Source organism: Brakhagea baltica, assembly GCF_052161605.1.
In the GTDB taxonomy this organism is placed as follows: Bacteria; Planctomycetota; Planctomycetia; order Pirellulales; family Pirellulaceae; genus JBKCUI01.
Map to the genome: position 1 here is coordinate 6689891 of NZ_CP197409.1, position 57671 is coordinate 6747561.

The window sequence follows — 57671 nt, forward strand, 5'->3', positions numbered from 1 at the left end:
TTGCCGATCTTACAATTGTGAGCGATCTGGACCAAGTTGTCGATTTTTGTTCCCTCGCCGATCTTGGTGGCACCGTAGGTACCACGATCAATAGTCGTGCTGGCTCCGATTTCTACATCGCTTTCGACATGCACCCAACCGAGCTGAGCGGTCGATACATGTCGGCCTTGTTCGGTTTTGTAGCCAAAGCCGTGGGCCCCCAGAACACAGTTCGCATGCAGTACAACTCGATCCTCTAAAATGGTTCCAGGGTAAAGCACAACTCCGGGATAAACTTGGCAGTTGCTACCAATCTTGCAACCATCCATGACCGTCGCACCTCGGTGAATGTGCGTCCCTTCGCCAACCTCGCAATTTTCACCAACCGAAGCCAATGCCTCAACGACTGCGGAGCTGGCAACACGTGCAGTCGAGCTCACGCACGCTCGCGGGTCCACTCCTGTCTTGGACGTCACCACGATAGCAGGTCGAAAGATCTTGCAGATCTGGGCGAACGCTTCATGAGGATTCGACACGACGATCTGTGGAATATCAAGTTCAGGAAACCGCTGAGGCGTAACACAGGCTGCCGCTTTCGAGGTCTGCAACCGGGATAAATGTTTGTCGCTGTCGATTAGAGTGATCTGCCCCGACTCGGCATCTTGAAGTGGGGCTGCTCCCGAGATGCTTTGCGAATTCGGCTGAACGACCGCATCCCGAGTGACAAGCTCACCCTGCACGTGCTTTGCTAGCGTTAGCAGATCGATCGTTTGCATAGCGAATTCCTTTTCCGATGGGTAGGTTTCGTTGGCACAAGAGCGTCAACATGAAAGGCTTCCGCTTTGACTATACGTTATCCTGTTTACCAAAATCAACGCAGATTTCCCCGTCTACCTGCGAAATCGATGTTGGCATATTCTACGTATTTCCACTAGACTACTACGATTGCTATTGTGAGGACCCGGTAGCAAGCCAACGAAATATAAACCAGGGAGGGTTTCAATGGGAAAAGAATCAATCCGGTTCATCCATGCCGCTGACTTTCATCTTGAGCGGCCTATGCAGGATTTGCTCGATCTACCCGAGCATCTCAAATCGTTGCTAGTCGATGCACCGTGGAAGGCCGTTGAAAACCTCTTCGAAATGGCGGTGGTCGAGAATGTTGACTTCGTGCTCCTGGCTGGCGATTTGCTAAACCCAGTTTCCTGCGGTGCGGTCGGTCCAGCGTTCTTGCTCGATCAGTTCGAGCGACTTAACCAAGCCAAGATCCAAGTCTACTGGGCCGCTGGAACCGTCGACGATCCCGATCGATGGCCAGAGTCAGTTGCCCTTCCTCCCAACGTTCACCTATTCTCCAAGAAACAAGTGGAGCCGTTGGTCTTCCGGAGAAACGGTGTACCTCTCGCCACGATACTGGGTCGCTCCAATGATGGACGAGAATCAGTCCGAGCGGCTGAGTTCCAGTTGGACGAGGATGACACTTATGTCATTGCACTTGCTCATGGCAAAGCGGAGCGAGACACGCTGATGAGCCAACGCATCGATTTCTGGGCTCTCGGGGGACAACATAATCGACAGACCTTGCACGGCGAGGCTCCTCACATGCGAATCGCCGGTTCCACACAAGGTCGCTCGTTCAGCGAGCCCGGTGCACATGGTTGTTTCATGGTCGAGGTCGATGGCAATCATGACGCACAGATCGTTACACACGATATCGATCTATTTCGCTACACCACTCAGAAGCTTGATCTCGAGGATCTCGCGATGGGGCGGGACATTCGCTCCTTGATGAGCAAACGGATTTCACGCCTCCAGAGCGAAAACGGAACCAAGCATCTCATCGTCGAATGGAAGATCGAGATGGATCTGGAGAATGCATCTTCGGTTGGGCCAGCCGCCCTGGAGGAAATTCTTAGTTGGGTGAGACGGGAATATGGACACGGTGCATGCAGCGTCTGGTCGACCGACATCTCGGTACTCTCCCCCAAGGAGTTTCCGAAGAAGTGGCAAGAAGAAGACACCATTCTCGGCGACTTCCTCAGAACGGCGACCGACAACCGCAAAACCTTTGGCAAAGACATCAACCTAAAGCCGTTCGTGGAAAGCGAAACCCCGGGCTCGCCAATTTGGCAATCGATGCTCTATCAAGACGACCCGGTGACTACCAACGCCACACTTGATCGCTCCACACTGCTCGGGGTTGATCTATTGCGTGGACATAAACTAGACCTACTGGCTCCAACCAAGCGATTTGGAGGAACGAAGTCATGAAAGTTCGAGATATTCAGATCGATGGGTTCGGAGTTTGGTCAGGTCTCTCAGTCGATTCTCTTCCCGAGGGAATGACAGTCTTTTACGGCCCTAACGAAGCGGGTAAAACCACACTCATGCAGTTCTTGCGGACCATGTTGTATGGCTTTACCGCAGAGCGACGCCAAAGATACTTGCCTCCGGTTTTCGGTGGCAAGCCAGGCGGTGCCATGCGCGTTACCGGCCCCGGCGGTGGCTACGAAATCGCCCGTCGAGCGACCTTGAACGACCCGAGCATCGTCGGCCAGTTGACGGTGACTAGCAGTGATGGCATTACTCAAGGACAGCATCGGCTCACCACGTTGTTAGGTAGCGTCGACGAATCGATCTTTACCAATGTCTTTGCAATCGGGCTTCGCGAGCTTCAAGAGCTTAGCACGTTGGATGACACCGCTGCTGCGGACGAACTCTACAAACTATCGAGTGGGCTAGACCGTGTGTCCCTCGTCGATGTGATGCGACAATTGCGAGGTGCTCGTGGCGAATTGATTTCGGTCGATGCACAGTCGGGACAAGTTTCGACGATGATGATGCGTCGCGAAAAGCTGCGCGAGGAAATCGAGCAACTCACCATCCGAGGACGTCGATGGGGTGAGCTAGCCACCCACCGTCGCAATCAACAAACGGAAATCGACGAGCTCAAGCAACGGATCGGTCAATGGCAACTAGAGGCCAAGACGGTCGAAACGTCTTTACAAGTCCGTGAACCTTGGTTGGCACGTCAAACGACCCGTAACAAAATCAAGGCACTCAATGCTCGGACCGATATTCCGGACGATTCCATCACGAAGCTCCGTGACATTCAGGAACAGATCGAAGACAAGAAGCGACAGATCTTGGCCGTACGTGAAGAGCGAAAGAATTTGCGACTTCAAGCCCAGCGAATGCCGCTCAGCAAAGGCATCTTGGCATTGGGAGCCAAGATCGAGGCAGCCAATGAGCAAGGGCCTTGGATCAGCGGTCTTCAGATGCAAATCCAACGTTTGCAGTCAGAGCTCGAGCAAACTCGCGAGCAGCTTATTGAAGATGCAAAGCGACTAGGCCTCTCTGAGCAGGACCAAGAAGCCCTTATCGAGGACAAGCGACTCGCAAATCTACCCGATCTGTCTCGTCAAGCGATTAGCCAATTAGCGGGCCCTGCTCGCGACGTGCGGGTTTACCAAACACGATTAAAGCAGGCCAAAGAGCAAGGAATTGGGGACAAAAAAGAAGCTGACCGGCTGGCGGCTGAGCTAGATGGATTCCTAGCAGTTCGCGGGCACGGCGATTTGCAGACCGCTCATCGTTCGTCGAACGAGATGCTTGCAACGCTCCGAAAAGTACAAATGCTGGACGAGCGTATCGAAAAGCTACGCCGCCATCGCAAGGAGATTGAAACGCAAGCCGTCGAAGTCGAAACCGATGAGGTGTTTCCTATCGATGATTGGTGGAGATTGCTCATCTCCTACGCTCCTGGATTCTTGTGTTTGGTGTTCGGTATAAGCAATTTCTTCGGTTGGTCTCTCATGGGTCCAAAGGCACCCGTCATGGGACCTGATGGAACGCCACTTCCTGTTTCCAATGTAAATCAGCAGACGATCGGTTTCTTGCTGATTGTCGTCGGTGCCATGCTATTAGGCTTCACCTACTATCGCTGGAAGAATATGGAGCAAGATAGCCAAGATGAGCTAGAAAGCTGTGATGCCAAGCTAGAAGCAGCGGATCTCCAACTACAAAAAACCGTCAAGGAACGGAACGATCTCCTAACAGCGTTGCCGGAGTATGCAGGAACTCTCGAGCAGCGCATTCGCGATGCCGAGGGGGAACTGACCCACTGTGAATCGTATCTTCCGATCTTCCACAATTTGCAAGCAGCACAGCAACGCTACGAAACCGCTCGTCGCAACTATACGGACGCGGCCAAGGGATTGAAGAACGCAAGGTCGTCCTGGAAGAAGACACTAGCCCAGCTCGGCTTAGCAGCTTCCCTTTCGCCCAAGAGTATCCGAGTCCTCGCAGAGGGATATGAGTCCTTAACAACCACTCGTCGAAGGTTAAAAGCACTCGAGGATGAGCTGGGACAACGTAGAATTGAACTTTCCACCGGTTTGCAACGCATTGAAGCATTGTCTCTGCAACTAAAGGTGGCGATCGAAGAAAGTCGCGATGGTGGCGAGCCTTCGAAGAAAGCCTCCATGCTGGAGCGTCAATCGGATACCTCACGGGATTCACGACACGCAGAGTCGCGCCGCCCTGAAGATCGACGGGATAAAGATAGAGACCGTGATAAAGATCGGGATCGACGTGAACAGCGCAATCGAGACGAACAGATGTCGTTGCGAGCAGCTTCTGCGGCAGCTAGCAGCAATGTCCAAGACGGTCCGTTGGTCAAATTGCAAGAGCTCACCAACACTCTTGCTCAGCACAAGCAATATATCGTTGAGCGAAAGCAACTCAAATCGCAAGACGAGGAACTGGGCAAGAAGCAGCGTGGCTTTCAGCGGGCTATGGACAAATGGGTTCGCGCACGCCAAGCCCATTTAGCAGACCTCGGGGTCGAGAGCCAGTCGCAGCTCGAGGAACTATTGGCTCTCAAGCAGCAATTCCTAGGCTTGGAAGCCGAAGAGAACGAGCTCTCGCAACGCATCAAGAGCATTGTTGGCGGAATCGTTCCGTATGAAACGGTAGTGCGATTGCTTGAGTCGACGACGGGTAGCGAGCTAGAAAAACGATGGGATACGCTTGGGCAGCGGGTTCAACAGGCCGAAGAGCGAATCTCCGTGTTGCTGCAAAGACAGGGTGAAACATCCCAAGAGATGAAGACGCTGGCGGCTGATCGCCGATTGGCAGAAGCCAAATTAGAGCTGGCTAGCCTGGAGAAGCAGATATCAGCCTGTGCAGATCACTGGCGTACCTTGGGCGCGACTTCGTCGATGCTTGAAAAGGTGTGCGAGGTTTATGAAACCGAAAGGCAACCAGAAACGCTTCGGGAAGCCTCTGCGTTTCTCAAGCAGCTCACCGAGGGCAAGTATGTTCGCGTTTGGACCCCGCTTGGTAAGAACGCGTTGCGGATCGACAACGACAAGAATCAGAGCTTGCCGCTTGAGGTGCTGAGTCGCGGCACTCGAGAAGCCGTCTTCATTGCCCTTCGATTGTCGTTAGCAGCAGCGTACTCGCGACGTGGGGTAACGTTGCCTTTGGTATTGGACGACGTGCTCGTGAACTTTGACACCATCCGAGCGAAGTCAGCGGCCAAGGTTCTGCAGGATTTTGCCTCGTTGGGGCATCAGGTGGTCATGTTTACTTGCCATGAGCACATCATGCGAATGTTCCATGACATCCATGTACAGGTACGAGTGCTACCCGCTCACGGACAGTCGGGTGAAGCGAAGATTTATCAACCACACGATGTACCGGTGGTGAATGTGCCGGACGTGAGCCTGGGGGCACCAAAGATTGTCGCTGCTCTCGTATTGGAACCAGAGCCCGAGCCTGAAGAAGAAGCGATCGAGGAAGAGTCCTTTGTCGAGCTTGAGATGGTCCCCATGGAGGAAGAATCAGAGCAAGAGGCTGAATTCATCCATGAAGAACCGGTGATGCTCGAGGACGAAGTAGAGGAAGACGAAGTCGCGGAGGACGAGCTAGAGATTGGGGACGAGACAGAGACCGAGGAAGAGGCCGAGACAGAGACGGTCGAGGTCGCTGAGATCATCGAACCTGTTGAAGTGAAGGTACCTGTTCGCAAGAAACCACGTCGGCAGATTGCGGTCCCGGTGGTCTTGGAGCAAGACTATCCCGAGCCTACCTCGGCAGAGCCATTCTCTTTGTGGTACGAGGACGATTCCGTCATCCACCAGGAGCGTCAGGAACCCGCAGAGCGACTCTGGAACGAGCTCGATCGGATCGATTTACCTCTGGAGGGTGAGCCACACGATCTCTGGTGGAGCCAAACCCAAGACTAACCATTTCCACTACCTTTCCCCGCCCTTAACCACATGAAAAGGCCGTTAAACTTCCCTCAAACTGCCTATAGTGACACCCTGGCAAAAAGTACCAACGATTAGGAAGTCGCCGACCGGTTCTCGCTATCGCTTGTCCGAGTTTCGATTATTCTAGTGTGCATACCACACACACTTTGGGACAGACTGACTCAAGAGCGCCGAACTTGGATTCGGAACCAGACATGCAACATTTAGATCACTTAAAGAACCTCGTCATCATGGCATCGGCGGATGGTGCGTTGTCCGAGCGAGAAATTGCCTTGCTCGTAGACCGATGCAGTGAAATGGGTTTGGAGGAAGCCGATCTTGGCAAAGCGGTCGAGTTTGCGTTGAGCGACCAAGCTTCTTTGAAGCTACCCAAGGAGCGTGAGGAGCAGATTGCCATGCTCGAGGATTTGATGAAGGTCATGGCAGCAGACGGTGTACTCAGTGAAGTCGAAAAGCGACTCTTCGCATTAGCGGCTGCCAAGATGGGAATCGACAAAAAGGAACTGGAATCCCTCATCGATCGACTGGTTGGCAAGGACTAGGCACAGGTCGCTAGCAACTTTCTCTGCTCAGATGGTTCAGCGAGGATTCAAGCAGATTGATGTTTTCACGGGAGTCCCCTATCTCGGGAACCCGTTGGCCGTGGTCATGGATGGCGAGGGGCTCGATACGGCTGCGATGCAGCACTTCACCAATTGGACAAACCTTTCGGAGTGTACATTCTTGCTCCCGCCAACTCCGCAGGGGGCAGCCGCTGGTGCCGACTACCGTGTCCGGATATTTTGCCCCGGTCGCGAGTTGCCCTTTGCAGGGCACCCAACCTTGGGTACTTGCCATGCTTGGCTAGAGGCCGGTGGTACTCCACAGGGGGAGCATATCGTTCAGGAATGTGGAGCAGGCTTAGTAAGAATTCGCCGCGATGACCAGCGACTAGCGTTCGCTGCACCTCCTAGAATTAAGAGTGGCCCGTTGGATGAATCTGACGTGAAATGGATCGCTCGTGGACTAGGGATTTCGATTGACGAGATAACGGCTCACTCGTGGTGCGACAACGGCCCGAACTGGCGAGCAGTTATGCTGCGCAGTGCCAATGATGTTTTAGCACTCAAGCCCGATACGTCGATACTGGCTGGTTTGGATGTCGGCGTGGTCGGCCCAAGAGCGGATGAGGAAACGCAGTTCGAGGTGCGAGCGTTTTTCCCTGGCAACAACGGCATGACCGAGGACCCGGTCACGGGAAGCCTCAACGCAGCCTTGGCACAGTGGTTGATCGGTGCAGGTTTAGCACCAGAACGGTACATCGCAGCCCAAGGCACCGCACTGGGCCGCCGAGGCCGAATCCATGTTGAACAAGATTCCGAGGGCACCATTTGGGTCGGAGGCCACAGCGTCACTTGTATCGACGGACAGGTCACGATCTAGCGAGAAACCTGAACCTCCGCAGGGCAAGCCTGCGGCATCTTTCCTCTATCCCTCGGCTCAAATTGAGATCAAAGCCCGAATACGCATACTAGCGGATGACGGTTACCGAAAGCACTTGCTCCTCGGTCTTGAGTGGCGTCATGATCTTGAACAAAATCAGATCGTGATCTTTCGGCGTTTCCGATCCCTTGACCGTGAGATAAATGCGACCAGTTGATTTAGCCATTTTGTCGATGGTCAAGTCGATCGGAATATCATCCACATGCTCTACTTCGATCTTGATTTGCTCGATTGGTACAGTTCCTGTGCGGAGTTTCACGATCAATTCACCTCGGTATTCCTGTTTATCCGGATCGTATTTCAAGGTCACCCAATCCGGCAAAAGCTCTATATCGGTCTGCCTTCTGACGATTAACGTCGCCTCGCTAACAACTTTGTCGTAGACTTTAAGCCGTACCTTGCCCGATGCTTTCGACTTGGCAATAAGCGACGCCGGAAATCTGGCCTCAACACAAGGTTTCCCCTCTTTCTCTAAAATCTGAAAGCTCATCGCTTGCAAAGAGGCATCTGCCTCGACTGAGCAATCGTTTATGAGATCCAGGACCGAGATGTCTATGGGGAGTTGGACAGTAAGTGGATTGCTCGAAAGCCCATCGCCGCTTACTTCGAGTGAGTAAGAGTAAAAACTCTTTGTGAAGACCGCCAAGTCTCTGTAGCGAAACTTGAAATTGAGAAACAAATCGATACTTCCGTTGAGAGTTGCGATAGCACCCACCGTGCTTTCCAGTGCTTTCGCAGTGTCTGGGATCTTAAGCACCATTTCAGCGAGACCGTTGTCACCGTCCGCGACTATAACCGGTCCGTTAATAAGTCGAACTCCGAGACCTGGGTCGCTCTTCAAGGTCATGTCAAAGTTCGTCGTGGACCGATTCATGACGCGTACAAGAACCGGAACGTCTTCCCCAATCCCCACCTCACCAACATCAAAGGACTGCACTACCACCTGGCCAGCAGGCTTAAGGAAAAGATAATCGACGTTCACGGATTCTGATGACTTCAACGAATCGTTCTGCGAGTAACACTTTGCGATCGTGCCACCAAAGCCGAGTACAAAGACCAGAGCAATAAGTCTAACCTGCGAAGAAAAGCCTGTCATAGGTTTGGTCGCCAAGTGTGTACTGGTGTCATGCAAGAAAGAACAAGTTATTCAAGTTTACCGTCAATCGGAGCCGCTTGGTGATTGGGTGGTAGAGGCCAACTTTACGAACCAGCCTCATGATACACCTCTAACTACCTTTCCCTACTCGACAACTCTGATTGACCGTCGAGCAGAAATTGAGTGCAATTTTCCAAACTAATATCCTTAAGGATATGAATGGGAAATTCAAATTTTTCTTCATTAAACTGGTGCCAATGGTAGGTCGAGATGCGGTCGCCCATTGTGCCGAGATCCTTCATACGTTCGAAAATATTTCTTATTCGATATATCCCCTCGAAATTCTCCCACGCCACATTGGTGGTTGTGGTGGATTCCTTTCGGTCTGCGCCAGTCTCGCGATCAATCAGAACAGAAGCTCTATTAACCATAAGTGAAGATATCGGGTCAAACTCCGATGACGATCGATATGCCGGAAATGACTTTTCCACCCTTAGCCTACCATTCTTGAGTCTAGTTAGCTGACAATCCGATAGGGCCGATTGGTAACTATCCCAGAAAATGTCATGATTTTCCCAGTAACCACGATCGTTTGGTGCATTAAGCGCTCCATAAAAAGTCTCAAAGCTCGGGATACCGAAAGATTGGTAGCAGCGTTCAAGAGATACCCTTCTGCGTGTGATCTCACCACTCGGATTCATAGTTGTACCGTCAGTTAACAATCCGTCCTGCCAAGCCATAAATTCCGTTACTTGGCTTACGATTTTTTCATCTCGAAACGATTGGTAGTTGACAACAAAAACGAACTTCACCGGATTCACGGTTGATGCTTTATCCAGAACCAAGCGGGCCGTGACGCGTCGTTCGTCAATCAGCGGACGGTTCTTTTCCTTGAGCGTCCTCTTTAGCTCTTCAAGCTTTGATGGATCTTTCGTCACATCCGCAATCGAAACAATTCTATAGGAGACGTCGTAGTTGTTTAGACATTCGCCATTGGCGCGCGCGACACTGACTAATGTGCTCATATCCTGTCCGCTCACACGATGCATCGCCCCAGTGTGAAAGCAGACTGCGAAAAGGAAGGAAAACTGAACTATCCTCTTTATCATAGAAAGCTATACCTTTGCTTTGCCTTGCGGTATGAACCCGATATCAATTGATTTCGTTTTTCCTCACTCTCGCCATCGTAAGGTTGCGTGAGGCCATGTCAACACTTTGCGGAAAAGTTCTGCCAATTTGCTTATATGATGCACCAAACCTAAGAGTTACGAGTACGGAATCTACGGATCGACCATGAGTTGGCATCGATCGTCGGCATCGAAGCGACACTCATCGATAAGCCATTGCGGTGCAACTTTCTGTTTGCAAAGTAATCGAACCGCATCGAAACGGCAGTTCTGGCAAGGTGTCGAGCCGTATGCGATGAGTCCCAGCCGTGAACAATCGGCTGATGATATTGGGATCGTTCTCCCGCCAGTTTTCGTAAAAGCGTCTGATTCCTGAATCGGGCGAAGCCGACATCAAACTAACGATGCGTTCCTCACCGAACCTTTCCACTGCATTGCTGGCTAGACTTCCGTCATCCCATTCCCACTCGGCTGTCGCCAGCCGTTGTCCTCGTACGCTAGCAGCGAAAAGGAAAGCGCTCTACGGCTCCACTGACCTTGTGTCAGTGGACCGATGACTCGCAGGCTAGACACGGGACGCCGTACCCGCGTTCTTCGCCCCCATTGAGCTTGCCTCAATGGAGCGCATGACTCGCTGGCTGGAGAACGCACTGACGGCCTGGGGTATCACTGATTAGCCGACGAGTCACGCTCCCACCGAGTGAACTCAGTGGTGAGCCAGGGAGCGATTGGGGCACGGCGGTCTAGCTGGTTAGTCATGCTTCCACTGACACAAGGTCAATGGAGAGCAAGGGGTAGGGGGTAGACTCGTTGTCGATGATTATTCAGCATAACGGTTCACTCCATGAACAGTTACGGATTTCTCGAGATCCTCTTTTTGGACGCATAAAGACGATTCACTGTCGATCGATTACACTCATAAGGCCTTGCGCCTTTCTCACACTTTGTTCTCACCTCTCCATTTTCGTTCGGAGCTGCTACTGCCATGCGTTCCATCTGCTTGCTTTTTGCTAAAGTTTCTTGCGGCACCTCTGCATCTCATTTCGTCGTCGCGTGCTTTGCGTTAGCCTTTATCGTTTCCTCCGTTACGGTCTCAGCAAACAACAACCAAATCGCACAAGTCGAAGTTTTGATCGGTCCTACCGAACCAGTACCGAAGACTACTGAGAGCGACTTGTTCGAACCGTTTGCTATGGAGTTCGATTCCGACGGAACCATGGTTATTGTCGAGTATACCGGCGGCCGAGTGCTAACTTGGTCGGAGAGCACAGGACTTAAGCACGTTGTCGGTGGCCCCGAACAAGCCTATGTGGATGGCGAAGCACTGAACGCTCGTTTCAACAAGCTGCATAATCTAGTCATCATGCCCAGCGGCAAAATCATTCTCTCAGAACATCTCAACCATACGATTCGTCTGTACGATCCCATTACCGCCAAGATATCTACTTTCTCCGGGACGGGCACAAAACAAGGTCCCGCTGTACCTCAGGTCAGTATCGACCAAGCGACCTATAACCAGCCGATTTGTGTGAGTGCGTCCCCCGATCATTCTTCGATTCTGGTCGCCGATATCGGCAACCATGTGATTCGACGAATCGACTTGGGGAGCGGTTTGGTCAAGATCATGGCTGGAAATGGCAAAAGCGGAAACCCGATTGACGGAGAATTGGCGACCGAGTCACCGTTGGTTGATCCTCGTGGCGCGATCGAAAACCAAGACGGCGAAATGTTTGTGATTTCACGCGGTGGACACATGCTTTGGCGAATCGATCGCGAAGGGAGAATTGTTCGCGTTGCAGGGAATGGTAAAGCGGGTCTGGTCGACGGCGATAGAACCCAATCCCAACTCAACGGCCCCAAGCACTTGTGTTTTGGCCCGACAGGTGAAATCTACTTGGCTGATGACGTTAACGATGCTGTACGCAAGTTCGACGCAAAGACAGGCTTATTAACAACGGTCGATCTAGGGGAGTACAAGCTCAAACGCCCGCACGGTGTCACGGTTCGCGACGGTTGGCTCTACATTGCCGATAGCTTCCACCATCGTATCCTACGTGTGAAACTATAGTGCAGAACGCGAGAGGCATCCTTTGACCGCGAAGACCCGCTTCGCGTAGTGGCCGAGGCGACGAGGCCTACTTCCTGGCACGAATCTGTCTGGGGCACCGTTCAGTCAGAGCTGGCGGTCTCCAGGGCAAATGGACTCGTTGCCTCATCCACTACGCAAAGACCCGCTTCCCGTAGTGGCCGAGGCGACGAGGCCTGACCGCCTGGCACGAATCTGTCGGGGGCACCGTTCAGTCAGAGCAGGCGGTCTCCAGGGCAAATGGACTCGTTGCCTCATCCGCTACGCAAAGACCCGCTTCCCGTCGTGGCCGAGGCGACGAGGCCTGCTTCCTGGTACGAATCTGTCGGGGGCACCGTTCAGTCAGAGCTGGCGGTCTCCAGGGCAAATGGACTCGTTGCCTCATCCACTACGCAAACACCCACTATCCAGACACCCGCTTCCCGTCGTAGATTTTTAGCGAGTCGTATCCGGTTCATGGCTGCTGCAGCCATTCGAGATTGAACCGGGCACAGTCGATGGAGTTCCCTCGCTCGAAGAGGCAGAGCACGGTGCCATCAGGAAGCACGGCGAGATCGGAGTAGGCGGCTTTGCCAGCTTCGAGAGTTTTATTGACAGGCCAGGTCTTGCCGTCGTCGCGACTGAGTTTGATGGAGAGGTTCTCTCGCTTGCCTCGACCTGCGGGGATGGGGTTGCCCTGTTTGTCTAGAGCCAGCGAGTGCGGGTTAGAAAACAACAACGCACCCGATGGATGGGCTACGAGGCTGGCCATGCAGACTGGCTCCCACAACGCATCGTGAAACACTGGCTGACTCCAACCTGTCGCGCCATCGGCGCTGGTGGTCACGAGCTTGCGATTTGGATTGGAGACATTGCGTGAGATCATCATCACGCGACCATCAGAGAGCGGGGCGAGGATAGACTCATTCGGGGTGCCGAAGTCACTTTCGTTGGGAATGGCGATATCCCCCGCTTGCCATGTCTTGCCATGATCATCGCTGTAGATGGTGCCGCAAGCGGAGGGCCCGTGGTCTCCGATGCCTCCGTACGCGAGCCAGATGGGCACGACAAGCCGGCCCTTATTCAACTGAATACCATGACCGGGACCGGTAGCAATCACCTTCCAATCGTACATCTTTCTGAAAGGCTCGAAACTGGCCGTGATCTCTACCGGAGCGCTCCAGGTGAGTCCATCGTCTGTGCTCCGCATCGAGAAACAACGAGCGTAGTTCACGCAGTAGAGAAACTCGATGGCTCCGGTCTCGTGGTCTACAATGGCGACGGGGTTGTTGACCGTTTGTTCGCCCGCACCGACGTTATCTTTTCTGTGTGGATTTCCTTCGATCCGATCCGCATTGTGTGCGATGTGCTGTGAGGGTAGCCAGGTCTTGCCACCATCTTTCGAGCGACGCAGATGCACCTCGATTTCGCCCCAGTCTTTGCTGTCGTTTTTGCGAGCCTCGCAGTAGGCGAGCACGGTCCCCTTGGGCGTAACGATGATACCGGGAATGCGATAACGTCTGATTCCGTTGAGTCCAGGCGGAAAAACTTCGGACATTTCCATCCGGGGATCACCAGCGTGTAGTGTTGACTGCGGCGCAAGCGGCCTAGCAGTGCCGATATCACGCGGCATTGACGGAACCGGAGTTTTCGAGAGATAGATGTTCGCCTTGCCTTCGTGAGACGAGTAGTAGCTAATCCATAACTGCTCTTCGTGTAGCACTAGACCTGCGTAGCTCGTATCGCCGCCGGAGGGCAAAGCGAGAAACTCGGTCAGCTTCCCAGTTTGCGGATCGACCCAACACAACGCCGTGCGGACTTGCTTGTCATATAATCGTACAGCGGCCACGAAGCGACCATCGGGAAGCCGAATCATATGCGGCCCACCGATCCGCGTGCCCAGATCCTTCCACTCCCAATCCCTGAACGGAGCCTGCGAGATTCCGAGCAAACCTGTGTTGGGTTCATTCGCTCGCCCGTCACGTCGCAGAAGACAGTACGCGGTGTCGCCTTCGAAGACGATAGACGTTTCGTTCGGATAGCCCACATCGTACAAGCGTTCGACCAGAGTCTCGAAATTCTTCCCGTCTTTGCTCGAGTAGAACCGCACCGACTTATCTTCGCCACAGCCATATCCTATGCCGTAAGCTTTGCCCTCGTGCCAAGTCACACGCCATAGCCAAACGTTTGGATCGCCGATAGCGTGTTTTTCACTCCAGTTTCGACCATCCCTCGAGAACCAGGCCAATGACTGATGGGTGTGCTGCGATTTGTCATGCAACGCCTCGGCCCCGCAAAGCATCAGTTGACCGTCGGGTGTGACGGTGATCTTGGCATCGCGCAAGTCCGAGTTGTCCGATGTAATCAGCGCCGCAGATTCCCATGACTCACCATCGACCGATGTGATGACGCGCAATGCTCCGTCAGGAGAAACATGGCCTTGCCCCTCGCGAAAGACGCAGAACCAGCGGTCGTTGAACCTTACAAGATCGGTGAAGGCATTATGAGGTGCCTGGTCCCAAATCTTTACCGCAGCGCCAACAGGCACCGCACCTTGCTCAGCAGCCCAGCAACAACTCAGGCACCACATGGCCACAAGTGCAACTGGCAACAGAAATCGCTTGAACATGAAATTCTCCTTATGCCCCACTGAAGCCCACCGGTCAGAATCGACTTTGCTCACCGCAAACCTTCGGCGGTCAGTTGCGATTTGCCAAAGCCACCTTGGTACTCTGCCTTAAGTAGCGAGGGCGGAATCGGCAGGTTGGCAAAGTAGCCAGGTTGAGGTTGACAGATTCTGTTCACGGCGGCTTGAGTGGATTCTCCCTCCTGTGTCTGCAGGTTGTCGGGTGCACCTCTGAGAAAGCTGGCTTGGTACACCTCTTGACCATCGGACGTAATCGTGATCTTGTGAAACACTGGGGTGAAGGAGACGGTTTCCTTGGGGCCGCTTGGCGGCGGGCCAAAGCCGGGCGGAGGGCCGAAGCCTGGACCTGGTCCAAAACCAGTTCGAGTGTAATAGTCAACCGTATCGGGCTTGCCGCTCTCCACTTCGATGACGATCTGATGTTTGGCATTACCACTTAGTTTCCAGCCGAGGCTGGCAATTTTATCCTCGACAGCTTTCTTGAATTCGGGCTGTTTGTTGGCCGCCGAGGTCGCCAGTTTGTATTGGACCATGACCGAGTCACCCGGTTTAATGGCGAACAAATCGGCAGGATCGACTTTAGCCGCTGACGTAACGGCTTCTTGATGCGGTACTCGATACATAGACAGGGAGGAGGACTTGTCCTTACCGAATGCATAGACAAGGTAAGAGCCCAGTGAGGTGAGCCCGTCGGGATTGCCGTCATATGTCCATAAGGGCATCCCCTTCTCGATGTCATACAGCTTTGAACCGACCAGTAAGTTCTTTCCGACCCAATGCACCCGTGCATCGTTCTTGTGTTCGGTGACAGCGATCCGTCGAATCTCTTTGCCATCTGCTGTGCTGTAAAACGCAACTTCGAAGGGCACGTAAACCGCGATCATCGTACCATCTTGGGAGAATCGCACCTGAGAAGGCTTCTTGTCACAAGCGAGCAAACCTACCGCCTTGGCTGTTTCCGTTTCGACAAAGACTAGGTTTTGACCCGCGACCAGCGCCATGACCTCGCGGGCAGGACTTAGATCGGCATGCAGCGTTCCTCCGCTGCCTCCTTGATACAGAGCTTTCGGTCGATCCGTGCTAAGGTCCCAGATGATTATCGTGTTCTTTTGGCTGATGGTGATCAAGCGTTGACTGGAAGCGAATTCGACAAAGTGCAGTTCATCCCAGCTTCCGCCACCTGCAGTAAATTGGAATTCTGGCTTAAGACCGTCGGGGGTGACCCGAAGGATAGCCACGTCATTTCCTTTATCAAAGCCCTCGACTCGCACTGCCGCGATCCGCGAGCCATCGGGACTCATGCCCATCAGCTTCCACGAGGCGGGTAGTTCCAGGACGTCCGAGGTCTCGCCATCCATGCCCCGGACTACGGCAAAACGGCTGTACTGTTCTTCAGGCTTGCGGCCGTGCTGATAGGCGTTCAAGACGGCCATGCCACCCTTGCCGCCACACCGCAATCGAAGCGCCGCAAAAAACGGCTTTTTAACACTCGTGCTGGCAGTCAGTTCCTCGAAGTCGACTTCAGGAAAGCCACGCAACGGCGGCATCGACCAAAAGGGCTTGTCGAGCTTGGCCGAAATCTGCTTGACTCCTTTGACGATGGTAGGACGCATGGGGAAGTCCGTAGAATCCGATGTCAGATCACCATCCCCGGCGGGCGGTGGATTCGTCGGTGACGCCCCGTCAGCCGCTTTTTTATCGGCTGCTTTTCCGTCAGCCGCTTCCATGAACGGGTTCTCGGATTCGTCAGCGGTGTTGCTTAAGCCGAGCGACTTTTCGGCTTGTAGAAAGGCACTGACGAAAGCTTGGTCGCCTGCACTGAGCTTATCAAGCTTGATCTTGACGACCTTGCCACTGGTTTGAGTCAATTGCACTTCGTTAGCGTCGGCAAAGGTAAGACTCGCGTCGATCTTAAATTTGCCAGTAGAATCGGTCCAAGTGCGAGAGTTTCCAAACGAGGCCAACGGACCTTTTGGTTCGCCCGCTCCGATACGAAAGTCAGTAAAGCAAAATGCAAAAACTGCCAAACATGCTGACAGCCAGTAGCTTGCTAAAACACGTCTATCCTTCATCGATAATCCCCCAAGGAAGAGAAATGCCGGCTACCGACATCAATTGGAATCTCAGCCAGTTTACCAGGGAATACACTCGGGTAAAGGTATCCGAGTGCTGACAGGCGGGCACGATCGCCCTATTTAGAAAAATAGAGAGGGTTCGCTTAACAACCCTAAAAAATTGCCATCAGGAGCCCCCAGCATCCAAGAGACATTAGATCCTCAAAAGTTCTCGACCGGAAATAGCGGACATCGCCTGTTCGTGTAATGCAATTGTGTTAGTTCCTCACAACCATCGTTCCTCAGGATGTGCCACCCCATTCTTACCCTATGGTTTACAACCGTTTCTTCAGGCCATCCGGGGGGGGATCGCGAACGGCAACAAGTGGGACGATAGTGTACTCATTCGGGAAAGCCAGCCTGCCCGGACAAGCGCAGCCTGTTAACGTCTGACATCCTCGATCGCCTTCTACGCAGTTGTCAGCAAAGAAATAAGAGATTGGAAACTCCAGAACTGGCCATCGAACAACCAACAGTTGACTATCCTTTTGCTCCAGGCCTGAAGCTGTGCTAGAGGTATTGTTTCCGCCACCATCAAACTCCAGTTCACTTCGTTCATGTAGCTTCGGTGATTGTTCGGTAGTGTGGCCGTGGGTACAGTAAGGGGCAAGTTTCTTGGTCGCAAGAGAAATATCCGCGACTTGGCTACCTGGACGTTTTGAGCACTCTACTCCCTGGAATTCACCTATGCACGTGTCGCGCACCATTCCGAGTCTGCTGTTGCTATTGTTATGTGTTAGTCAGTTCGCGATAGCTCAACAACCGCCTTATGATGTCTTTCCAACTGCGGAACCGCCCTACTATCGAGTTCGTTATGACGCAGGCACGGAGAATGGCGATTTGATCTATCCCGTCCATTACACGATCTGGATTCCACCTGATGTCGCGCAGTTGCGAGGAGTTATCGTACATCAACATGGATGCGGCGAAGGGTCGTGTAAATCGGGCTTAACGGGAGCCTTCGATTTCCATTGGCAAGCACTCGCTCTAAAACATGCATGTGCGTTACTCTCCCCCGCTTATGAACAACCGGATCAAGCGGACTGTCAACGTTGGTGCGATCCAAGACATGGCTCCAGCGAACGGTTTCTACAATGCTTGAAGGATCTGGGTATGTTGACCGGGCATCCTGAGCTGTCTCATGTGCCGTGGGCGTTATGGGGGCACAGTGGTGGCGGGCACTGGGCAGGTGGGATGGTGATGATGCACCCTGAGCGAGTGGTTGCGGCCTGGTTAAGATCTGGGGTGCCGCTGCTGGAGGCGGAATCGAATCGCTCTGACATCAAGGCCCATCAGTTGCCGGCGGCGGCTCTTAAAGTTCCGTTGATGTGTAATCTGGGCACCAAAGAAGGAGTGACCGACAAAGAAGGGCGATTCGCCGGTGTTTGGCCTGCGAATCAAAAGTTTTTCGAATCAGTTCGATCGGCTGGTGGGTTGATTGCGATTGCCATCGATCCGTTGACAAGTCACGAGTGTGGCAACCAACGATATCTGGCGATCCCCTGGCTTGATCACTGCTTAACGGTTCGGCTACCTGCGGAACAGACACAACTTCCTGCCGAACAGTTCCAGCCGCTTCATGACATGCCACGGAATGAAAGTTGGCTAGCCGCTCCAACCAGCACGATCGCAGTTAGTGCGGCAGAGTTCGAGGGGGACGCGCAGCAAGCTGTCTGGTTACCTAATTCAACGATTGCAAAAAAGTGGATCGAGTACGTGACCGATACCGCAGTGACCGACACAACACCTCCTCCTGCACCGACTCGCGTGGAGCTATCAGGAAACGAACTCACATGGCAAATTGTGGCCGACCTGGAAAGCGGTCTAGCGAGTTTCATTATTGAGCGTGATGGACAATTTCTCGCCAAGGTTCCAGACGAAAGCAAAAATCCATTTGGTCGACCGGTGTTTCAGAATCTGCAATACAGCGATACCCCCACGCAACCACTGGTCCCTCTGCGATATGTAGACACAACAGCCGTAACGAATCAACCGTATCGATACACCATTCGCGCGGTAAACACGGTGGGCCTCGAATCAGAGCCCGCTGACGCCGTCCGAATCGCGCCTGCCGCCGGAAATGATCCCGCCGCTATCTCGCCACCCCGAAAGTAAAGGCCAGCTTGAGTACAAGTAAACGAGGGCTTATCCTCCCAGCGAAGCGACCGGGAGGGTGAAGTTGGAGGCGATCAGCGAGAAGTGTCAAATACCCCGGCACAGCGGAGGCTGGTCTCGTGGACCGCGATATCGTGCGCGGCGGACCATGCGAGTGGTTTTTCGTTGCGAAGCACTTTTGCGAAATCACGGAACTCACCATCATAGCGACCGCTGGAAACGTCGAGCACGAACTTGTTCTCACCCTTTTTGAAAGTGTCTATCGCCCGACTGGCCTGTGAGAGGTACAGCGTGCCGCGCCCCGATTCCAAGGGTTGGATTTCCATCGCCCCCTTAGTACCCACGACATGGAAGCGACGATGCGGACCGCCGAACGGATCTCCGTGATTGCATCGCAGAGTCACGAGAGTTCTCGGGTACTCCAGGACCGCAACCTGATTGTCAGGCAAGCCTGGAGGAGCTTGACCAGTTGGCTTACTGAACGCGCTGACGGCGGTGGGCGGCCCTAGTAGAAAGAGGACTGCGTCAACTAGGTGACACCCGAGTTCAAACATTCCGTGTCCAGGTATGCTGGCCAGTTGACTGTGGAGATCGGCATCCGCCAGCTTACCCATCGAGGCGTTTATCTCAGTGATCTCGCCAAGCCAGCCTTCGCGATGGGCTCGGAACAGTAATTCAAAAGCAGGGTTGTAACGCAACATGTATCCCATCTGCACCGTGAGTTGCAGGCGTTCCGCTTCTTGTCGCATCGTCTTGAGCTCCGAATGCCTACCCGCCCCAGGCTTGTCGAGGTGTATGTGCTTGCCCGCCCGCAGGCAAGCGAGAGCCGCACGCGCCGAATCATCGAGTGTTGTTTCAACCACGATAGCTGTGACCGACGGGTCGGCGAGCAGTTCCTCCTCAGCCAGCCACGTTAGCCCGGCGTAGGATCGTTGTCTTGCAGCAGTCGTCTGGCGACCCGCAATCGGCTCGGCGATACCAACGACCTCATAGAGTTCTGGCATCGAACGGATTGCGTCCATCTTACCGGAGGCATGGGAGTGGGAGGTACCGATCTGGCCGATGCGGATTCTGGTAGTGCGTTCCCCTGCGAGACCGATAACTGCCGGAGCCAAGGTGGCAGCAGCTACGGTTTTCAGTGCTTGTCGACGCGTGATGTGTGTATTCATGTTGGGACTTGGTGGGGTATTCGGTAAAATGTTGAAATTCCAGTGTTGATGGATCTATTGCTGTAAGTGCAAGAGCACGTTGAGAATACAATTAGACCCTTTGTCACGAATCGACTAGAATAAAAGAGGTAAATTCAATGCCGCGTGTGAGGCAGCAAGTCACGATCCTTAGGTAGGCAATTATGAGCACCATCGCCAAGCTTAGTGGAAATGATTTCGACCGCATGGTTATGCGAGGTGCCTTTGTCGATCTTGAGCCTATCAAGGTGGAGTTGATTCATGGGGAGCTTCGCTTTATGAATCCGGCAGGTCCAGTTCATGAGGGAGAGATTCAGTTCTTGATGGAGTGGTCGATCCGGCACGCCAATCCCAATGACATTATGATTCGAGTGCAATCTAGTATCAATTGCGGCGACCACCGGCCTGAACCGGATCTTGTATGGTCTCGCCGGATGCCGACCAAGCGAATACGTCCAACGCACTCAGATGTTTTGCTACTGATCGAGGTCTCGGATTCTAGTACGGTACAGGATTTGGGTGAAAAAGCCAAGCTGTACGCCGAGCATGACATACCCGAGTATTGGGTCGTGGATATCCAGGCCGAACAAGTTCACGTTCACCGAAATCCGAATCAAGGCCAATATCAATCGGTCCAGCCATTTACAAAAGATGCATGCGTCACCCCACTTTGTCAACCGAATGCAGACCTATCGCTGGCGGAGCTTTTCGACCTCGATTCGTAATCTTGCGCATCAAGCAAAGAAATCGCCCAAGACCACTTCGTTGGTAACAAGTTCCGCGGAGTACTGGTTGGGGGCGATGCCGTAAGGCGTGATCATGGTCAGAAATAAAGTCTGACGTCGCCCTGAACGATTGCGAAAGACACGCAGTTTGCGATCAAGAGATTGCGCGTAACTTTTGGAGATTGCAAAAGGCTGATCGGCGAATTTGATTTCACATAGGTTGATGCAATGATCGGCGCGGTCTATCAGCAGGTCGATTTGCGTTCCTTCGTCGTCAGTTCCCGATTTGGGACTGTATCGCCAAGACGCAGCTTGAGTCTGCACATCAGCGATTCCAATCGCTCGTCGAATCGCCTCCAAGTGCTTGAAGCAAATCGATTCGAAAGCGTACCCGCACCACGCTTCATATCGCCGACTCGTGGATTGGCGCAGCCAGGAATTCATTGCCGTAGAGGAATGCATCCAGTGCCAATAAAAGACGGAGAATTCGTCAGTCAAACGCAATAAACTGCCTTTGGTTTTTTTGTCCAGTGTGTCGGTTTCCGTGACAAAACCCGAAAGCCGAAGCTCTTCGATCGCCTTCGTAACTCCACCACCACTGGTTAGCTTAGCCTTCGCGAGTAGTTGATCGCGAGTTAGTCCCGACCAACTAGTCGCTAGAACTTTAACAATCGCTTCATGCGTGGCATGAGATTCGAAAAGTGCTGCGTACAAGTTGTGATACTCGTTCTTAAGCATGCCTTCAGGTCGAAAGCAATCGGCTTCGATGCATTGAACGGCAGACTGTCCAGGTTGAATAAGATTCAAATAATGCGGTATGCCTCCGAACGCCATATATGCCATCACAATCTGACGTTGATCCCATCGGATTTTTCGGTTCAGGAGATATTGCTGGACATCATTCAATAGAAAAGGCTCCAGCCGGATACGACGCGTAAGACGGTTATGCAATCCTCCGCGAGCATTGACTACATTGCGAATCATCCAGGCTGCTGCGGAGCCACAAACGATGACAGCCAAATCCCGTTTTCGACTGGCGTAAGCATTCCAAAAGTTTTCGAAGGCTGGAACGAATCCACTCTTGCGCGTCGCCAGCCATGGGAACTCATCGAAAAAAACAACACGCTTTCCGTCGATTGACGAGGGCTGTTCGAGGCAATGCTGCAGTAGATCAAAGGCCTCCAGCCACGTATTGGGCTGCACCAGAGGGACTACCGGAAACGCTTTTCTGAGTGAAACGTGAAAATTAGCCAGTTGCACTGCGGTGCTTTGGTTGTGCAGTCCCACCACCTCCAGCACCATATGTGGCTTACAATGCTCCCGGATCAAAAAGGTCTTTCCGACGCGTCGGCGACCATAAACGGCTACCAATTCTGGATCATTGGAAGCCAAAACGGTATCTAAGACTCGTTTTTCTGGCAGCCGTCCGATGACCTTTTCGCGATTGACCATAAATCCTTCCCCCATGCATCAAAAAGTCGTTTAGGCATGGTTTGGCGAATAATACTACGTATACATCGCCAAAACTAGGTTCACAGTAACAGTTTTGGCGAAGTATTTCCAATATACGTCGCCAAATCTTGCATTCCGTGTGTGTTTTTGGCGAGTAATTCAGGAAATTACTCGCCAAATCTAGCACAAAGTTGGACTTTCAAATGACCTTCCCCGTTAGGGAAGAGAATCGTTCGAGCTTACTGATTAAGCCCTCACCCCTAGTGGTTGTGTCTCGGAACGGTTCGGCAGACGTTTCGGTACTCGCATGCAAACTCTAGGCAACCGCCTGTGTGCAACTGTCCGACATGATTCCTGTATAACTCCTGCCACGGTGTTGCGTTCGCCCGCAGTCTCGGTGGGAGCTGGTTCGCTAATGGATCGTTATCCGTCATCGATCGTGCTTGCCATTCCGCTTGATCGACCAACGCATCGACACGGCGAGTTGTCAAATCAATGCGCACACGATCTCCCGTTCTTAGCTTCGCTAGGCCGCCTCCTGCGTATGCTTCAGGCGAAGCGTTTAGAATCGATGGACTGGCCGAGGTTCCGCTCTGGCGGCCGTCTCCCAAGGTTGGCAATTCGCGGATACCTTGTTTGAGAATCGCATCAGGTGGTTGCATATTGACGACCTCGCCGCTACCTGGAAAGCCCAGTGTCCCGCACCCTCGGATGACTAATAGGGTATCACTATCAATCTTCAACGATGGATCATTGATTCGATCGTGATAGTCCTCGGGGCCATCGAATACCACGGCTATGCACTCAAAGACTTGTTCACGCCCCGTTTGATTGAGATATCGGTCGCGAAACGCGTTGCTGATAACACTGGTCTTGATCAAAGCAGCATCGAACAGATTGCCACTCAACACCAGAAACCCTGCTTGGGTTCGAAGTGGCTGATTCATCGAACAAACAATTTTGTTGTCAGGCTCAGGCGCCTCGACGACGTTTTCTCTAAGCGTTTTGCCGGACACCGTGTTGGTCTCGCCATCGAGCAACCCGACTCGCAACAGTTCTTTTACGACGCTCGGCACTCCTCCCGCCCTTTGAAAATCCTCTGCGAGATAACGCCCCGCAGGTTGCAAATTGACTAACAGCGGCACGTCATATCCGCTGTCCTCCCAATCCTGAATCGACAGCTCGATTCCAGCGTGTCGTGCAATCGCAAGAAGATGGGGAGGGCAATTTGTGCTCCCGCCAATGGCAGTGTTCACGACGATGGCGTTAAGCAATGAGGCACGACTCAAGATCTGAGATGGACGCAAATCTTCACGCACCATTTCTACGATCCGTTTGCCCGCAGCATAAGCCGCTTGAGCCCGCTCGCGATAAGGAGCCGGGATAGCAGCTGTCCCTGGCAAGGCCATACCCATAGCCTCTGCTAGACAGTTCATCGACAACGCCGTTCCCATGACATTGCAATGACCAAGGCTCGGAGTGGCGGCGGCCAGGAGTTGAAGAAAACCGTCTTCGTCGATCTCGCCCGCCCCGAGCCTGCGTCTCGCCTCCCATATGATTGTTCCTCCCCCGGTCGGTTCTCCATCGATAACACTATTCAGCATCGGACCACCATTGAAGATGAGCGAGGGAAGATCCGTGGTAGCTGCCGCCATCAACGATGCAGGTGTCGTCTTGTCGCATCCGGTCGTAAAGATCACTCCGTCGAGTGGGTAGCCGTAAAGTATTTCTACCAATCCCAAGTATGCCAGATTTCTGTCCAGTGCTGCTGTTGGACGACGCGTGGATTCTTGGAGAGGGTGCATAGGGAACACCATGGGAACACCACCTGCATCACGCACCCCATCCCGCAATCGTTCCACTGTGTGTAAGTGTGCTCGATTGCACGGTGCAAGGTCGTTGGCGGACTGCGCAATACCGATAATGGGTCGACCTGCACGAAGCTCATCGAGGGTCATTCCGTAATTGAAATAACGTTCCAGATAGATGGCTGTCATGCCAGGATTTGAAAGATCGTTAAACCATGCCTCGGATCGCAATCTTTGGTTCATGAAAACCCTCTTCGCCTGCAAGTTGAATGGAATTGCGATCAATGTACCAGGGCCTATCGAACGTTCAAGCGTCCCTGTTGCAAACGTTGGTAGAGCAATAATATGGCGAAAGTCACAAACGATTGACAGAGATTCTGGCCAAGCAGTCGGGTGTGGCCGGAAAGCTGCTCGACTTCACTTGGCACAGACCACTAGAAGAATGTTAAATTGCATCTTAAACTAGAATCTCGGTCCGCTCTGCGGGGCAGAAAGAGTGTCGCTGATCGCTCCGTCGATCAGTCGAAAACGTTTACCCACCGCTCCGTCGAACGGGCGTGTTATGTTCTATCACGGATCGGCGGAGCGATCGGTTTTTTAACATACGGATCGGCGGAGCGATCCGCGACATTTGCCCCATGTTCGGTAATCTGTTCGATCGGAACGCTCCATTTTTCAATCATGAGCGGATGCGACCTCATTGGTCTCAAGCCGGGGCGATCGGTTCCCTTGACGTAAACCGTTTCTCTGGTAGAGTCGGCGGAGCTCGGGGGGAGTTAAATTTCCTATCATTCGCAGGGAGGGCGAGTAATCCGGATGAGCACCTTTCTGATTGCCTTGTTTTGTTTTGCTGGCTACTTCGTGGCCTATTTCACTTATGGTCGCTGGCTGGCGAGGCGAATCTTTCGGCTTGATCCCCAGGCTTTAGTTCCAAGTCGTCAGTTCGAAGACGGTGTGGATTACGTTCCCTCGAAAAAGTCGCTGGTGTTTGGGCACCACTTCACTAGCATCGCTGGAACGGGCCCGATTGTCGGCCCAGCGATCGCTGTGTTTTGGGGATGGCTACCGGCCTTGATCTGGGTGTTGGTCGGAAGCATCTTCATCGGGGCCGTTCACGATTTCGGATCGCTGGTGGTCAGTATGAGAAATCGTGGGCAGACCATTGGTGAAGTGTCCGGGCAATTGATTTCGCCCCGAACCCAGTTGCTGTTTTTGCTGTTGCTGGCTTTTGCCCTGACGATCGTGCTGGCGATTTTTGGATTGGTGATCGCGCAGATTTTCAGCCTCTATCCTCAATCGGTGCTGGCGGTCTGGATTTCTCTGCCGCTGGCGATCGTGTTGGGAGTGCTGCAGCGAAAGAACGCGAATGGGTTGATGCCATTGTCCGTGATCAGCCTACTGTGCATTTTGGCGACCATTTATGTTGGGACTAACTATCTGCCGATCGTTTTGCCGGTCCAGTATCCCGTTGTGGTCTGGACGGTGATCTTGCTGGTCTATTGTGCAATCGCCTCGGTCCTGCCAGTCTGGATGTTGCTGCAGCCGAGGGATTACGTGAACTGCTATCTGTTGTTTTTTTCGATGGCCTTGATTGTGGCCGGTTTGGGAGTCGCATGTTTGACGGGAAAAGCTGACCTGATGACCGCCGCTCCCGCTGTGGCCAGCGAGCTTCCCCAAAACACCCCTCCGATCTTTCCGTTTTTGTTTATTACGATCGCATGTGGGGCGGTGAGTGGATTTCACTGTTTGGTTAGCTCCGGAACTAGCAGCAAACAAATCGCTTGTGAATCGGACGCTCAGGTCATTGGTTATGGTTCGATGCTTCTGGAGGGGGCTTTGGCTGTCGTGGTGATTCTGGCCTGTTGTGCCGGAATCGGGATGGGTAAGTTTCGGCTGGAAAAAAGTGGGGAACAACAGAGCTGGGGAGCTTCGATTATCGTTCAGCCGGTGAAAACGGACGACGGCCGATTGCTGACCGGACGGGACGCCTGGAGAGATACCTATTCGGTAGGCAAGGAGAGTAGCTGGGAGAGTTTTCGGCTTGGCAATATGGTGGGAGCTTTTGTGGACGGCAGTGCCAATTTTCTCAGTCAGATCGGCTTGCCGATTCCTCTGGGCGTCGGCTTGGTGGCAGTACTGGTTGCCTGTTTTGCGGCGACAACGTTGGACAGTGCGACCCGACTTCAACGTTACGTTATTCAGGAACTGGCCGCGACCACTCGCATCCGCCCCTTGCAGCCGCTGACCAATCGCTACGCAGCCACTGGACTGGCGGTGTTGCTAGCGGGCACGATTGCCATGATTCCCGCCAAGGCAGGTGGAGAGCCGGGGACCGGAGGTCTATTGCTATGGCCGTTGTTCGGTGCTACCAATCAGTTGTTAGCAGGATTAGCCTTTCTAGTCATCGTGTTTTACTTGCGGCGTCGTGGATTACCGATCTGGTTCCTGATTCTGCCAACAGTCCTCCTGATTTTTCTGCCAGCTTGGGCTCTCAGCTGGCAGTTGTTCAATTTTGAAAATGGCTGGATTGGAGGATTCGAGACAGGCGAGAATGGAGCCGCGGAATGGGTCTGGCGGTGGCACGAAAAGAAACTGCTAGGGAGCGTGGGACTGTTGACCCTATTGTTGCAGTTGTTGATGGTGTTCGATGCGATCCGCGTCTGGCCCAGATCCAGAGCAGTTGATTTGGAAAGGATGATTGAAGATGACAAGTGAAACACCTCCGGTGGTAGAGATCACACTGCGTATTCCCGGTGCTTGGCGAAGCCCGATGGAGATCATGGAGCGGCTTCCCAGCGGATATCGTATAATCGATGCTCAATTGCAGCTCCCCGACAAAACGAGACTCGACATATTTCCAATACCAGCCGACAAACAATTTCCCAACATCTTTCGCACTAGCCTTCGTCAACCAGCTACAGCAGAGGAGTTGAGAGTCGTCGATCGCTACACCATTAATGTGGGTCTCGCCGGCCCTGGCGGCAGTCTGGAGTCCGCACGCACCATGATGAAAGCGGGGGCCGCGATTATCCACGCGGGAGGAGCAGGTGTGTTCATTGACAATAGTTGCCTAGCGCATGGAGCCGAGGATTGGTTGAGCATGACTGATGACGGGAGTAGCGATGCAATCAGTTTTGGATTCGTAGGAATCGTGCGTGGCGAGAGGGAAGTCAGAACGGTGGGCATGCAAGTCCCAGGTTTTCCAGAAATTCTCATGACTCGTGCTGATGCCGATGCTGATGACCGAGCGATCATCGAGATGATTCGCTATCTCTGTGCAAACGACCGCTCCGTAGGAGATGGGCACATCATCGCGGATGAAAAAGGACCCCGATTTCGAATCACGCATGAATTTCCTGAGCAATCTGGCGTACCAGCACCGATGCGCAACCCATTGGGACGGCTGCGCATGGTGAGTTTCAAGGACATAGCCGAGCAAAACTAACGACGCGAGGGGGTAGGGACTCAGCTTGATTTCAGATCCAACGCTTGCATAAACTGCCAATCTGCGTTGCGAGCGGAAAGTTATATCGCTTCCCGTAGTGGCCGAGGCGACGAGGCCCGCCCCCGTGGCACGAATCTGTCGGGGGGGGGGGCACCGATCAGTCAGAGCAGGCAGTCTCCTGTGCAAATGGACTCGTTGCCCACTACGAAGAAGTTGCCATGCGCTGTTGATTTGCTTCTAGCGACGCGTCTTCACTAGGACCGGAACGTCGCTAGATGGCCCAATGGTAACGCTGCGTCGTTTAGGAACGACTTCCCGAGCCTCTTGCAGCTCAAATTCGTATCGCGCGAGCAATGTTCCTAGCACAATCGCCATCTCGTAACCCGCGAATGCCGCTCCGATACAACGTCGATGGCCACCACCGAACGGCATGTACTCGAACGGCGAGTAACTTCTTCCGAGAAACCGATCTGGTCGGAATGTATCGGGATCAGAGTAGGTCTGCGGATTGTGATGGGCCAAGACAGTCGCAGGGGCAACGGCTATGCCCGCCGGAATCGTATACTCGCCCAATACCATCGAGGTCCGTAACTTGCGCAGCGTCTCAGTCACGATTGGATGGATGCGCAGCGTCTCTTGAACAACGGCCTTCAGATAGGGAGCAGCCGCCAGGGTGGAAGGCTGCAGGTCTGGAAGTGAATCAAGCTCGTCTCGCAGCCGACCTAAATATTGACGGTTGCGATGCAAATGATAGATCGCCCATGTTAGGGTCAGCGCCGTCGTCTCATGACCTGCAAAGAGGAATGTCATTAACTCAGCGTGGATATGTTCTCTTTGGATCGATTGACCGTCCTCATACTTAGCATCACACAACAGAGAGAGTATGTCTTCTCGATCAACAGAATTTGCTTTTCGCGAGGCAATTACCTGGTCAAAGAGCGTGAACAAGTTGGCTTTGGCTTGGTTCCAACGATCCCATGGCGTGAGCCCGAGAAACGAAAGATGGGTCTTGCTCGAGAAGAAAAGCAATGGATTTGCGGCAGCTACGGTGGAGTGACTGGCACCAACCATTCGCTGAGCCATCGCGCGATCGTCACCCCCAAACACTGTCCGCACGATGATTTCCAGTGAGATATCAATCATGAGCGGTTTCGTGAGCAGAGGCTTGCGAAGATCGTGCTTGGTGAGTTGTTCCATCGCTATCTCTTGCATGGCTAGACCATAGGCCTTCATACGATCACCATGGAACATGGGCATGACTAAACGGCGTTCACGACGGTGCTCCTCACCATTGAGGACGAACATTGAACCGGTCCCCATGAGCGGGGCCATGGTCGCAACGGCGAACGGTTCGTAAGTATCGGGTGATTGGCCGTAGATGGTACGAATGAGATCTTCTCGACCAGTCACCACAACGGGGCCGTTTAATGCACTCAACAAAAATGGATCGCCAAACTCTTTGACCCACGATTCCATCGCTTCACGTGGGTTGCGAATCAGCCGTAACGTTGGCCCCCATTTCCCCTTCGGCCCGGCGGGAAGATTGGTTGCTATCGTGGCTTCCATACGTGCTCTCGATTATTCTAAGAAAAACTTGGTTAAATTGCGGTCCGACATTTTAGAGTGAAAAATCGATTTGTGGTACAACCGGAAAGAAGGCACGCTCAAAAACCTCCCCCTCTCATTGCCATCGTTTTCGGAGCAAGAAATGACGAACCACAAGTTTAGCCGACGTGATTCCTTTTTCGCAGGGATAAGTTTTCTATTAACGCTAGTATTGCTGCCCTGTGCCCACTCCCAGCAGGAGACCCACGCAATTGGTAATTTAATGTTCCTTGCCGGAGCTTGGGAAATGAACGTTCCAATCTCTGGCGGTGTGAGAATAACCAGGCCCGTTCGCAAAAGAAGATCTGGTCGAGTGGTCCGCCACGTAGGCTTCAAATGAATCTTATAATCACCCTGTTGCAGCTCGTACAATCCACTTTATTCGAATGGATATTCTGTCTCCAAGAATTTGGGATCAACCTAAGCCGACTTGGCTCGCCCCAATTAGTTGGACATAATGGACAAAAAAGGTCTATGTCACTATGCACGAAACCTCCCTTAGCCTTATCGACCGCCTCCAAAACTCACCTGAAAACGAAGGCTGGAGTCAACTTGAAAAACTATACGCTCCTTTGCTCCACGTCTGGCTGCGACGGTACGACGTGCAGGACTGCGACGCACAGGACCTCGTCCAAGAAGTGTTACTTAGCGTTTCGAAGGAGCTAGGTTCGTTCGACCACCCCGGGATTCCCGGTTCCTTTCGAGGGTGGCTCAAGGTGATTTTGCTTAATCGTTTGCGAAAGTTTTGGCGATCTCGGGATCGTCGTCCGCAGGTACACGGTGACTCAGACATCAATACAAGGCTCGCACAATTGGATGACCCAACGAGTGAATTGAGCCATATCTGGAATCGTGAACATGATCAGTATGTTCTTCGACAACTGTTGGCACTTGTCGAGCCCCATTTCGAGCCGAATACCTGGCGTGCATTCTGTCGCGTCGCACTGGATGGTGCAACGGTCGACGTCGTCTCAACGGAACTGGGAATCTCCAAGAATGCCATCATCGTCGCTAAGTGCCGTGTTCTGAACAGATTGCGACGCGAAGCAGAAAGCTTAGTTGAAACTTCTTCTCATTTTCTTCGAAAGAGCTGAAATACTCGGTAACAATCGGGTCTTACTTAGCATCCACGCGCGGAAACGGCTTGCCCGTTGCTGAACGACTATTTCACATGCAAGGTATGGGCCTTACTACGGTTCCAAGGTAGACAGATTGTAAAATGCTAAACACAACAACCCATCCTAGCCGGGAGCGATTGAACGCGTACAACCTTGGGCAACTGCCACCAGATGAGGTAACGGCGATCGAGAACCACATCAGCGCGTGTGAGCCATGTTGCAATACCATTATTAGCCTATCCTCAGACGATACATTTGTCTCACTACTAAAAAAAGCCAACCAATTGGCCGACAATCCTTCCCCCGCCCAAAAACTTACAGAACTAGTCTCGGTTCAAAGAGACTTTCCGCCTGAGCTCGCGGAGCATCCTCGGTACGAGGTCGTCCGGCTGATTGGGAAAGGTGGGATGGGTGATGTTTACGAAGCTATTCATCGCAAAATGGAACGGAAGGTCGCTTTAAAGGTAATTAATCGCGAGCTATTCCAAAACGTCGAAGCGGTGAATCGTTTCCATCGTGAAGTAAAGACTGCTGCCCAACTTTCGCACTTCAACGTCGTAACTTCGTATGACGCTGACCAGGCGGGTGACATCCACTTTATGGTGATGGAATACGTCGATGGAGTCGATCTGTCACAGATTGTAAAAGACCGTGGTGCCTTGCCGATTGCGGAGGCATGTGACTACATACGCCAGGCTGCGATTGGGTTGCAGCATGCACACGAACTAGGCATGGTCCATCGCGATATCAAACCACACAATCTCATGGTAACCAAAGATGGAACAGTCAAGATTCTTGATTTCGGTCTCGCCTCAATCGTAACAGAAACGGTCTCTTCATCTAATGCGGTAGTGCAACGGTCTGACTTGACGGCGGTCGGTGCCATAATGGGGACTCCCGATTTCATTTCACCCGAGCAAGCACTTGATGCTCGCCAAGTCGACATCCGCAGCGATATCTATAGTCTTGGCACGACACTCTGCTATTTATTGTCCGGCAGAGTGCCCTTTGAAGATGGTGGTATTACGCACAAACAAAAAAATCGTGCGCAGATCGAACCGATCCGATTAGATGCGATGCGAAAGGAAGTTCCACAGGAGCTCGTATCAATTGCGTTGAGGATGATGGCAACGAATCCTGATGAGAGATACCTTACGCCAAAGCAAGTTGCGGAAGCTCTAGAATCTTTCCTTCGTACTTGGAGACCTAACGAAGACGCTGAATATGCACACGAACCGTCAAACGGCGGGAACATGTCTGGTTCAAACGGACAAGAATCAAAAGTTGGTGGTTCAGGGTGGAATTGGTGGTTGATAATTACCAGGGTTGTTTTAGCAATTGCATGTGTTCCCGTAGTCTTGATTGCCTACGAATCATGGATTTTCGAGATTGAATTTTCTATGCTAGATCGCGTAGGATATCAGGTTCCAGCCTACCTGCTTAGCGTCTTATGTTTGTCGATTATTGCGGGACTAACACTTTTAATCCAGAGATTGAACTCATCGATTCATGATGTAAATCCAAACGGCAAATACGACTTTGGGATAAGATCAAAGGACTTTATAGCGATTGCTGCTGTGTTTTTCTCCGGATGCCTCGCTACAGTAAGTTATTACTTGCAATTGAACAAAGGTAGGTTCGTTGAGGGGCACGGCTTCGTTGTGTCGTATGTTCAGCAAGCCCTTGATACTATCCCCGAGGTTGACCTTGAGCCACATGAAAGGGTCGTCGACTTACAGGTCTCTGGTAAAGATGCGCTGCTCGTGCGGCTAAACGACCATGTTCGCTTACAGTTTGAAGGATGGCCTGCGTCTGATTCGTCTTCCCTCTATCACGGAAAGGTTATAAGAGTGGTGCCAGGCAAATCTTACCGCGATAGCGATTACGCTAGCCTGCTAGTCAAAGAGATGGAAAACGGACGAAATAGAGGCTGGCCTTATGCGGATTATCTACTGCCCGGCGTCAAGACAAAAGGTTGGGTCTTGTTAACAGACTAGTTAGCAGAATTGGAAGTCTCGTGGCCACTTGGAGCTGCGGCCATCGCAACTCACTGCAAAGCCTGATGCTGGACGCTACTGGCGGTCTCTTTTTGTCAAGGAATTAACACGATAATCCGCAATGGCGATCTGAAAGTTGATATGATTCGTTGAAGGGTAGCTTCACATTGCCGCATCAGTCCTTTCTGGATCATTCAACAATGCCTACGCGTTCACTTACCATTCTGCTACTTTCATTTCTACTCGTGGCCGATCAGAAATTGGGCTGTGCAGACACGGTGATTGACTTTCCTGAGCAATCGATTGGGAGTCTTTATTTTGCTTCGCCCGATGACGTTCATTTCGGTGCGGATTCGAAATTAACCGAACGCGTAACGGAATGGGAATTTTTCGCGTTTGCCGCCGGCAGAGTCCGGTTGCCGGAGGGAAAGCTTATAAGGCTTAGCCTAAACAATCGCACAGAGGACATGGGATTAGTTGACAAACCAGATTGGGTGAAGAGTATACCTAATCATACAATCCATTCATTGCATGTCGTCAACACACCCTTTCGCGATGAGTTGCTGTCCGAGTTTTCAAACTGGACGGGACTGCAAGACCTTAGGCTCGTGGGTTGCGATGTTACGTCAGCCGCTGCCTCGACGTTGTCCAAGCTGACTCAACTAAAGCGCCTTTATCTATCCAGATTGCCATTGGTCGACGACACGCTTCTTGTAACGGTAGCGGAGCTTCCTAATTTACAGGAAATCTACTTGCGGCGGCTGAAGTTGACCGATTCGGGGATGGCTGTTCTGTCACGTAGCCATAACCTGACGCTCGTGCTAGTCGACGGTGTAGCCATCTCTGATGCGGGAATCGCTTCATTAACAAAGCTCAGCAATCTACTCTATCTCAACGTATATGCAGAGGAACCCGATAGCGATCTTTTTTCTCCCGCAGACGCACAAACGAGCGTCACGGACGTAGGCTTGGAGCACATTGGGGATTGCTCTCAACTCATATCGTTGAACATCCATGGAGCAAAAGTGTCGTTAGACGGCTTACAAAGACTCTTTCGGCGGTGTCCTAATTTACGCTATTTGGGCATAAGTCGGAGCGCGGTCGACCTCGGCGCATTGGACGCAGCCAGCAGCTTGGCACATTTGGAAACGATTCGGATTACGGGAACGGTACTAGGTGATCAAGAAGCCAGGCAACTAAGTCAGCTTAAGCAACTGCGTGAGATTGATGCGGAACTCAATATTGGCAACGAAAGCGTTGAGCAGTTGGCTTCATTGCAACGACTGGAATCTTTGCGATTCTCAGGCGAAGCTGACGACCAGTGTATGTCAGCACTTACCAAGCTTCCCAACCTCAAAGATCTTTCGATAGTTTTAACTCGTGTGACTGATGAAGGCCTAGAGGCACTCAAGGGATCGGCACGACTGGAACGAGTTCATCTTAGTGGACGAGGCTTTAGCTCCCGTTGCTTGCAAACAATTGCAACTTGGCCAAACCTGACGGAGCTTTTTTTAGAGTCCTTGGGTGCGAGACAAGATGGGCAAGGGGAATGGAGCGAAATGTCGAAGCTGCCAGCCAAATTGCGATCGCTGGACTTTATTGCTTGCCCTGAAATCGGTGATGATGAATTACGGGTCATCGGATCACTGCCGTTTTTGGAGTCCCTTTCGATTCGAGCCCAAAGTATCAAAGCCATAACAGACGCGGGGGCTGGCCATTTAGCTACCGCGTCGAAATTGAGGAGCCTTACTTTGCCTTCATTCATAACCGACCAAGGCTTGTCGAGATTGCGGGGGATTGAGTCTCTCGAGCATTTGGAAATCGTTTGCTTAGCAACGTCTGACGGCTTAGCAACGCTAGGGGAGCATCAACGATTACGAAGCCTAACGATCGGCTCCCCTGACCTATCTATCGACGACGCAAACGAGTTCGCAACGAGACACCAAAACACTCTGCAGTTTCGGTTTGCAGAAGTAGGAATCTCTCGAACAACAAGACTTGGAAGCACAGATCCAATTCTTCGGCGTGGTTCCGAGAGTGACAGGGCGAAGTTGAATGTCCTCGAGGGAAAAACACCACCTGGCTTAAAGGTGACAGCCTGGACTTCAATCGATGGTGAGGTACAACTGGAATCGCTTCACGGCAAGGTTGTCTTACTCGATTTTTGGGGAACATGGTGCGGTGCTTGTCTTAATCAACTACCCCACATCCGCGACCTCTATGAAAAGTACCACGAGAGGGGTTTGGTTGTGATCACAATTCACTCCACGTATGGGGCGGATAACATGGCATCGTTTCTCAGCAAGAACCCGTTTCCCTGGCCCAATGCCAGCGACGTTGACCGTCAAACCGAGGCGGATTTCGCTGTCAGCTCCTGGCCATCGACCTATCTGATCGATAGACAAGGAAAGCTGAGATTCGCCAATCCAATAAAGGATCACCTGGAGGACGCAGTTAGGTTGCTTATAGAAGAATAGTGGCGATCCCCGTTCCCGCAGATCACCGAAGTGGTATGGTCTCCGCGTTTGGTAATATGAAATTCGAGTCCCTCTAGTGCTTGAGATTCGATCTACCATGTTGAAGAGTAAGGTGCATCTATGTTGTCCAAATCATTGCCGTGTCCAATTCGAAGCCAGGCAAGACGTCTTCACCCGAAAGTGACAGCGGGTTGGAAACGATGTCTATCTCACGATTTGGACGATAGATATAGACCTGTCGATCGAAAGGATCGATAAGCCAGCCGAGTCGAACTCCATTGGAAATATACTCTAACATCTTTTGCTTGAGACTGCTCAGTCTCCCTTAACCTCAAAAAGTTCGGTCGTGTTTAGGAGAGCCTCGGGGCGACAAGTTGGGCTAATCGGGCTCGGTGGCACGACAATTTCGATACTGCGATAATGCTTCCCGTCGCTTTTCGTCATGACCTGGATTCGTGATGCTGGGATATCGACCACCCAACTCGGCCACACCACTCTCGGCGTAGATATCGGCCTTGTCTCGTAAATCATTGGTGAGACTGCTGTCAGCAACTCCCCACGAAGCAATTAAATTTTTCGCGGCCCCAAACCGTCAAAGGCACCGCGATCGACCATCGAGTCGAACTCGGCACCGGTGATTTTGCTCGAAATGCTCATTTTCCCGTACTCTTTTCCGTAATTATGGCCTCAACCCTAGCCATCCCCACTGTACGACGAAATGGCCTGATAGACAAAATCGATGGTGGAAATTAAAGCCTTATCGTGGCTGCGTTTTATCAGAATGGTCTTATAATTTCAGTATGAACAAGACCCCAACCCCAGAATCCACCACCTCAGATCGCTGCGAACCCACCGCCAGCGTGGCTCGTGGCTGCCCGCCGCCAACTCCCGAGGAGAATCGACGAAACTGGGCTGCGTGGTACCAAGCAATGGAGCTTAGTCATGAGATGTTGTTGATGGGGCTCAGGAATCAGATCGGTCCGGAGGGTGACTTAATGGCTGCGTACCGCGAATGGTACGAACGCTATCAAGTAACCAAATGGGAGTCCCACCGTGCCCCCTAGCGTGCTTTTGCGTGTATTGGCTGACATCTATGATTTGGCTGAGCAGCTAGGAGCGAATCCGGTTGTTGCTGGTGGGCTTGCCGTTTCCTATTGGGGGCACCCTCGAAGCACGCAAGATATTGATCTGGCTGTAATCGTTTCAGACGAGCCATCATTTTTTTCGAATCTGACGGCATCCAATTTAACGCTTTCCAAATCAGGCAGAGTCATCGATCTCGGTTTTGTCCGCGTGTCACAGTGGACGCGGGCGGTTGAGGATGCGTACATCGACTGCGAAATCGATTTCCTACTTTCCTCTTCGAGCTATCACCAAGAAGCGATTCATCGTTCCGTCCTTTGTGATTTTCCGGGTATCGCTAAGAGCGTAAGGGTATTGAGTTGCGAGGACTTGCTCTTGTTCAAGGCCGCATCAGGGCGATTGATCGACTTGGCTGATATCCAAACGCTATATTCAATGCATCGTACAAGTCTGGACCATGACTATTTGGCCGAGAAAGCTCAAGAGCTCCAATTACCAGCTCGCTTTTGGCTTAGGGTGTAAGTCGATATGTATTAGGTCACGTGCGTGAGATAGGAACGTGTCGAAACCGATATCCATTGTTTCTTTCCATCTCCAACCAAGTAACCAAATTAGACTACCGAAGTCTTGGTTACCTTTTGCCAAGTGATCGATTCAACAACGGTCTAACAAGTTCGCGGATTTCCAACGGCAGTTGAAACAGAGGCCGATCAGTTGGCGGCTCAGCATTGATGACCTCAACAGCAGCATCAAGGCATCGCAGCGGGATCTCCAAGTCGTCACAACCTTTGCCTGCTTTTTGCCAGGCAGTATTCCACGTTTCAATTTGTGACTTAGAAAATCCACCTTCGTCAAGGTATTGAATGGACTGAGTAACTCCTTGACCGAGCTTTGCGGCAACTCCATATTTCAAATAAATAGGCACGATATCGGATATATAGCTCGCCCACTCACTAGGGCCGCGTCTAAGGACCATCGCTAACAGGTTCTGAGGTGTACCAACATACTCATCGGCGTGAGCATTCCCTTCTTCTAACGCTCGCTTCAATGCTGCTACCACATCGTCGATAGTTTGACACGCGATCATCGGGGCCGCTATGACGTAACGAGACTCAGCGTTTTGCTCAAGGGAGAATGCATCTCCAGAATTCAGTGCCAAAGCATCATTCTCACCTACTCGCCCTGCCTCAACTTTTTCCTTTCCCATTTGGAGGGCTGAGGCTAGAAACCAAGCACGAAGAAATCGGGCTATGAGACGAAGTGGACGGCCACGTTGATTCTTGATCTTCAGGCACAGCCGCATAAGCGGTTCCGCCATCTCATAGAAAGATTCCTTGCCACGTTTCTCAGATCGCACGTAACCTTTCGCTTTCAAATTGCCGAGTTGCTTCGAACAACTGCGTTCGTCGATAAACGTCTCGTCTGCAATCTGCTTTACCGTCATTGCACCTTGCGAATCACACAAATATTGAACAAGCTGACGTTGCTGATCAGGTAATGAACGTAGTCGTTCCTGAAAATAGGGAGTCATATCGTTCGCTAAGCACTCGAATGCTGCGACTAGGTCGTCGAGAGTGTCTTTGGTTAGGAACTCAGCAAGCCGGACATACATGCGATGATTGCCACCCGCGAGATAGTGCAACGCACTAATGCGGAACCTCCCTTCGGCGGAATCTACATAGCTGGCAAGCTCTGGTTTTGATTTTTCATTGCTGATACGTGCAATCAACTCTGCGGCTTGCTCGACCGAGAGTGGCTCCAAATGATGAATGTCAAAGAATCCAAAGAAGGCCTCGTTTCGATCGGATACTCCAGCGAACAATTGCTGTGATGTCGCCAAGGTGGAAATTTTCCTTGTCTCTTGCAAAAAGGCTCGCCATTTTTTTTGACCAGCATCCCCAAGACTGTGGAACGTCTGATCCATATTCTCTGTCACAAGGAGCAAGCTTCGCTTTCCAAGATGCTTGATCGTGGACTGCAACACAGCATGCGCTGCGTCATCCGGCGATAATCCTCGAACAGGGGTTTTGAAGTCAACCGGGAACTCATCTGGATACTCCCGGGCCAAACGACTAGCAATTCCGAACGCAAGATGGACAAGACCCGTGAAAGTATCGTCTTCTCCCAACCATGCTACCCGCATGACATCAGCTAGCTTCGATAGTCCTTGGAGTTCCCAGGTCGCCAAACTAACGAGGTGTGTCTTGCCACTGCCGCGCGGCCCCACGAGGAGAATATGATGCTTGTCACCCGAGATCATGCTGCGCGATAAACGATCTACAATTCGTTCTAGCATCCATTCTCGTTGAACAAATATCCTTTTTAGAACTTCTGGATCGGTGTTACTAGGCGTGTAAGCAGAAACGATCAAATGACGGTTCATTCGCAAAGCCCCTGTGCCATCGTCCACCAGCGTTGAATCAAAGGAAAGCGAAACGAGTATCGCTTCTTTGTGTCGCAGACCAAGTAGTGGTCCAACGAAAGCGATCTCAACAACTCGACTATATGTTCTCGATCCGTGATTTTGAAGTTGCTTTTTACAATGGCCCAGACTTGTTCGATGGATTGCGGCTCATTGACAAATGCCAAGTGATCCAGAATTGCTCTGACGATAGATTCTTCTCGAATTGTGGCTCCAGCGACGTCGACGATCGTATCCTTGTAGTAAACCGCAAGCCGCCCGCGAAAATGCTCCATTTCCCATGGATCATGATCATTAGTTAGTTGCTGAAGTACTGTTTCTTCGATGTTATTGATCGTGATTGGCCCTACTTGCTCACCCAATCTAAAGCAAACGGCTTCGATGTAGAACGGAACGCCATCCGTCAACCGCACAATGCTCTCCAGCACCGTAATTCGGTTATCCTCTAAGATTTCAACCCCTTCTTCGTTCAGCAGTCGCTCAGCAAGAACCATCGCATTTGGCTCGCTGAGAGCCCTAATCTCCACCAGCGGCATATCGTTTACTGGTTCACTCGCATGCGTCTTCTGCCTAAGATCAGTCACAACATGGTGCAGACCGACTGAGCCCGCGTACACCATCCGAACATTGTTGTACTGCTGCCGAATCGACCGTAATGTATCTAGAAGTGTCAATGCTAATGTTTTTTGCGTTCCATCCGATCCTATGGTTGCGATCTTCTGAAGCATGTACGGGAGTTCATCCATTAACAGCAGAATCCGCTTGTCCGCCTGGTAAGTACACACGCCCTCTAGCGTCTTGACGAGTGTTTCTTGCCAACCAATTTTACTGACACTGGGTAATTTTATGACCCCGGCGATATCAGCCCCACCGATTGCCTTTCTGAACTCGCTCCACCAACCTTTGGCCTGGTCAGTTTTCGAAAGCAGTGGCTGGACCCGGTTGATCAATAGCTCAACGAAGCGGTCGGGCGAATCAATCCCCTCCAGCTCAAGAAACAATACTTCAAACCCTTCTTTAGGTTCCGCCGCCATTTTGCTCATGACGGTGGTCTTGCCGACTCGTCGTTCTGCCGTAAACCTTATCGAGTTCCTCTCAAGCCTTCTCCAAATGAGCTCGATCAGCTCATCGCGACCGACAACGTTTCTCGGATCAATTTGATTTGCCACTTACCACCTTCCCCCAACCTGCAAAAACGCACGACATTATCATCGTACGTCAACATAGTCGTGCGTCAATTGGCTTTCGCTGCAAAACATGAAATTAGCATGGTTTGAACGTAACATTCGCGGTTTTTTACGCGCATCTTGTGGACTGAATCAATTCCTCGAGAGAAACAACTCGATCAAAGTAGGCTCGCTCTCGAAGCCCCTTGGTTATTGGAGACGAGGCAATAAGAACCTTTTGTAGAGATCGGCGAGGTGACATGGGTAGCGATTTCAATTTTCGCTCGACGTCGGCGATCACATCAACTCCGATGGGTCCATCCTGATACTTCACCTCGCAAACGGTATAGACTTTGTCGTTTCTATCGAACAGCAGATCGATCTGTGCACCAAACTCGGTGATATTTCCACGCCTGAAGAATGTACCTACTTTGAATTGAACTGCACTAAATCCCAGTAAATCGGCGATCGAGAAGGCATGATCACGGCAGAAACGTTCAAAGGCTCCACCGAGCCATTGCCGAAAAGTTCTCGTGTCCATCGCACGCTGAGGCTGGCGTTCAAAATGTCCGTTTTGTATCGCGGTCCACTGCGGCTCGATAAAGCGAAAGTAGAAATGAAGATAAGGATCGCGGATCTGATAGTACCCCAGAAGACTTTGAATTGGCTTATCGAGAGGCACGATTCGCTTGATGAACCCGCATTCCTCAAGGTCTGTCAACATGTTCGAAAGCGTTCCGCCCGATGCCAGACCTATAGCCTTAGCTATTTGTTCACGAGTCGCGTTTCTATTTAGACCGAGGTAAGCGACAATCTGGCGATATGCTGGATGATTCCCAAAGCTACTTACAAAGACCTTTTCGAACTCATCCGCGAAGAAACCATTCTTTCTAAAACTGTTTTCGCACAGACTTTGATAGACGGAACCGGAATTGAGACGTTGTAGATAGATTGGAATTCCCCCGACAGAAAGATATGCGTCAAACAAGGTATTCACCGAGGGTTTGTCCAAAAACTCCGCTGCCTCTAAGATCGGGAACTCGTCTAATCGAAGATCGAGCGAGCTTCGGTTATGCAGGGAACGAGACCGAATCACTTCGGAAAGAAAAAACGATGGCGAAGAGCCGCAGAGGACCAAAACCAGAGATGGGTTTTTCCGAAGCTGATTATCCCAAATCGGTTTTAATTCGCTAATCAGATCTGGGCGATAGTTTGCGAGCCACTGTAGTTCCTCCAGATAGACTGTCCAAGTTCCCTTGCTTACACATTCCGCTAACAACTCGAATGCTTCTGTCCAGGAAGTAGGTGTCGCTCGCTGAACAGTGGAGCGACTAAAAAACTTTCGTAACGTCGCTGCGAATTGAGCGATTTGAAACGTATCCGATTTCCCTTCGACTCCCTCGAACTTCAGAAGCTTCCGGTCCCCAAACGCTTTTTCAATTAAGGTGGTTTTGCCAACACGTCGGCGACCGTAGACCAAAATCATCATTGCTTCATCGCCCCTTTTTGCGGCTAGCAACTGTGATAATTCGCTAGTTCGGCCAATAAATTTCATGGAAATTCTTGATGATCACGTGGAAAAGCGCGGATTCTAAGCACTCATCTGGTGCCTCACTCTCCCGGCCAATTATACTACAAAACACCCATATTTGGCTGGAGGACCCAGCCAAATATGAACCATTGCACTCATATTTGGCTGGGATGGCAGGATCGTCGCCCCACGCTTTTTGGGGCGGAACGTGCCGAGATCCTATTTGACGGGGGTGAATAGCACGTCTGGACCCATCCCAAACTTCGCAGGCAGCGGGAGCGATGACAGATCCGCTCCGCTTGTATCCAGCGTGAATTGCCAGCGTCCCTCAAGCGGAAACTCGATTCCCTCGCCTTGCAGAAGGAACGCTTGGTGGATCGGACGGGGCTTCATGGCGACCACAATTAAATTGACATCGTTGGGGACCACAGCATCGGCAGGAAAACGATGCACGAAAACCTCGTTTGAGGAATCATGCTTCGCAGTTGCAAGCTGACCGTTCACCCAGACTTGCTGATCAGCATACTCAAATTCTGATACTCCTGACACTTGTAAACCTAGATCAGCCGTGATCCACTCCTTGGGAATGAAAGCAGTACAACGCAACCACAACATCCCTTCCCCTTGAACTGCATCCTCCGAACTCATCGGTAACGATATCAGATCCCAACGCCTCTTTCGTTGCATGGTTGGCGACTGCTCGGCAGCCTCGATCTGAGCCTTGACGTCCACACGCGACAATTGAAACTCCTCACCACCCATAAATTGGTCGCTGCTGATCGTGGGGCAGACATAACGCTCGATATGTTCAATGACTCGACGGGTCCCTTCGTGGTGATCGACATACGGCCATGATTCCGGGTTGTACATGGAATCGGTAAGGTCTCGCATTAAAACCACGTTCATACCGGTTCGAGCCATCTGCCGCAGTCCAAATGGACGACCGAGCACGCACATGTTGACATGGACACCGGTCAAGATCACGTTGCGGATCTTTCGGTGCATCAAAATGTTCCATACTTCGCGTCCTGAATCGCTGATAAAATCGAGTTCCTCATCGATCATGATCGTGGGCGATTGGGCTTGCCAGGGCAACTGCGGATTACGGCCCATCGATGCCAGCTTTTCTCGCCAAACCGCGAGCTGCTCAGGGTCATCATCTTCGCCTCCGTCCGATTGATCGATCGGATAGATTCCAGACTTCTCAGATGGGATTGCCGAGCACCAAGAATCGATCGCATAAGGAATATTGCTGGCTTGCGGGGTGGATTGTGCTCGTTTTCTGGCCGAATGATCTCGATAGTAGTCCATGCAATCGCTAGGGGCATGAATGATTGTAACACCACGGCGACGCGCCTCGATAAGAAGCTCGTTCAAACGAGGAGCGAAAGCTTCCAATCGATCGACTGCGTTTCGGGAATGATGATAATCCCAAACGTCGCAAACGATTATCGCGGTTTGTTCGGGCTGCCAAGTTTCCTCGCGATAAGCCCAAACGATTTCGTCTTGGCTGTCTGCACTTGTGGTCGCCGTCCGAAGCGTCAACGAAATCGGCTCTGATGCTCCCGCAATCGCTCCGAATAAAGCAGCAGTCATCAAGCCACACCTAAGCCAGTATCGTTTAGGGAACATGTTCTTTGTCCTTTCAGCACAAGTCAATCGGACCGCGGTAGTCAGAGATTTTTTCGAGCAGCCTCTGAGCAAGACAACTAAGTTTACCAGGAAAGTTCTGGTAGTGGCTTTGGGCAGAGACTTTCTGTTGGCCAGTCGTTGGTTGCATTTACAAGGATACCAGCGCAGAATACGGCACTACTCGCTGATCGACACCGACTTCACCCTCCCCGGCAATCTCGCTTAAGGCTCGATTGCCGACCCTCCCGGTCGCTTCGCTGGGAGGGTGAGGACCTTTTTTAAGGGTGGCGATCAGCGAGAGGCGTGCCGAATACCCAGAATCACCTCCAAACGTTAATCGCCGCGACTCAAGCTCAAGAAGAGGCTGCTCTCAACCCTATGTCAGATGCTATCGTTCCTTGGTTTGTCAGCGAAACATGCTATGAGCAGTTTCGTTCCACGGCCACCGATTCCGATGTCTTTTTTGATAGTCATAAGGAGTGGGTCGATGCAGCCATGGAGCATGAACGCTTGGCGGAGCGAGCAGGAGTGATCATCGTTCGAATCCGCATGCGCTTTGAAGACTTTGAAGCATGGCGAGTTCAGCATGGCCTACTTAATCATGCTGACACGCGGTTGCAATATGCTGAGCTGGTTGCTCAAAAGCTGTTGGGTTCAGCATAGTCGCTGACCGCTCCGTCGGTCAGAGTTCGGATCGGCGGAGCGATCCGCGACTATGGTAACGATCCGCGATCGCTAGTCCTGCGAGCGAGGCAGGTCCGGCGAGTCGGGCCGGAAACGTAACGATCTCCTGGGTAAACCAGGAGCATTCTCGGGGAGTTTGGGGGCGCGGTTGATGTAGCGAGAAACGTAAGCTTCACCTGGGCAAGCCAGGTGCATTCTCAGATACAGGAGGCGTAGCAGCAGCCAGTTCCGGAAATCCCGCTGGCTCGACCTGCGGATGGTTAGGCTTCTTGCGAGAGAGGTGATGGCCCACCCTCCTCGCCTAACGCGAGCGGAATGTTTCGCTGGTGAAGACTTCGTCCATCATCGTGCGAATCGAATAGTCAGCAGCCATCACTCGTTGCACGATGCGATCTACCTCTAATTGGTCCGTCTGCTCCATATGCCGTCCCGTCGCAAAAGAAAGCAGCGTTTCCACCATGTGCCGAACGAAAAAATGACTTCGCGTTTGCAATAACAATTGCTTGTACTCGGCCACATTCGTGTACTCCTCACCTGACGAAAATACGCCTGACGGATCGACCTTCACTCCTGGCTTCTTCGATTTGGCCTCTTTGTACTCATTGCGAAAACGACCAATGGGATCAAAGTGCTCTAACGCGAAACCCATCGGGTCAATCTTGCGATGACAAACATTACACGTCGCATCGGCGCGATGCCGCTCCAACCGCTCCCGGATCGTCGTGGCACCACTTACATCGGATTCAATCGCTGGAACTTCATCAGGTGGCGGCGGTGGGGGAAGACCTAACAAATTCTCTAACACCCAAACACCACGCGTTACCGGTGATGTATCCACACCGTTGGCAGACGCGGTCAAAACGCCTGCCATTCCGAGCACTCCGCCTCGTTGGTTACGATTATCCAACGCGACCCTCTGAAACCCGTCGGCCAATCGAAGAGTTTCCTTCTCAGGAAGCTTGTAAAGTTTGGCCAGCTTCTTATCCACGAACGTATAGTCCGAATCGATAAAATCGGTCACCGGGCCGTTGGTGTCGAGCAAGTGACGAAAGAAGTGCTTTGCCTCCTCCTTCATCGAGGTTGGCAAATCCTCGGCGTAATATTCATTGGCTGTCTGCCGAGGTGGAGGTAGTGAACCAATAGCTCGCAAATTCAACCAATTATCGTTAAACCGGTAGAGGAATTCGTCCGATCGTTTGTCTCCCAACATGCGATTGACATGATCCCTTAGCACTGCTGGATCTGTCAGATTACCATCCGATGCCGATTGCCAGAGGTTGTCGTCAGGTGGCAGCCCCCACAGCGTGTAAGATAGTCGTGTTGCAAGATCGTAAGGCCCCAGCCAAGGATTATCTTCTGGTGTATTTTCCAAGAAATAGAGAAAGGAGGGGGAGCAAAGCATCATCTTGATCGTATCCAGGGCGGCTTGGCGACGGGACGACTGCGATTGCGCCCGATTCTGATACATCGCCTCGATGCGTGTTCGATCTGCATCACCTAATGGGCGACGATAAGCCCTTTCAGCAAAGGCCAATAGCTGTTCCAACGCTCGCTCAGGCTGAAAACCCTCTGGACCGAATACCGTAACCTCTTCGGCAGATCCTTTTGGTTCCGGTAATGGTCCGCGAATTTTGATCTCGCTTATGCGAATGTGAGGCAACGCACCGTCGGTCAGCAGCTTGGCCCGATTCACTCCGGGATCTTGCTCTACTTGTAGCTCTTCTTTGTACTTTTTGTTAGCTTCCAACACGGACGCTCGCGATTCGTATGGTCCGTTCGGAAAAATGAATCGTGGCGTTTGTCCTTCTTCCAGCCAGACTTGAAACGCAATCCACTCCGGTGCATCATCTGGTACAATCGCTTGCCCCAGTATTGGCTCGATGGATTGCGGATAGTGGATGTGACCTCGTTTCACATCACCCGGTACAACCGCGATTTGAAATGGCTCGCTAAAATCGACACGAAAGATCTTGGGGTCGTAATGCGTATCTCGATGCATGGCTTGAGCCTGCACCTCAATATCATAAAGCCCTGATACCGGAACCCCTTGGAGAAAATCCTCAATGTGCCCATAGCCACCTTGACGCGTGTCGGTGTTGGGTTGTTCGTACAAGCAGAGGTAGCGAAACTTGAAGACCGATTTATGGGGCCCTTGGAGTTCTTCGTATTGTTTGAAGTTGCCTTGAAAATGCCACTCTTGTGGTGGAACGTCGGGTTTGTTCAAACGGAGTTCCACTAAACGATTGGCTGCTCCGAAGTACTTGTCGAGCAGCACACCCGAGGTGATCATTTCTGAACCGATCCGATCGATGCTGTGCGTGGTAGATTCGGCAGGAAACTCGGTGGTTAGTCCGAGCGTATCGACACGGCGACCAAACAACGTTGCTAGCGTATTTTCGTATTCGCGATTGGTGAGCCGACGCAGGACTGTTTTGCCTCCGGTACTCTTGAGTTGTGCCCGCGCGTCACGTATCCGTTCGCGAAGAAGCTCGATAATTGTGATTCGCTCTTCGATCGTGGGCTGTTCCGCATCTGGCGGAGGCATTTGCCGCAACGTGAGTTGGTCGACCATTTCCGTAGCGGCGATCAGTGCGGGTTCCGAATCGAACGGTAAACGCAACGATTCGAATTCTCGACTTCCTTCTGCATGCTGTTGGTTATGGCAATCGATGCAATAAGATTGAAGGAAACGGGCTAAGGATTCTTGGTGATCATCAGCGCGTACACCTGTGCCACAAATCAAGCAACAGAAGTACGCGAGATACGCCGCGAACAACTTTAAACCTCCTCGCAGCGGTGGAGCTGAATTCCGTTTCCAGCTTGCAAACATGGCCACTTCCATCTTACGCAAAGGTGCCAGTACTCGTTCCGAACGATTCTGCCGGAACGCCTAGGCGTTGGATGATATCGAGATACAGATTGCAAAGCGGAACTCGCTGGGTAATCTGCTTGAACTCGCCACGTCCGTACCCGCCACCAGCCATGATGATGGGCAAATCATCGTTGGTGTGGGAGTTAGCATCTGCCATGCCACTGCCGAACAATACGGCGGTGGAATCGAGCAGCGATTGCTCACCGTCGCTGAGCTCCGATAAGCGGGTAATGAACTTTCCGAAATGTTCGATTTGGTACTTCTCCAGCTTGACCAGCTGCGCGATGGCTTCCTCGTCGTTGCCGTGGTGGGAGAGTCCGTGATAAGATTTGTCGATCCCCAAATCTTGTGGCAAGAAGCTACCACCGATCTCAAGGGTTGCCACCCGAGTCGAATCCGTTTGCAAAGCTAGTGCGATTAACTCGTACAGCAATGGCAGATCATTAACGGTGTTGCGGTCAGCGGGTCTTTCAAACGGTGCAGCGGGCTTGGGGTGATCGATCCATTGCGTTTTGGCTTGCAACCGTTTCTCTACATCTCGGACCGAAGTCAGATACTGATCGAGCTTTTGGCTGTCTTCGTGATTAATCTGTCCCGACAGTGCACGAGCTTCATCCAGCATAGAGTCGAGAATGGAAGCTTGTAAGCCGTTCGCGACCCGCTGCTTCTCACGCTGTCCCATGGAATCATCAATAAATAGTTTTTCAAAAAGTGCGCTCGGACCGGTGATGGGGGCGACACGAATGCCGGAACGAGTCCAAGCCATTTGGCAGCCACCATGAATCCCTCCTTCGCAGCCCACAGTCAACGACGCGAAGCGCGTTTCGTTTCCGATCGCATCGGCGATAAATTGGTCGACGGTTACATTGCCATCCGGACGATTCTTAGCTTCGTGATGAAGAACTCCCGAGAGGAAAGTGTGTACGGCAAAGTGCCCGCCCTTTAAGCCGTGATTCAGTCCTCGGTAGACGGTGAGTTGGTCGCGAATGGCGTCGAGTGGTTCGAGCAATTGCGTGGCCTCAAACTCTTTACCGGCCGTTTCCGGGAACAAATGCTTGCGCTGAAAGCCCAGTAGATTCCCGATCGCCACAAAGCGGCGAGCGCTAACTCCAGCCCCGGGGGCGACATCCACAACGCTTCGGGTTCCGATGTATGCATCAGCAAGGGAGGGCAAGACGGGAATCGCCAGAGTCCCAGCTAAAGACTTCAGGACAAAACGTCGGCGAGAGATAGGATTGGTCATCTCTAGGTTCCTTGCTTAAGTTCGGCGGGAAGGCGTGCAGGAATCGACCATGGTGGGAGTGGCGAAGACCACATGAAATCTCAGTTTAGCGGTTGCCGCATGGGAAATCCAGAGATATTCAACCCGGATTATTCGTGCCGTTGCGAAGAGGCCCGGCCACCTGACACGAATTTGGTAGGGGGCTAAGTACTACCAGCAACCAGGCGGTCTCCTGTGCAATTGGCCTCGTTGCCTCGTCCACTACTTAAACGCCTGCTTCCCGTAGTGGCCGAGGCGACGAAGCCCGGCAACCTGATACGAATCTGGTCGGGGGCTAAGTGCTACCAGCAACCAGGCGGTCTCCTGTGCAGTAGGACTCGTTGCCTCGTCCACTACTTAATCGCCTGCTTCCCGTAGTGGCCGAGGCGACGAGGCCTGGCCACCTGACACGAAGAAGTAATCTGTCGGAACACAATAGCGATATTGCCTGTTTAAATATGAATAATCGCTTTGAGAACGCCTGTGCTCGGGTCAGTCCAGCTTGGGAACTGCCCGCCGACGTCCGCGAACCCAGCGTGATGCGTGATCCATTTGTCGGTGTTGATGGTTCCCTCACCTATCAAACTTATGATTCGCGTGAAGTCTTCCGGCAGAGCATTTCGGCTCGCTAGGATCGTCAGCTCTCTGCGGTGCAGCGCAATCGAATGAGGTATCGTTAAACTTTGCTGCGTGATTCCAACGTAAACAACGCGACCTGCAAAGGCTGCAAAATCTACGGCGCGGCTCATGCTGTGATGGTTGCCGGTTGCATCAATAACCGCATCAGCCCGACGTCCCTCCGTGAGAGCCTCGAGTTTAGCGATGTCGGCTTCGGTGCCATCCATGCGGATCGTGCTCTCTATCCCCATCTTGGTCCGGACAAAGTCGAGTCGCGACTCGCTAAGATCTGCGACGATGGCTTTGGCTCCCGCTACTTTCACGAACTCGAGAGCTGACAATCCAATCGGACCTGCACCCACAACCAACACACTGTCCGACGAGCTGATTCGAGCTCGATTCACTGCGTGACAACCGATTGCCAATGTCTCGACCAGCGCAGATTGCTCATAGGTCAACTGATTGGCTGGATGGAGCTTACGCGCTGGCAAGATCATCATCTCGGTCATGCCACCATCACACATTACCCCAAGCGTTTTGTTGGACTCGCAGCAATTGGTGTAGCCTCTCACGCAGGCATAGCACTTACCACAATTGATGTAGGGTTCGACACTGCATCGATCACCCGCTACGACATGACGAACGTTTTCTCCCACCGCTAGAACCTCGACTCCCAACTCGTGGCCGGGAATTCGTGGATACGAGAAGTAAGGAAATTTGCCTAGATACCCTGCGATGTCCGTGCCGCAAACGCCAATCCGATGAATTCGAACCAGAACTTCGTCAACACTCGGTTGGGGCGGTTCTGCGATATCGATTTGTGCCCATACCCTCGGTTCCGTTAGCTGTAACGCCTTCATGATGCCTACTGGCGTCCATCTACTGAAGAGGAGAGAAATCGGTCGCCTTTAGGAATAGGCTCTTAACTCCCCCGCCTACGGTGAGCGAACCGCCAGCTGCTTCTTCGGATTCGGCTCGGGCTTTCATCCATGCTGGATCTGCTATGAATTTGCCAAACGATTCGCGGGCTGCTTCTGGGGATTTGTGAGTAATGAAGTAGACCAAGGCAACTGGAGACGCAAGCAGGTCGCTATCGACCTGGGCATCCGCCTTGCCAACAGGAGACATAGAGCCCAGCAACTGTCCACAGGTTGTCGTTTCACCATCGAGTACGGACCAATACACAATGTTGGTCATGCCATACTTTTCGAAAAGAGCCAGTGTGTGGTTGCGAAAACGATTGTTGAGAGCGGGCAGATTGTTAGGAGTTGCGATGTAGGTTCTGAGCTCGAAAACTCGATCCCCCACTTTGCCAGTCGTTAGGGCTGGGCTGTAATCGTTTGCCGACAAAAAGGTTTGCGTGAATCCCTTTACTGGCTTCACACCGTTCTTCTCCGAAGCGGTCACGGCCTTCTTCCAATCCGAGTCGGACTGAAACGATGCCCATGACTTCGCACCAGCCTCTTTGCTATCATGCCCCACGAGCATAAAGATTCGTTCGTCGGTTGTATCGACAGGAGTCCAGACTCCTACAAGATCGATATTGTACTTCTTCATAAAGCCGATACTGTGTTCCGAGATCAACTGAAGAGCATCGGCCTGTCGTCCGGTCTCAACAGTATAGGCCCGTAGTTCGTATACCTTGGCAGAAGCCACGTTAAGGTTCAGGCTTGCGCACAGCATGAGCGCGAGGGAGAAAGCGAATCGAAGCATAATTCATCCGTCTGGTTGGAGGACATGGAAGGAGGCTGCAGTATAACCGATTCCTTGGGGGATTCACCAGCGAGCGCTTACAAAATTCAAGTGCACCCGTGCGATGGCCGCTCGAAAGGGGGCGAGCTTCGAGTATCATGGGGCATAACGAAACTTACTTCTGCCGAAATTAAAACGAAAATGCTTGAGGATTTCCTAGAAAAAGTAGCTCGCCGACAAGATCTCTCGGTCGACGAAATGCAAATGGCGATCACTTGGATGCTGGCTGGTCGCATCGATAATGAGCAGATTAAGTTGCTACTGTTGGGGCTTCGTGAAAAAGGAGAAGCCGTCTCTGAGTTGGTCGGTGCCGTTAAAGCCATGCGGATGATGATGACGCCGATTCGCACCCAGCGGACGCAGCTGGTCGACACCTGCGGAACAGGAGGAGACGGTGCCAAGACCTTTAATATCTCCACTGCAACCGCCATCGTCGCAGCGGCCGCAGGGGCATCGGTTGCGAAGCACGGAAATCGCAAAATCACTAGCTTGACCGGCTCCGCCGATGTGCTCGGGGAGCTGGGGGTCAAGATTGATGCGCCGCGAGCGACAGTTGAGAAGTGTCTGGACGAACTAGGTATCTGCTTTTGCTTTGCCCCGTTACTTCATCCTGCCATGAAGCATGTGGCTGAAGTGCGTCGAGCGATCGGGGTTCCGACTCTGTTTAACTATCTTGGCCCGCTATGCAACCCAGCCGGGGCAACACATCAAATCATCGGCGTAGGGAGCGAGGAGTTGCAAACGAAAATCTCTGCGGCCCTACTTCAATTGCCGATCGAGTCGGCGGTAGTAGTGCGAGGGGCTGATGGCATGGACGAAGTCTCACTTGCAGCGGACACCAATGTGCATCATGTTGCCCATGGTTTCCTAACGCAAACGGTTTGGACCCCAAAAGATTTCGGCCTAACACCGATCAATAACGAAGACTTGGTCGTAGACTCTCCTGCCGAAAGCGCGGCTGCGATCAAGAACATAATGCGTGGAGAACAAGGTCCGATGCGAGATATCGTGCTCGCGAACGCGGCTGCAACGCTATGGATTTCCCAGCATACCCATTCGCTAATTGATGGTGTGCAGCGAGCGGCTAAGGCTATCGACTCCGGTGCAGCGAGTCGCTTGCTCGAGCAACTCGCTCAACTTTCCCATAGCGAAGCGTAGAGTGGTATCAACCTAAAGTGCGCCCCGCGTTTTCGGCCTACTTAAGCGCCCGGTACTCCCAAGCTTTGATTTCGCAGTCGGATTGGAAGACGCAGTATCCGAGCGGTCGAGACTTAAGAACTTCGGCTCTCAAGGAGAACCTTTTCCCTTCTCGTTCGACATTGATGATTTGTTCGTCGTCGACCCAAACCTTGACGTGGGTGTCATCTACGCGAACCTTGAACGCGTACCACTTGTTGTTCTTAAAATCCTTGTAGCCAGTGGTTTCGTTTTCCGAGGCATCGTTCCCATTGATGCTGCTGATTCCAGTTAAGCCACCGCCCCAACCGCCGCAGATAAAGGAGCAGTGTTCCGAGCCGACGGGAAAGGTGATGCCTACGAAGAAATCGTGACCAGTCACTCGTCTCGCTTGCCATCGCATTTCGTAGTTCCCGGTTGGCAAGTCCTTCTTCGTGGATGTGACTCCCGTGAGCGGATCACCCATGGTCATCTTTAGCACACCATCCTTGATTTCTACTTCTCCTTCACCTCCGAAGTTGGTGACCTCCCAGCCATCGAGAGTGTCACTGGAGAGAAGGGGCGTCCATTTGATGTCGTCACTCTTTGCTTGCTCTTTGGCGGTGTCGTCATACGCGAAACTGAAAGCGGAGAAACAGAAGCAAAGTAGGAACAGCGAGAGGTTCGATTTCATTTTGTCGGTCTTGGTAGTAGGAGGACGAAAGGTGCGGGCGCTCACCCATCATGGTAACACGCGGCACTAGTCGCATGAACCCCGCTCCCTTTTCAGGGCGCATAGTCTCGTTTTGCCGAATGCCCAGCTATCCTGCGGTGGGCGTTGCCACTACGGGTAAACTTATTGGATCTTTAACAAGATCCACAACCTCGCATGCGATCATTCGAAAAGCTTTGAACCAATTCGTACCATCGTTGCACCGCAGGCGATTGCGATCTCGAAATCGTCGCTCATTCCCATTGAGAGTTCTGGCAGTGATAAACCAAACTCCTCTTCGCATTTGTCTCTCGTTTCTCGCAACAATTCGAACTCCCGTCGAATCTGGTCGGTCGAAGCGTCCAAAGATGACATTCCCATAAACCCGACAATCTTCATGGGCGAGTGACTCGAGCCCTGGGCAGCTCGGGCAATCAAATCGCGAGCAGCGGGTATGCTCAACCCAGTTTTGGTGGCGTCGGTGGTCGCGTTTACCTCGATCAAGACCTCGACCGGCGGGCGTGAAGTCGAGCTCTCGCCCAATAAAGCGTGTGCATCTTGTTCGATTTGGTTCAAAATTCGTTGCGAGTCCACGGAGTGGATCGTGGAGGAGAATTCCAAGGTCCGCTTGGCTTTGTTTCTCTGCAAATGGCCGATCATGTGCCACCGGATAGGCAGGTCGCTTAGCTGTTCCGCTTTGGCCCAGAGTTGCTGAGGGCGGCTTTCCGCCAGATCCAGGCAACCCGCCTCCGCCAATGCTCGAGTCGTGGCGCCATCGACATACTTTGTTACGCCGATCAGCCTTACCGTCCCCGCAGGCCTCCCAGCCCGCATTTCCGCTTCAGAGATTCGTTCCCGAATTTTTGCGAGGTTTTTTTCGATTTGTGGCAGACTGGTTTCCATGAAAACTTTGATAAATCCGAAGAATGTGATCGGTGGTTGTTTGCAACTCTATTGCATTATCGTAGAGGTCAGCTACCATTTCGAGGGCTGTGGCTACGGTGGTCATTGGTATTAAATGGTAACAGGCAAGGATCGTGGAATGAATCGCTGGAAGGACAGTCTAGGAATTGGGGCATCGATTCTCTGTGCAATTCACTGCGCAGCTACTCCGATTTTGCTGGCGGTTTTGCCGAATTTGAGCTTAACAGGATGGATGGCGAGCCCATGGTTTCACCAGGCCGCTGCATTTTTCTGCGTTGCTTTGGTCGCCACCTCGATTTGGCCAGCCTACAAAAAACACAAAGATGGCAGGGTTTTGGGTTTTTCTTCGGCTGGTTTGGCTTTGATTTTCGGGTCCGCCTTTCTCTTCCCAGCTGATTGTTGTAGTACTGGTGCTTGCAGCGGACATACCGTATCAGCTACGTCGGGCGTTCCCGAGGGACACGAAAATTGTGTATTTTGTGCTGCCAAATCAAAAACGGCGGAAGATGCAGGTACCGCGGCAGGTGGTAGTCCAGGCGATTCGGATTCCCGCGAAACCCAGATCGCCGGCGTGAGTCTTGCTGGTTTGTGGAATGCTTTGTTGCACTGGATTACACCGATCGGTGGTGGTTTTCTGGTCATCGCACACTATCTCAATATGCGACGAACACTTGGCAGGTGTGGCGGAAGTTGTGGCTGCCACGTCAAAGAAGAAGAAGTCGCCGTCGCCACGGAAATGGGCGCGCTGTCGCAAGCAGCCTGAGCCATCTCCGCTTTCAAAGTCCCCCCTAACCGTGTAGTGGGCTTCATGCCCGTTCACCGTGGGCCACGCTGAATCCGGGTTTTTCCTACTGGCCTCACGGTTTCCCGTATTCCGACACCGATTTGCAAAATTGCTTCACGGCAAGTTGAATAAGCATCAATCCGTCGTTTGACACCCACCATTGGACATCTACAATAGAGGCGAGAGCGCAATTCGCTCTAAATCTCCCACCTATAGGAAATCTGGTTATGTTCGGACTCGGAACGCAAGAGCTTCTGATATTCTTGGTAATCGCAATGCTGTTATTTGGCAGTGCCAAGTTGCCCACCCTCATGAGGAACTTGGGAAAGAGTGCCACGGAGTTTAAGAAAGGTATGCGTGAGGATGAGACCGACCCGAATTCCGAAGCACCCGCACCCAAGACCTAGGTCTTGGTGAGCTTGAGGTTTTGAACAGAATGGCTGCGCTCCTAAGAATTGGTCGGATTTGTTGATCTGACAGACTCGAGAGCGCTTTGTGGTATAAGCGGGCAAGAGGCGACAATGAACATTCCGTTTGCAATCTTCGGTGGTGTTGGCACCACGGAGATGTTTTTGATTGGTATAGTTGCGTTGATGTTGTTCGGGTCGCGGCTACCTGAGGTTGCACGCAAAATGGGCGGGACCTATCGTGGCCTAAAAAAGAGTGTCGACGAATTCAAGCGTGAGTTTGAAGCCGTGGATCATTACGAGCCGCCGCGAGTCAAGGCGGTTCAGCCCGAAGACAAAGACGAGTCGGACAACTCTAGCGACGCGCCTAAATTCAACCCCCCATCTTAAGCGGCATTGTGTATTGGTAGCGGTTAGTTTTTTTGCGGGCTCGCATCACCTAAGCGTTCTTGGTCATGGAAGCTATCTTTATTTGTAACAGTTCTCGCCTTGGTTGCCGAGTTGGTTGAATAAACAACTGGCGATACGCAAAATCGTTGAATCTATCCAGCAAACGGATCGACGGAGCGATCCGCGACAATCGTCGCTGACCGCTCCGTCGGTCAGTTGCCACCGAGGCAATCAATAGCTTGGGATTGGTGATTCGACGGCACAATTGGATAAAACTGTGTGAACGGTTTCCTTTACTTTTTGGTTTCAAAGCCGATCAAAAAATGGAACCACTGACCAATAGGGATAAGCTGACACCCAGTAAGGGTCAAAGCGATACTCATAGTGGTCTCCCGTCAGTAAATCGCGGTACGGCTTGATGATGCTTTCCCCCCAACTCTCGTATCGGTTTATGAACTCTGCTGGATCGGGCATCACATACGAATGACTTCCTATCACAATGTTGGGTTTCAGTTTGGCCAAATAGCGAGCAGCATAAAGATAGCCCTCCTCGAAAATACAAATATTTCTGGCGACCACAGCTTCATGACCGTCGTGCGTGGGATCGGCGGGATTGCCGAACAAATTGTCACCGGTAAAGACAACCCGCTTGCCATCAATCTCTAGCCACAGACTGCACCCAAACTCCGTTTGTCCGGGCATCCAATCAACCTGGATTTCGAAGTCTTCCCATTGAAACCTTTCGCCATCACGAAACCTTCGATCGAAATGAGTTTGGAATGGGGGATTGTGGTGGTCCCTCATTACTACTCTATTTAGAAAGATAGTTGTCAGCGGATGACGAATACGATGGGTTGCGACTTACTGACACCCAGTCCAAAAGTGGTTAAAATACCGAAGAAGTGAAGCAGGTCGCTCTTCTCAACTACTATTCGCGGGTTTTCCACGCTGGTTTGTGACAATGCTAATCTCAGGAAGGCACCAGCTACCATGTCATTGACGACCAGCAAAATCGCGGAACTTGCGCCCGATCAAGAGTCTCTGAACGCGGCACACAAACTAATGAAACCGGGTAAGTGGCCGGCACTGCGAAAACACAATGATTTGGTGTGGGGCGAATGCCAGGGCTCGGGCGCGAACCCCTACCGTACGGTCTTCGACCATTCGAACGCTGGCTACAAATGCACTTGCCCCTCGCGCAAGTTTCCTTGCAAACACGTCCTCGCCTTGATGTGGATGTATGTACAAGACCCTGGTCCCTTTGCTGATGGCGAAGTACCCCCTTGGGTGGCTGATTGGTTGGGACGACGTCGAAATCCAGCCGCTTCATCATCGCCCAAGCCAAACGAAAAGAAAGCCAAAACTGCTGCGAAGAGTCTCATCACAGCGGAGATTTCTGCTTCACAGGCACCGCTTGATCCCTCGGCGGATGATAAAAGGAAAGCTGCGTCAGAGAAGCGCTCGTTGGCGACTCAGCAATCCATCGCAACGGGACTGGAGGAACTACAGCAATGGCTTAACGATCAAGTGCGGGGTGGTCTTTCAGGTTTCCTAAATGATCCCGTTTCCCGTTGCCGAACGATTGCAGCGCGACTGGTCGATGCTAAAGCTCAAGCCATGGCCAGTCGGCTGGACGAATTACCTTCTCGTTTGAAACAGCTTCCCAGTGAATTACGTCTGGATGCGTTACTGCAAGAACTCTCGAGAATCATTCTCATTTGCCGTGCTTGGCAAGCGACCCCCGCCGATGCCGAACTGACTCGGCTGGTCGGCAGCAGTGAAACGCGAGATTCCATCATTTCGCTCGTCGATGGACTTCGGGTGCAATCGATTTGGGAAGTCGTCGGTGAGCAAATAACGACCCGACGCGATGGTCTGGTCAGTCAGGCGACTTGGTTGATGAACTTAGGTCTCGGGACTCGCTTTGCTCTGTTACTGGATTATTTTCCAGCGTCTCTCGGTAAGCGAAGTAGCACTTTCACCATAGGCGAGGTGCTGGCCGCAGAGCTGTCTTTCTATCCAGCGCGTCAACCTTTACGAGCAATCATCGCGGAACGGCAATCACCAACAGACGAGTCGCTTACCATCGAGATCACTTGGCCAACCGCAGATGGGAACCCGCTGGATACCTACCGGATGATCTTGCAGAAAGCACCCTGGATGGTCGATGTGCCGCTATTATTGCCAAGAGGTCGTATTGCCCATTCAGGCGCAGTGAGTTGGTGGCAGGCAGTCGACGGTTCGCTTGCTTTACCCGTGTCAGGAAATCCAGGGAAACATCTCGCGGGGCTCGTACTGGAACAGACCGCCGCGATATGGGATGGTATTTCACTGACCATGCTTTCAGGTCAATCGAATTGGGGAAAGTGGGCCAATGACAGTTGATCTCATTAAGCAACTCGACGACCTGAAAGGTCAATGGATGATTGGCGGTTCAGCGATACACAAGTCGCTTCCAAGCTGGCGTCTCGCCGCCCAAGATGACGACTTTCCCGACTTGGCTTTAATCGCCTTGGCCGGGCAAGCCATGCAGTTCGCCTTGCAGCCAAGTCCTGGCGTTGATTTGCAAATGGTTGCCGGTTTGCCGAAGCTGCGTCTACCACCTCCTCCACTACCCTCACGTCGGTTGTTCACCCAGCTTATTCGTGTCTCCAAGCTAAGTGAACCACAGTTGAACAGTGTTGTCTGGTTCCACGCGGCTCGTGGTTATTCGGTGCATCCTCTTGACTATATGCCAAAAAAATTTGCTCAACTCCCGGACTTGTATTCCCCTTGGGAAGCATGGCAGCGCGCTGAGCAAAAGAGCGAGGAGATCGACCCTGCAACGATACTGAACGCAGGTAATTGGAATGAGTGGCCACCTGCTGATCGACGCACTGCATTGCAAACGTTGCGACGGCAAGATCCAGTGGCGGCTCGTGAACTGATCGTCGACAAAGTACCCAGCTTGGCGGCTGACGAGCGGCTACGAATTCTTGAGCTTTTGTCAGAGGGCTTGTGCCAAGAAGACCAGGCTTTATTGGAACGCTTTGTAGAGGATCGATCCGCAAAGGTACGTAAATGCGTACAGTTTTATTTAGCTCGAATTGGTGCGGCACGAGATGCTCAAGCAGATATCGACGAGCTGGCGAGCTTTTATTCTGTTTCGAAAGCGCTACTGAAACGCGGAGTCAAAGTCGTTGCGAATCCGTTGAAAACCGATGCACAAAAGAAGTGTCGCCATGAATTAACGACAGCTCTCAGTCTGCAAAGTTTTGTTCAGGGCTTAAAACTCAATAGCGAATCCGAGCTGATCGAGGGTTGGGAGCATGTCGACGTTCACGCTTCTGATGATTTGTTGCGGATGGTGGCAGCGACTGGCAGTGATCAGGCGGTGGCGAAGTTAGCAACGCGTTTATTTTCGCTCGATGGTATCTCCACCGAGTCGTTCCAATTATTGTTCGTGCGTCTCGGCAAAGAAAGCCTTCGCGATCTACTGCCTCGCGTACTCGAAAAGGATGACGTTAGTTTTTCTGCGACGCTCCTTTGTTGTCAACGAATGTTGGGTGAACTCCAGTGGGA

44 protein-coding genes (2 of these 44 running past the window's edge) are annotated in these 57671 nt (G+C 52.1%); 22 read left to right on the plus strand and 22 right to left on the minus strand.

The window, feature by feature from the left end; all coding sequences use genetic code 11:
* Positions 1-755: the 5' portion of a UDP-3-O-(3-hydroxymyristoyl)glucosamine N-acyltransferase gene (lpxD, locus tag SH449x_RS25950; protein ID WP_482378985.1), read on the minus strand. It extends 319 nt beyond the left edge of the window; the window shows 755 of its 1074 coding nt (coding positions 1-755); the start codon lies at positions 753-755; its stop codon lies off the left edge, out of view.
* A gap of 226 nt (positions 756-981) precedes the next feature.
* Between lpxD and SH449x_RS25955 the strand changes: the two genes are divergently transcribed.
* From SH449x_RS25955 to SH449x_RS25970, 4 genes are all read left to right on the plus strand, one after another.
* A complete protein-coding gene (locus SH449x_RS25955) occupies positions 982-2250 on the plus strand; it encodes a metallophosphoesterase family protein (RefSeq protein WP_482378986.1) in 1269 nt (422 codons plus the stop codon).
* Positions 2247-6230: an ATP-binding protein gene (locus SH449x_RS25960; RefSeq protein WP_482378987.1), complete on the plus strand. Its 3984-nt coding sequence runs from the start codon at positions 2247-2249 to the stop codon at positions 6228-6230. Before SH449x_RS25955 ends, SH449x_RS25960 begins: the two co-directional genes overlap by 4 nt.
* 221 nt (positions 6231-6451) lie before the next feature.
* A complete protein-coding gene (locus tag SH449x_RS25965; RefSeq protein WP_482378988.1) occupies positions 6452-6799 on the plus strand; it encodes a tellurite resistance TerB family protein in 348 nt (115 codons plus the stop codon).
* Positions 6800-6830: 31 nt separating this feature from the next.
* A complete protein-coding gene (locus SH449x_RS25970) occupies positions 6831-7679 on the plus strand; it encodes a PhzF family phenazine biosynthesis protein (RefSeq protein ID WP_482378989.1) in 849 nt (282 codons plus the stop codon).
* An 88-nt stretch (positions 7680-7767) separates the two neighbouring features.
* On the opposite strand, the gene SH449x_RS25975 is transcribed toward SH449x_RS25970, so the two are convergent.
* Both SH449x_RS25975 and SH449x_RS25980 read right to left on the minus strand, forming a co-directional pair.
* Entirely contained in the window at positions 7768-8835 is a 1068-nt protein-coding gene (locus tag SH449x_RS25975; protein WP_482378990.1) for a hypothetical protein, read from the minus strand.
* Between the two features lie 134 nt (positions 8836-8969).
* Positions 8970-9944, minus strand: coding sequence for a hypothetical protein (locus SH449x_RS25980; RefSeq protein ID WP_482378991.1), 975 nt, complete (start codon positions 9942-9944; stop codon positions 8970-8972).
* 184 nt (positions 9945-10128) lie between these two features.
* Here SH449x_RS25980 and SH449x_RS25985 point away from each other — a divergent pair, with 184 nt between their 5' ends.
* Together SH449x_RS25985 and SH449x_RS25990 are read left to right on the plus strand one after the other, a co-directional pair.
* The gene (locus SH449x_RS25985; protein WP_482378992.1) at positions 10129-10338 is read left to right on the plus strand and encodes a hypothetical protein; all 210 of its coding nucleotides are present in this window, start codon (positions 10129-10131) and stop codon (positions 10336-10338) included.
* Between the two features lie 609 nt (positions 10339-10947).
* Entirely contained in the window at positions 10948-12030 is a 1083-nt protein-coding gene (locus tag SH449x_RS25990; protein ID WP_482378993.1) for an NHL repeat-containing protein, read from the plus strand.
* Positions 12031-12502: 472 nt separating this feature from the next.
* Here SH449x_RS25990 and SH449x_RS25995 read toward each other — a convergent pair whose 3' ends face one another.
* Both SH449x_RS25995 and SH449x_RS26000 read right to left on the minus strand, forming a co-directional pair.
* Complete coding sequence (locus tag SH449x_RS25995) at positions 12503-14656, minus strand: sialidase family protein (RefSeq protein WP_482378994.1); 2154 nt, start codon at positions 14654-14656, stop codon at positions 12503-12505.
* A 50-nt stretch (positions 14657-14706) separates the two neighbouring features.
* The gene (locus SH449x_RS26000) at positions 14707-16746 is read right to left on the minus strand and encodes an SHD1 domain-containing protein (RefSeq protein ID WP_482378995.1); all 2040 of its coding nucleotides are present in this window, start codon (positions 16744-16746) and stop codon (positions 14707-14709) included.
* Between the two features lie 729 nt (positions 16747-17475).
* Here SH449x_RS26000 and SH449x_RS26005 point away from each other — a divergent pair.
* Entirely contained in the window at positions 17476-18903 is a 1428-nt protein-coding gene (locus tag SH449x_RS26005; protein WP_482378996.1) for an alpha/beta hydrolase, read from the plus strand.
* Positions 18904-18977: 74 nt separating this feature from the next.
* Here the strand turns inward: SH449x_RS26005 and SH449x_RS26010 are convergent, their stop codons facing one another.
* Positions 18978-20072, minus strand: a complete 1095-nt coding sequence (locus SH449x_RS26010) for a Gfo/Idh/MocA family protein (RefSeq protein WP_482378997.1) — start codon at positions 20070-20072, stop codon at positions 18978-18980.
* Positions 20073-20254: 182 nt separating this feature from the next.
* Between SH449x_RS26010 and SH449x_RS26015 the strand changes: the two genes are divergently transcribed.
* Positions 20255-20815, plus strand: a complete 561-nt coding sequence (locus SH449x_RS26015) for a Uma2 family endonuclease (protein WP_482378998.1) — start codon at positions 20255-20257, stop codon at positions 20813-20815.
* Between the two features lie 9 nt (positions 20816-20824).
* On the opposite strand, the gene SH449x_RS26020 is transcribed toward SH449x_RS26015, so the two are convergent.
* Positions 20825-22267 (minus strand): AAA family ATPase, encoded by a 1443-nt coding sequence (locus tag SH449x_RS26020; RefSeq protein WP_482378999.1) that lies wholly within the window; start codon positions 22265-22267, stop codon positions 20825-20827.
* Between the two features lie 260 nt (positions 22268-22527).
* Complete coding sequence (locus SH449x_RS26025) at positions 22528-24318, minus strand: IlvD/Edd family dehydratase (protein WP_482379000.1); 1791 nt, start codon at positions 24316-24318, stop codon at positions 22528-22530.
* A gap of 573 nt (positions 24319-24891) precedes the next feature.
* Here SH449x_RS26025 and SH449x_RS26030 point away from each other — a divergent pair.
* Entirely contained in the window at positions 24892-26790 is a 1899-nt protein-coding gene (locus tag SH449x_RS26030) for a carbon starvation CstA family protein (protein WP_482379001.1), read from the plus strand.
* The gene (locus tag SH449x_RS26035; protein WP_482379002.1) at positions 26780-27520 is read left to right on the plus strand and encodes a hypothetical protein; all 741 of its coding nucleotides are present in this window, start codon (positions 26780-26782) and stop codon (positions 27518-27520) included. The genes SH449x_RS26030 and SH449x_RS26035 overlap by 11 nt, the downstream gene beginning before the upstream one ends.
* 237 nt (positions 27521-27757) lie before the next feature.
* Here the strand turns inward: SH449x_RS26035 and SH449x_RS26040 are convergent, their stop codons facing one another.
* Complete coding sequence (locus tag SH449x_RS26040; protein WP_482379003.1) at positions 27758-29086, minus strand: cytochrome P450; 1329 nt, start codon at positions 29084-29086, stop codon at positions 27758-27760.
* Between the two features lie 521 nt (positions 29087-29607).
* On the opposite strand from SH449x_RS26040, the gene SH449x_RS26045 reads away from it, so the two are divergent.
* The 3 genes from SH449x_RS26045 to SH449x_RS26055 all read left to right on the plus strand — a co-directional run bounded on the left by SH449x_RS26045 (position 29608) and on the right by SH449x_RS26055 (position 34717).
* On the plus strand, positions 29608-30219 hold the full coding sequence (locus SH449x_RS26045) for an RNA polymerase sigma factor (RefSeq protein WP_482379004.1): 612 nt from the start codon (positions 29608-29610) through the stop codon (positions 30217-30219).
* A gap of 125 nt (positions 30220-30344) precedes the next feature.
* Positions 30345-32240, plus strand: coding sequence for a protein kinase domain-containing protein (locus tag SH449x_RS26050; RefSeq protein WP_482379005.1), 1896 nt, complete (start codon positions 30345-30347; stop codon positions 32238-32240).
* Positions 32241-32440: 200 nt separating this feature from the next.
* Positions 32441-34717, plus strand: coding sequence for a redoxin domain-containing protein (locus tag SH449x_RS26055; protein WP_482379006.1), 2277 nt, complete (start codon positions 32441-32443; stop codon positions 34715-34717).
* 118 nt (positions 34718-34835) lie between these two features.
* Here the strand turns inward: SH449x_RS26055 and SH449x_RS26060 are convergent, their stop codons facing one another.
* Both SH449x_RS26060 and SH449x_RS26065 read right to left on the minus strand, forming a co-directional pair.
* On the minus strand, positions 34836-35015 hold the full coding sequence (locus SH449x_RS26060; protein ID WP_482379007.1) for a Uma2 family endonuclease: 180 nt from the start codon (positions 35013-35015) through the stop codon (positions 34836-34838).
* Positions 35016-35032: 17 nt separating this feature from the next.
* The gene (locus SH449x_RS26065) at positions 35033-35161 is read right to left on the minus strand and encodes a hypothetical protein (RefSeq protein WP_482379008.1); all 129 of its coding nucleotides are present in this window, start codon (positions 35159-35161) and stop codon (positions 35033-35035) included.
* Positions 35162-35517: 356 nt separating this feature from the next.
* On the opposite strand from SH449x_RS26065, the gene SH449x_RS26070 reads away from it, so the two are divergent.
* Positions 35518-35781 (plus strand): hypothetical protein, encoded by a 264-nt coding sequence (locus SH449x_RS26070; protein WP_482379009.1) that lies wholly within the window; start codon positions 35518-35520, stop codon positions 35779-35781.
* The gene (locus SH449x_RS26075; protein WP_482379010.1) at positions 35771-36322 is read left to right on the plus strand and encodes a nucleotidyl transferase AbiEii/AbiGii toxin family protein; all 552 of its coding nucleotides are present in this window, start codon (positions 35771-35773) and stop codon (positions 36320-36322) included. Before SH449x_RS26070 ends, SH449x_RS26075 begins: the two co-directional genes overlap by 11 nt.
* A gap of 109 nt (positions 36323-36431) precedes the next feature.
* Here SH449x_RS26075 and SH449x_RS26080 read toward each other — a convergent pair whose 3' ends face one another.
* The 4 genes from SH449x_RS26080 to SH449x_RS26095 form a co-directional block, all read right to left on the minus strand.
* Positions 36432-38183, minus strand: a complete 1752-nt coding sequence (locus SH449x_RS26080; protein WP_482379011.1) for a MarR family transcriptional regulator — start codon at positions 38181-38183, stop codon at positions 36432-36434.
* Complete coding sequence (locus tag SH449x_RS26085; RefSeq protein ID WP_482379012.1) at positions 38180-39391, minus strand: hypothetical protein; 1212 nt, start codon at positions 39389-39391, stop codon at positions 38180-38182. Before SH449x_RS26085 ends, SH449x_RS26080 begins: the two co-directional genes overlap by 4 nt.
* Before the next feature lie 127 nt (positions 39392-39518).
* A complete protein-coding gene (locus tag SH449x_RS26090) occupies positions 39519-40943 on the minus strand; it encodes an ATP-binding protein (RefSeq protein WP_482379013.1) in 1425 nt (474 codons plus the stop codon).
* 195 nt (positions 40944-41138) lie between these two features.
* Positions 41139-42551, minus strand: a complete 1413-nt coding sequence (locus SH449x_RS26095; RefSeq protein ID WP_482379014.1) for a cysteine hydrolase family protein — start codon at positions 42549-42551, stop codon at positions 41139-41141.
* Positions 42552-42854: 303 nt separating this feature from the next.
* Here SH449x_RS26095 and SH449x_RS26100 point away from each other — a divergent pair, with 303 nt between their 5' ends.
* Positions 42855-43214 (plus strand): hypothetical protein, encoded by a 360-nt coding sequence (locus SH449x_RS26100; protein WP_482379015.1) that lies wholly within the window; start codon positions 42855-42857, stop codon positions 43212-43214.
* Between the two features lie 322 nt (positions 43215-43536).
* On the opposite strand, the gene SH449x_RS26105 is transcribed toward SH449x_RS26100, so the two are convergent.
* The 4 genes from SH449x_RS26105 to SH449x_RS26120 all read right to left on the minus strand — a co-directional run bounded on the left by SH449x_RS26105 (position 43537) and on the right by SH449x_RS26120 (position 49699).
* Positions 43537-46065, minus strand: coding sequence for a DUF1592 domain-containing protein (locus SH449x_RS26105; RefSeq protein ID WP_482379016.1), 2529 nt, complete (start codon positions 46063-46065; stop codon positions 43537-43539).
* 13 nt (positions 46066-46078) lie between these two features.
* Positions 46079-47350, minus strand: coding sequence for a DUF1552 domain-containing protein (locus SH449x_RS26110; RefSeq protein WP_482379017.1), 1272 nt, complete (start codon positions 47348-47350; stop codon positions 46079-46081).
* A gap of 470 nt (positions 47351-47820) precedes the next feature.
* A complete protein-coding gene (locus SH449x_RS26115; protein WP_482379018.1) occupies positions 47821-48846 on the minus strand; it encodes a zinc-binding alcohol dehydrogenase family protein in 1026 nt (341 codons plus the stop codon).
* 19 nt (positions 48847-48865) lie between these two features.
* Entirely contained in the window at positions 48866-49699 is an 834-nt protein-coding gene (locus tag SH449x_RS26120) for an NIPSNAP family protein (RefSeq protein ID WP_482379019.1), read from the minus strand.
* 180 nt (positions 49700-49879) lie between these two features.
* Between SH449x_RS26120 and trpD the strand changes: the two genes are divergently transcribed.
* On the plus strand, positions 49880-50896 hold the full coding sequence (gene trpD, locus SH449x_RS26125; protein WP_482379020.1) for an anthranilate phosphoribosyltransferase: 1017 nt from the start codon (positions 49880-49882) through the stop codon (positions 50894-50896).
* A 37-nt stretch (positions 50897-50933) separates the two neighbouring features.
* Here the strand turns inward: trpD and SH449x_RS26130 are convergent, their stop codons facing one another.
* Positions 50934-51587: a 3-keto-disaccharide hydrolase gene (locus tag SH449x_RS26130; RefSeq protein WP_482379021.1), complete on the minus strand. Its 654-nt coding sequence runs from the start codon at positions 51585-51587 to the stop codon at positions 50934-50936.
* 201 nt (positions 51588-51788) lie between these two features.
* Positions 51789-52508 carry a YggS family pyridoxal phosphate-dependent enzyme gene (locus SH449x_RS26135; RefSeq protein ID WP_482379022.1) on the minus strand — a complete coding sequence of 240 codons (720 nt, stop codon included), beginning with the start codon at positions 52506-52508 and terminating at the stop codon, positions 51789-51791.
* A 139-nt stretch (positions 52509-52647) separates the two neighbouring features.
* On the opposite strand from SH449x_RS26135, the gene SH449x_RS26140 reads away from it, so the two are divergent.
* The 3 genes from SH449x_RS26140 (at position 52648) to SH449x_RS26150 (ending at position 54110) form a co-directional block, all read left to right on the plus strand.
* A complete protein-coding gene (locus SH449x_RS26140; RefSeq protein ID WP_482379023.1) occupies positions 52648-53292 on the plus strand; it encodes a MerC domain-containing protein in 645 nt (214 codons plus the stop codon).
* A gap of 248 nt (positions 53293-53540) precedes the next feature.
* Entirely contained in the window at positions 53541-53720 is a 180-nt protein-coding gene (locus SH449x_RS26145; protein ID WP_482379024.1) for a Sec-independent protein translocase subunit TatA/TatB, read from the plus strand.
* A gap of 114 nt (positions 53721-53834) precedes the next feature.
* Positions 53835-54110, plus strand: coding sequence for a twin-arginine translocase TatA/TatE family subunit (locus SH449x_RS26150; protein ID WP_482379025.1), 276 nt, complete (start codon positions 53835-53837; stop codon positions 54108-54110).
* 306 nt (positions 54111-54416) lie between these two features.
* Here the strand turns inward: SH449x_RS26150 and SH449x_RS26155 are convergent, their stop codons facing one another.
* Entirely contained in the window at positions 54417-54812 is a 396-nt protein-coding gene (locus SH449x_RS26155; RefSeq protein WP_482379026.1) for an MBL fold metallo-hydrolase, read from the minus strand.
* A gap of 288 nt (positions 54813-55100) precedes the next feature.
* On the opposite strand from SH449x_RS26155, the gene SH449x_RS26160 reads away from it, so the two are divergent.
* Positions 55101-56495, plus strand: a complete 1395-nt coding sequence (locus tag SH449x_RS26160; RefSeq protein WP_482379027.1) for an SWIM zinc finger family protein — start codon at positions 55101-55103, stop codon at positions 56493-56495.
* Positions 56485-57671, plus strand: the 5' portion of a protein-coding gene (locus SH449x_RS26165) for a DUF5691 domain-containing protein (RefSeq protein ID WP_482379028.1). It continues 241 nt past the right edge of the window; the window shows 1187 of its 1428 coding nt (coding positions 1-1187); the start codon lies at positions 56485-56487; the stop codon falls past the right edge of the window. The genes SH449x_RS26160 and SH449x_RS26165 overlap by 11 nt, the downstream gene beginning before the upstream one ends.

What these genes read in the sequence shown, in the direction of transcription:
- SH449x_RS25955 (WP_482378986.1), top strand. Translation starts at nt 982, where the DNA reads ATGGGAAAAGAATCAATCCGGTTCATCCATGCCGCTGACTTTCATCTT.
- SH449x_RS26135 (WP_482379022.1), bottom strand. Translation starts at nt 52,508, where the DNA reads ATGGAAACCAGTCTGCCACAAATCGAAAAAAACCTCGCAAAAATTCGG.
- SH449x_RS25965 (WP_482378988.1), top strand. Translation starts at nt 6,452, where the DNA reads ATGCAACATTTAGATCACTTAAAGAACCTCGTCATCATGGCATCGGCG.
- SH449x_RS26010 (WP_482378997.1), bottom strand. Translation starts at nt 20,072, where the DNA reads ATGAATACACACATCACGCGTCGACAAGCACTGAAAACCGTAGCTGCT.
- SH449x_RS26040 (WP_482379003.1), bottom strand. Translation starts at nt 29,086, where the DNA reads ATGGAAGCCACGATAGCAACCAATCTTCCCGCCGGGCCGAAGGGGAAA.
- SH449x_RS26045 (WP_482379004.1), top strand. Translation starts at nt 29,608, where the DNA reads ATGCACGAAACCTCCCTTAGCCTTATCGACCGCCTCCAAAACTCACCT.
- SH449x_RS26145 (WP_482379024.1), top strand. Translation starts at nt 53,541, where the DNA reads ATGTTCGGACTCGGAACGCAAGAGCTTCTGATATTCTTGGTAATCGCA.
- SH449x_RS26110 (WP_482379017.1), bottom strand. Translation starts at nt 47,350, where the DNA reads ATGACCAATCCTATCTCTCGCCGACGTTTTGTCCTGAAGTCTTTAGCT.
- SH449x_RS26025 (WP_482379000.1), bottom strand. Translation starts at nt 24,318, where the DNA reads ATGAACCAAAGATTGCGATCCGAGGCATGGTTTAACGATCTTTCAAAT.
- SH449x_RS26080 (WP_482379011.1), bottom strand. Translation starts at nt 38,183, where the DNA reads ATGAACCGTCATTTGATCGTTTCTGCTTACACGCCTAGTAACACCGAT.
- SH449x_RS26065 (WP_482379008.1), bottom strand. Translation starts at nt 35,161, where the DNA reads ATGACGAAAAGCGACGGGAAGCATTATCGCAGTATCGAAATTGTCGTG.
- SH449x_RS26035 (WP_482379002.1), top strand. Translation starts at nt 26,780, where the DNA reads ATGACAAGTGAAACACCTCCGGTGGTAGAGATCACACTGCGTATTCCC.
- SH449x_RS26160 (WP_482379027.1), top strand. Translation starts at nt 55,101, where the DNA reads ATGTCATTGACGACCAGCAAAATCGCGGAACTTGCGCCCGATCAAGAG.
- SH449x_RS26090 (WP_482379013.1), bottom strand. Translation starts at nt 40,943, where the DNA reads ATGAAATTTATTGGCCGAACTAGCGAATTATCACAGTTGCTAGCCGCA.
- SH449x_RS26150 (WP_482379025.1), top strand. Translation starts at nt 53,835, where the DNA reads ATGAACATTCCGTTTGCAATCTTCGGTGGTGTTGGCACCACGGAGATG.
- SH449x_RS25975 (WP_482378990.1), bottom strand. Translation starts at nt 8,835, where the DNA reads ATGACAGGCTTTTCTTCGCAGGTTAGACTTATTGCTCTGGTCTTTGTA.
- SH449x_RS25970 (WP_482378989.1), top strand. Translation starts at nt 6,831, where the DNA reads ATGGTTCAGCGAGGATTCAAGCAGATTGATGTTTTCACGGGAGTCCCC.
- SH449x_RS26020 (WP_482378999.1), bottom strand. Translation starts at nt 22,267, where the DNA reads ATGGTCAATCGCGAAAAGGTCATCGGACGGCTGCCAGAAAAACGAGTC.
- SH449x_RS26105 (WP_482379016.1), bottom strand. Translation starts at nt 46,065, where the DNA reads ATGTTTGCAAGCTGGAAACGGAATTCAGCTCCACCGCTGCGAGGAGGT.
- trpD (WP_482379020.1), top strand. Translation starts at nt 49,880, where the DNA reads ATGCTTGAGGATTTCCTAGAAAAAGTAGCTCGCCGACAAGATCTCTCG.
- SH449x_RS26115 (WP_482379018.1), bottom strand. Translation starts at nt 48,846, where the DNA reads ATGAAGGCGTTACAGCTAACGGAACCGAGGGTATGGGCACAAATCGAT.
- SH449x_RS26000 (WP_482378995.1), bottom strand. Translation starts at nt 16,746, where the DNA reads ATGAAGGATAGACGTGTTTTAGCAAGCTACTGGCTGTCAGCATGTTTG.
- SH449x_RS25990 (WP_482378993.1), top strand. Translation starts at nt 10,948, where the DNA reads ATGCGTTCCATCTGCTTGCTTTTTGCTAAAGTTTCTTGCGGCACCTCT.
- SH449x_RS26155 (WP_482379026.1), bottom strand. Translation starts at nt 54,812, where the DNA reads ATGCCCGGACAAACGGAGTTTGGGTGCAGTCTGTGGCTAGAGATTGAT.
- SH449x_RS25980 (WP_482378991.1), bottom strand. Translation starts at nt 9,944, where the DNA reads ATGATAAAGAGGATAGTTCAGTTTTCCTTCCTTTTCGCAGTCTGCTTT.
- SH449x_RS25995 (WP_482378994.1), bottom strand. Translation starts at nt 14,656, where the DNA reads ATGTTCAAGCGATTTCTGTTGCCAGTTGCACTTGTGGCCATGTGGTGC.
- SH449x_RS25985 (WP_482378992.1), top strand. Translation starts at nt 10,129, where the DNA reads ATGAGTTGGCATCGATCGTCGGCATCGAAGCGACACTCATCGATAAGC.
- SH449x_RS26055 (WP_482379006.1), top strand. Translation starts at nt 32,441, where the DNA reads ATGCCTACGCGTTCACTTACCATTCTGCTACTTTCATTTCTACTCGTG.
- SH449x_RS25960 (WP_482378987.1), top strand. Translation starts at nt 2,247, where the DNA reads ATGAAAGTTCGAGATATTCAGATCGATGGGTTCGGAGTTTGGTCAGGT.
- SH449x_RS26015 (WP_482378998.1), top strand. Translation starts at nt 20,255, where the DNA reads ATGAGCACCATCGCCAAGCTTAGTGGAAATGATTTCGACCGCATGGTT.
- SH449x_RS26070 (WP_482379009.1), top strand. Translation starts at nt 35,518, where the DNA reads ATGAACAAGACCCCAACCCCAGAATCCACCACCTCAGATCGCTGCGAA.
- SH449x_RS26120 (WP_482379019.1), bottom strand. Translation starts at nt 49,699, where the DNA reads ATGCTTCGATTCGCTTTCTCCCTCGCGCTCATGCTGTGCGCAAGCCTG.
- SH449x_RS26060 (WP_482379007.1), bottom strand. Translation starts at nt 35,015, where the DNA reads ATGTTAGAGTATATTTCCAATGGAGTTCGACTCGGCTGGCTTATCGAT.
- SH449x_RS26095 (WP_482379014.1), bottom strand. Translation starts at nt 42,551, where the DNA reads ATGTTCCCTAAACGATACTGGCTTAGGTGTGGCTTGATGACTGCTGCT.
- SH449x_RS26130 (WP_482379021.1), bottom strand. Translation starts at nt 51,587, where the DNA reads ATGAAATCGAACCTCTCGCTGTTCCTACTTTGCTTCTGTTTCTCCGCT.
- SH449x_RS26140 (WP_482379023.1), top strand. Translation starts at nt 52,648, where the DNA reads ATGAATCGCTGGAAGGACAGTCTAGGAATTGGGGCATCGATTCTCTGT.
- SH449x_RS26030 (WP_482379001.1), top strand. Translation starts at nt 24,892, where the DNA reads ATGAGCACCTTTCTGATTGCCTTGTTTTGTTTTGCTGGCTACTTCGTG.
- SH449x_RS26050 (WP_482379005.1), top strand. Translation starts at nt 30,345, where the DNA reads ATGCTAAACACAACAACCCATCCTAGCCGGGAGCGATTGAACGCGTAC.
- SH449x_RS26005 (WP_482378996.1), top strand. Translation starts at nt 17,476, where the DNA reads ATGCACGTGTCGCGCACCATTCCGAGTCTGCTGTTGCTATTGTTATGT.